Origin of the sequence: Catellatospora tritici (assembly GCF_019083965.1) — a bacterium.
Lineage (GTDB): Bacteria > Actinomycetota > Actinomycetes > Mycobacteriales > Micromonosporaceae > Catellatospora > Catellatospora tritici.
The window spans coordinates 158,330-216,000 of sequence record NZ_JAHRCY010000013.1; the positions used below are offsets into that span (position 1 = coordinate 158,330).

Annotated in this window: 46 protein-coding genes and 1 pseudogene (1 of these 47 cut by a window edge); 25 read left to right on the forward strand and 22 right to left on the reverse strand. The window is 71.7% G+C overall.

From position 1 onward, the window contains the following. Positions 1-66 precede the first annotated feature (66 nt). From KUA19_RS27375 to KUA19_RS27390, 4 genes are all read right to left on the reverse strand, one after another. Entirely contained in the window at positions 67-906 is an 840-nt protein-coding gene (locus tag KUA19_RS27375; protein ID WP_217400505.1) for an ABC transporter permease, read from the reverse strand. Next, positions 903-1,820: an ABC transporter ATP-binding protein gene (locus KUA19_RS27380; protein WP_217400507.1), complete on the reverse strand. Its 918-nt coding sequence runs from the start codon at positions 1,818-1,820 to the stop codon at positions 903-905. The genes KUA19_RS27375 and KUA19_RS27380 overlap by 4 nt, the downstream gene beginning before the upstream one ends. Before the next feature lie 245 nt (positions 1,821-2,065). Further along, positions 2,066-3,637, reverse strand: a complete 1,572-nt coding sequence (locus KUA19_RS27385; RefSeq protein ID WP_217400509.1) for a multicopper oxidase family protein — start codon at positions 3,635-3,637, stop codon at positions 2,066-2,068. Then, positions 3,634-4,047, reverse strand: a complete 414-nt coding sequence (locus KUA19_RS27390; RefSeq protein WP_217400510.1) for a hypothetical protein — start codon at positions 4,045-4,047, stop codon at positions 3,634-3,636. Before KUA19_RS27390 ends, KUA19_RS27385 begins: the two co-directional genes overlap by 4 nt. A gap of 101 nt (positions 4,048-4,148) precedes the next feature. Here KUA19_RS27390 and KUA19_RS43170 point away from each other — a divergent pair, with 101 nt between their 5' ends. Further along, positions 4,149-4,589: a MarR family winged helix-turn-helix transcriptional regulator gene (locus KUA19_RS43170; RefSeq protein WP_217400511.1), complete on the forward strand. Its 441-nt coding sequence runs from the start codon at positions 4,149-4,151 to the stop codon at positions 4,587-4,589. A gap of 831 nt (positions 4,590-5,420) precedes the next feature. Here KUA19_RS43170 and KUA19_RS27400 read toward each other — a convergent pair. From KUA19_RS27400 to KUA19_RS27430, 7 genes are all read right to left on the reverse strand, one after another. Then, positions 5,421-6,089 (reverse strand): response regulator, encoded by a 669-nt coding sequence (locus tag KUA19_RS27400; protein ID WP_217400512.1) that lies wholly within the window; start codon positions 6,087-6,089, stop codon positions 5,421-5,423. Next, the gene (locus KUA19_RS27405) at positions 6,082-7,239 is read right to left on the reverse strand and encodes a sensor histidine kinase (protein ID WP_217400513.1); all 1,158 of its coding nucleotides are present in this window, start codon (positions 7,237-7,239) and stop codon (positions 6,082-6,084) included. Before KUA19_RS27405 ends, KUA19_RS27400 begins: the two co-directional genes overlap by 8 nt. Before the next feature lie 126 nt (positions 7,240-7,365). Beyond that, positions 7,366-8,412, reverse strand: coding sequence for a VWA domain-containing protein (locus KUA19_RS27410; protein ID WP_217400514.1), 1,047 nt, complete (start codon positions 8,410-8,412; stop codon positions 7,366-7,368). Continuing rightward, complete coding sequence (locus tag KUA19_RS27415) at positions 8,412-9,413, reverse strand: VWA domain-containing protein (RefSeq protein WP_254550192.1); 1,002 nt, start codon at positions 9,411-9,413, stop codon at positions 8,412-8,414. Before KUA19_RS27415 ends, KUA19_RS27410 begins: the two co-directional genes overlap by 1 nt. Further along, positions 9,386-10,267, reverse strand: coding sequence for a DUF58 domain-containing protein (locus tag KUA19_RS27420; RefSeq protein ID WP_217400515.1), 882 nt, complete (start codon positions 10,265-10,267; stop codon positions 9,386-9,388). The genes KUA19_RS27415 and KUA19_RS27420 overlap by 28 nt, the downstream gene beginning before the upstream one ends. Next, positions 10,267-11,250 (reverse strand): AAA family ATPase, encoded by a 984-nt coding sequence (locus tag KUA19_RS27425; RefSeq protein WP_254550193.1) that lies wholly within the window; start codon positions 11,248-11,250, stop codon positions 10,267-10,269. The genes KUA19_RS27420 and KUA19_RS27425 overlap by 1 nt, the downstream gene beginning before the upstream one ends. A 39-nt stretch (positions 11,251-11,289) precedes the next feature. Then, positions 11,290-12,135 (reverse strand): S1C family serine protease, encoded by an 846-nt coding sequence (locus KUA19_RS27430; RefSeq protein WP_217400519.1) that lies wholly within the window; start codon positions 12,133-12,135, stop codon positions 11,290-11,292. Positions 12,136-12,225: 90 nt separating this feature from the next. On the opposite strand from KUA19_RS27430, the pseudogene KUA19_RS27435 reads away from it, so the two are divergent. Beyond that, a pseudogene (locus KUA19_RS27435) lies at positions 12,226-13,125 on the forward strand (Gfo/Idh/MocA family protein); the annotation flags it as partial. Here the strand turns inward: KUA19_RS27435 and KUA19_RS27440 are convergent. Next, positions 13,077-14,192 carry an EamA family transporter gene (locus tag KUA19_RS27440; protein WP_217400521.1) on the reverse strand — a complete coding sequence of 372 codons (1,116 nt, stop codon included), beginning with the start codon at positions 14,190-14,192 and terminating at the stop codon, positions 13,077-13,079. The pseudogene KUA19_RS27435 and the gene KUA19_RS27440 overlap by 49 nt on opposite strands. A gap of 141 nt (positions 14,193-14,333) precedes the next feature. On the opposite strand from KUA19_RS27440, the gene KUA19_RS27445 reads away from it, so the two are divergent. The 12 genes from KUA19_RS27445 to KUA19_RS27500 all read left to right on the forward strand — a co-directional run bounded on the left by KUA19_RS27445 (position 14,334) and on the right by KUA19_RS27500 (position 31,178). Continuing rightward, positions 14,334-14,828 carry a MarR family winged helix-turn-helix transcriptional regulator gene (locus tag KUA19_RS27445; RefSeq protein WP_217400523.1) on the forward strand — a complete coding sequence of 165 codons (495 nt, stop codon included), beginning with the start codon at positions 14,334-14,336 and terminating at the stop codon, positions 14,826-14,828. A gap of 16 nt (positions 14,829-14,844) precedes the next feature. Next, positions 14,845-15,540 (forward strand): putative DNA-mimic protein, encoded by a 696-nt coding sequence (locus KUA19_RS27450; RefSeq protein ID WP_217400525.1) that lies wholly within the window; start codon positions 14,845-14,847, stop codon positions 15,538-15,540. A gap of 52 nt (positions 15,541-15,592) precedes the next feature. Beyond that, positions 15,593-16,120, forward strand: a complete 528-nt coding sequence (locus KUA19_RS27455; protein ID WP_217400527.1) for an RBBP9/YdeN family alpha/beta hydrolase — start codon at positions 15,593-15,595, stop codon at positions 16,118-16,120. Between the two features lie 85 nt (positions 16,121-16,205). Then, the gene (locus KUA19_RS27460; protein WP_217400529.1) at positions 16,206-17,024 is read left to right on the forward strand and encodes an alpha/beta hydrolase; all 819 of its coding nucleotides are present in this window, start codon (positions 16,206-16,208) and stop codon (positions 17,022-17,024) included. A 147-nt stretch (positions 17,025-17,171) separates the two neighbouring features. After that, a complete protein-coding gene (locus KUA19_RS27465) occupies positions 17,172-17,996 on the forward strand; it encodes an EAL domain-containing protein (RefSeq protein WP_217400530.1) in 825 nt (274 codons plus the stop codon). Positions 17,997-18,492: 496 nt separating this feature from the next. Beyond that, the gene (locus KUA19_RS27470; RefSeq protein WP_217400531.1) at positions 18,493-23,358 is read left to right on the forward strand and encodes a right-handed parallel beta-helix repeat-containing protein; all 4,866 of its coding nucleotides are present in this window, start codon (positions 18,493-18,495) and stop codon (positions 23,356-23,358) included. Beyond that, positions 23,355-24,602 (forward strand): multicopper oxidase domain-containing protein, encoded by a 1,248-nt coding sequence (locus KUA19_RS27475; RefSeq protein WP_217400532.1) that lies wholly within the window; start codon positions 23,355-23,357, stop codon positions 24,600-24,602. The genes KUA19_RS27470 and KUA19_RS27475 overlap by 4 nt, the downstream gene beginning before the upstream one ends. Positions 24,603-24,612: 10 nt before the next feature. Next, on the forward strand, positions 24,613-26,334 hold the full coding sequence (locus tag KUA19_RS27480; RefSeq protein WP_217400533.1) for a multicopper oxidase domain-containing protein: 1,722 nt from the start codon (positions 24,613-24,615) through the stop codon (positions 26,332-26,334). A 24-nt stretch (positions 26,335-26,358) separates the two neighbouring features. Next, complete coding sequence (locus KUA19_RS27485; RefSeq protein ID WP_217400534.1) at positions 26,359-27,321, forward strand: multicopper oxidase domain-containing protein; 963 nt, start codon at positions 26,359-26,361, stop codon at positions 27,319-27,321. Then, on the forward strand, positions 27,321-27,869 hold the full coding sequence (locus KUA19_RS27490; protein ID WP_217400536.1) for a hypothetical protein: 549 nt from the start codon (positions 27,321-27,323) through the stop codon (positions 27,867-27,869). The genes KUA19_RS27485 and KUA19_RS27490 overlap by 1 nt, the downstream gene beginning before the upstream one ends. Next, positions 27,853-29,724 carry a copper resistance CopC/CopD family protein gene (locus KUA19_RS27495; RefSeq protein ID WP_217400538.1) on the forward strand — a complete coding sequence of 624 codons (1,872 nt, stop codon included), beginning with the start codon at positions 27,853-27,855 and terminating at the stop codon, positions 29,722-29,724. Before KUA19_RS27490 ends, KUA19_RS27495 begins: the two co-directional genes overlap by 17 nt. Further along, positions 29,721-31,178 (forward strand): S8 family serine peptidase, encoded by a 1,458-nt coding sequence (locus KUA19_RS27500; RefSeq protein ID WP_217400540.1) that lies wholly within the window; start codon positions 29,721-29,723, stop codon positions 31,176-31,178. The genes KUA19_RS27495 and KUA19_RS27500 overlap by 4 nt, the downstream gene beginning before the upstream one ends. Before the next feature lie 222 nt (positions 31,179-31,400). On the opposite strand, the gene KUA19_RS27505 is transcribed toward KUA19_RS27500, so the two are convergent. Then, positions 31,401-32,825, reverse strand: coding sequence for a B12-binding domain-containing radical SAM protein (locus tag KUA19_RS27505; RefSeq protein ID WP_254550194.1), 1,425 nt, complete (start codon positions 32,823-32,825; stop codon positions 31,401-31,403). Between the two features lie 122 nt (positions 32,826-32,947). On the opposite strand from KUA19_RS27505, the gene KUA19_RS27510 reads away from it, so the two are divergent. Further along, complete coding sequence (locus KUA19_RS27510; protein ID WP_217400542.1) at positions 32,948-33,856, forward strand: extracellular catalytic domain type 1 short-chain-length polyhydroxyalkanoate depolymerase; 909 nt, start codon at positions 32,948-32,950, stop codon at positions 33,854-33,856. Here KUA19_RS27510 and KUA19_RS27515 read toward each other — a convergent pair. Together KUA19_RS27515 and KUA19_RS27520 are read right to left on the reverse strand one after the other, a co-directional pair. Continuing rightward, positions 33,853-34,794 (reverse strand): prenyltransferase/squalene oxidase repeat-containing protein, encoded by a 942-nt coding sequence (locus KUA19_RS27515; protein ID WP_217400544.1) that lies wholly within the window; start codon positions 34,792-34,794, stop codon positions 33,853-33,855. The two genes, KUA19_RS27510 and KUA19_RS27515, sit on opposite strands and share 4 nt — an antisense overlap. Positions 34,795-34,838: 44 nt before the next feature. Next, complete coding sequence (locus KUA19_RS27520) at positions 34,839-35,300, reverse strand: bacteriocin immunity protein (protein WP_217400545.1); 462 nt, start codon at positions 35,298-35,300, stop codon at positions 34,839-34,841. A 59-nt stretch (positions 35,301-35,359) separates the two neighbouring features. Between KUA19_RS27520 and KUA19_RS27525 the strand changes: the two genes are divergently transcribed. The 3 genes from KUA19_RS27525 to KUA19_RS27535 are packed head-to-tail and all read left to right on the forward strand — an operon-like array spanning position 35,360 to position 37,110. Beyond that, positions 35,360-36,211: an oxygenase MpaB family protein gene (locus tag KUA19_RS27525; RefSeq protein WP_217400547.1), complete on the forward strand. Its 852-nt coding sequence runs from the start codon at positions 35,360-35,362 to the stop codon at positions 36,209-36,211. Positions 36,212-36,259: 48 nt separating this feature from the next. After that, entirely contained in the window at positions 36,260-36,853 is a 594-nt protein-coding gene (locus KUA19_RS27530; RefSeq protein WP_217400549.1) for a hypothetical protein, read from the forward strand. Continuing rightward, complete coding sequence (locus KUA19_RS27535; protein WP_217400551.1) at positions 36,853-37,110, forward strand: hypothetical protein; 258 nt, start codon at positions 36,853-36,855, stop codon at positions 37,108-37,110. The genes KUA19_RS27530 and KUA19_RS27535 overlap by 1 nt, the downstream gene beginning before the upstream one ends. Before the next feature lie 3 nt (positions 37,111-37,113). On the opposite strand, the gene KUA19_RS27540 is transcribed toward KUA19_RS27535, so the two are convergent. Then, entirely contained in the window at positions 37,114-37,998 is an 885-nt protein-coding gene (locus KUA19_RS27540) for a metallophosphoesterase family protein (RefSeq protein ID WP_217400553.1), read from the reverse strand. A gap of 64 nt (positions 37,999-38,062) precedes the next feature. Next, positions 38,063-38,626, reverse strand: coding sequence for an MBL fold metallo-hydrolase (locus KUA19_RS27545; protein WP_217400555.1), 564 nt, complete (start codon positions 38,624-38,626; stop codon positions 38,063-38,065). 89 nt (positions 38,627-38,715) lie between these two features. Here KUA19_RS27545 and KUA19_RS44670 point away from each other — a divergent pair, with 89 nt between their 5' ends. The 4 genes from KUA19_RS44670 (at position 38,716) to dinB (ending at position 42,586) form a co-directional block, all read left to right on the forward strand. Then, on the forward strand, positions 38,716-40,032 hold the full coding sequence (locus KUA19_RS44670; RefSeq protein ID WP_217400557.1) for a diguanylate cyclase: 1,317 nt from the start codon (positions 38,716-38,718) through the stop codon (positions 40,030-40,032). A 69-nt stretch (positions 40,033-40,101) separates the two neighbouring features. Beyond that, on the forward strand, positions 40,102-40,932 hold the full coding sequence (locus tag KUA19_RS27555; RefSeq protein ID WP_217400560.1) for an LLM class F420-dependent oxidoreductase: 831 nt from the start codon (positions 40,102-40,104) through the stop codon (positions 40,930-40,932). Then, positions 40,929-41,336: a TIGR03668 family PPOX class F420-dependent oxidoreductase gene (locus KUA19_RS27560; protein WP_217400561.1), complete on the forward strand. Its 408-nt coding sequence runs from the start codon at positions 40,929-40,931 to the stop codon at positions 41,334-41,336. The genes KUA19_RS27555 and KUA19_RS27560 overlap by 4 nt, the downstream gene beginning before the upstream one ends. Before the next feature lie 59 nt (positions 41,337-41,395). Continuing rightward, the gene (gene dinB / locus KUA19_RS27565) at positions 41,396-42,586 is read left to right on the forward strand and encodes a DNA polymerase IV (RefSeq protein WP_217400563.1); all 1,191 of its coding nucleotides are present in this window, start codon (positions 41,396-41,398) and stop codon (positions 42,584-42,586) included. Positions 42,587-42,879: 293 nt separating this feature from the next. Here dinB and KUA19_RS27570 read toward each other — a convergent pair whose 3' ends face one another. Further along, on the reverse strand, positions 42,880-46,044 hold the full coding sequence (locus tag KUA19_RS27570) for a glycoside hydrolase family 3 N-terminal domain-containing protein (RefSeq protein ID WP_217400565.1): 3,165 nt from the start codon (positions 46,042-46,044) through the stop codon (positions 42,880-42,882). Positions 46,045-46,554: 510 nt separating this feature from the next. Here KUA19_RS27570 and KUA19_RS27575 point away from each other — a divergent pair. Further along, positions 46,555-47,901 carry a ricin-type beta-trefoil lectin domain protein gene (locus KUA19_RS27575; protein WP_254550195.1) on the forward strand — a complete coding sequence of 449 codons (1,347 nt, stop codon included), beginning with the start codon at positions 46,555-46,557 and terminating at the stop codon, positions 47,899-47,901. Positions 47,902-47,954: 53 nt separating this feature from the next. Here KUA19_RS27575 and rho read toward each other — a convergent pair whose 3' ends face one another. Continuing rightward, entirely contained in the window at positions 47,955-49,169 is a 1,215-nt protein-coding gene (gene rho / locus KUA19_RS27580) for a transcription termination factor Rho (RefSeq protein ID WP_308167684.1), read from the reverse strand. A gap of 380 nt (positions 49,170-49,549) precedes the next feature. On the opposite strand from rho, the gene KUA19_RS27585 reads away from it, so the two are divergent. Both KUA19_RS27585 and KUA19_RS27590 read left to right on the forward strand, forming a co-directional pair. Next, positions 49,550-50,260 carry a class I SAM-dependent methyltransferase gene (locus KUA19_RS27585; RefSeq protein ID WP_217400568.1) on the forward strand — a complete coding sequence of 237 codons (711 nt, stop codon included), beginning with the start codon at positions 49,550-49,552 and terminating at the stop codon, positions 50,258-50,260. 195 nt (positions 50,261-50,455) lie between these two features. Further along, complete coding sequence (locus KUA19_RS27590; RefSeq protein ID WP_217400570.1) at positions 50,456-52,114, forward strand: glycosyltransferase family 39 protein; 1,659 nt, start codon at positions 50,456-50,458, stop codon at positions 52,112-52,114. A gap of 46 nt (positions 52,115-52,160) precedes the next feature. Here KUA19_RS27590 and KUA19_RS27595 read toward each other — a convergent pair whose 3' ends face one another. From KUA19_RS27595 to KUA19_RS27605, 3 genes are all read right to left on the reverse strand, one after another. Then, complete coding sequence (locus KUA19_RS27595) at positions 52,161-55,016, reverse strand: hypothetical protein (RefSeq protein WP_217400572.1); 2,856 nt, start codon at positions 55,014-55,016, stop codon at positions 52,161-52,163. Beyond that, positions 55,013-56,788, reverse strand: a complete 1,776-nt coding sequence (locus KUA19_RS27600; protein WP_217400574.1) for an HSP90 family protein — start codon at positions 56,786-56,788, stop codon at positions 55,013-55,015. Before KUA19_RS27600 ends, KUA19_RS27595 begins: the two co-directional genes overlap by 4 nt. Before the next feature lie 248 nt (positions 56,789-57,036). Beyond that, positions 57,037-57,671, reverse strand: partial view of a pentapeptide repeat-containing protein gene (locus tag KUA19_RS27605; protein WP_217400576.1) — the 3' portion only. The gene runs 43 nt beyond the window's last position; 635 of the gene's 678 nt are visible here — the last part of the coding sequence; its start codon lies beyond the right edge, outside the window; the stop codon is at positions 57,037-57,039.

Consider the following 57,671-nt stretch of genomic DNA (forward strand, 5'->3'; position numbering starts at 1 on the left):
GGGGGGGGGGGTTCCGCGGGTGGGGGGCGGGGCCCCGACCGGGGCCCCCCCCCCTCCCCCGTCTGTTCAGGACACGTCGCGGGTACGCGTCAGCAGGGTGCCGATGAGGCCGGTGACCAGGGCCCAGGCGAGCAGGATAAGCGCGCCGACCCAGTAGTGCGGTTGGCCGGGCAGATCGGTGCCGCTGGTCATGAGGTTCGACGCCAGCGACGGCATGGCCCACTGGATGTTGTTCACCCAGTCCCAGTGCAGCAGGTTGTACAGCACGTTGATGATGATCGAGACGGCGATGGTGCCGACCGTGTAGACGACCATCGCGGTGATGGTGGCGCCGATCTGGCTGCGGATGAGCACCCCGATGCCGATGCCGATCAGCGCCCACAGTGCGTACGCCAGGCCGTTGAGCAGGATCGCCCGGATGACCTCCCAGTCGCCCAGGGCCGGGGTGACGCCCTCGGCGTTGACGAACACGATCGTGGCCGGGATGGTCAGCGCTGTGGTGACCAGCCACAGCACGATGCCGAAGAAGCCGCCGACGGCGGCCTTGGCCAGGATCACCGCGCTGCGGTGCGGGGTGGCCAGGAACGTCGTGGTCGCGGTCTGGTGGTAGAACTCGTTGGTCACCGTGATGATGCCGATGAGCATCACGAACATCATCCCGAAGTACTGACCCGAGGTGACCATGTACGAGGTCAGCGCGACCGGCTTGGCCAGCGCCGCCAGCTGCGCGCCCGTCTCGGGGTTCCCGCCGGTGGTCATCTCGGGCGGCGGGTCCAGCACCGTGAAGTGCATCTGGAAAGCGTTGAGCGCGAAGGACAGCACGAGCAGGCCGAGCGCGCCGATCGAGAACAGCCACCACACGTTGGTGGTGCGGATCTTGAGGAACTCGCTGCGGATGAGGTTCACCGGATTCCCTCCTTGCCCGCCGTCAGGTCGAGGAAGACGCGCTCCAGGTCGGGGCGTTCGGTGACCAGCTCGTGGATGGCGACCCCGGCGCGCAGCGCGGCGTCGCCGACCTGCTCGGCGGTGACACCGGTCAGCAGCAGCGTGCCGTCCTCTCCGGGCTGCCCGGTGGCGCCGTCCAGGGCGCCGAGCAGGGTGTCCGGGTGGGGCGTCCGTACGCGCACCGTATCCACGCTGCCCGCCTGTCCGATCACCTCCTCGACCGTGCCCTGGGCGACCAGCCTTCCGGCGGCGATGATGACGACGTCGTCGGCGAGCAGTTCCATCTCCGACAGCAGGTGGCTGGAGACCAGGACGGTGCGTCCCTCACCCGCGAGCTTCTGCAGCAGGTCGCGCATCCAGCGGATGCCCTCGGGGTCCAGGCCGTTGGCCGGTTCGTCCAGGATGAGCACCTTCGGGTCGCCGATCAGGGCGGCGGCGATGCCCAGGCGCTGCTTCATACCCAGGGAATAGCCTTTGAACTTCCGCTTGGCGGCCGAGGTCAGCCCGACCCGTTCCAGCACCTCGTCGGCGCGCGAGCCGGGCAGACCGGCCGCGGCGCAGATGACGCGCAGGTGGTTGCGTCCGGTCCGGCCCTTGTGCGCGCTGGACGCCTCGAGCACGGCGCCCACGGCGCGCAGCGGCTCGGACAGGTCGGCGTAGCGTGCGCCGCCGATCGTCGCCGCACCTGCGGTCGGGGCGACCAGGTTCAGAATCATTCGCAGAGTGGTGGTCTTGCCAGCGCCGTTCGGCCCCAGGAAGCCGGTCACGCGACCGGGCTTGACGGTGAACGACAGCCCGTCCACGGCCTTGACCTGCTTGTAATGCTTCGTGAGGCCGGACACGACGATCTCACCGTTGGTGATCTCATTGCCCATCCGGCCAGTGTGCGGGGGTCGGTCAAGGCCCCATATCCGGGATTTCCCTGATTGCGAGCCATCTGTTCGAAACATTCGCGGCGTCGAAGCTGACCGAGCGGCGGGCCGCCCCGGCTTCGTGAACGGTCAGCGACCGGGATGGTCGAGCGCCGGGAGTCGGCACGGACGTCCGCCAGGCCGACGGACGGATTGAGCCCCGGCACCGGCGGACCTTTGCGGCCGGCGAGCAGAGCTCGCCGGCCGGATCAGGAGACGACCATGTTGCCCATCATGGCCATGTCCTCGTGTTCGAGGTTGTGGCAGTGGAAGACGTACCGGCCGGGGTAGCCGTCGAAGCGGGCCGCGATCTCGACCAGCTCCGCCGGGCGCAGGTCGACGGTGTCCTTCCAGCCCAGGTCGTACGGCCCGGGGCCGCCGTTGCCACGCCGCAGCACCTGGAACGGGGCCAGGTGCAGGTGCACCGGGTGGTGCAGGTCGGACACCAGCTGCCACACCTCGACCGTGCCCAGTTTCGGCGCCGCGTGCACCGCGTCCGGGCTGAACCCCAGTCCGTTGATCTTCCAGCCGGAGACGTGGTCCCCGACGCTGTTGACGACGTTGCCCGCCCCGAACCGCATGGTCCGGGTCACCACCGCGTCCGCCGCCCGCAGCGGCGCCACCTCGCTCAACACCTCCGGAATCGACGTGGGGTCGTCGACCCGTTCGCCGACTTTGAACCGCATGACCTGCTCGGTGCGGCCGTCACCGAACTCGTTGACCAGCTCGACCAGCGTCCCGGCCGGATACCGGGCGAAGTCGACGACCACGTCGAAGCGCTGGCCAGGAGCCAGTTCGATCGCGTCGTGCGGCACGGGCGCGGCGAGCAGTCCCTGGTCGGTGCCGATCTGCACGAGCCCGCCGCCGCCGGGCGGGGCCGGGTGCAGCGCGACCCGGAAACGGCGCGCGTTGGCGCCGTTGAGCAGCCGCAGCCGGTGCCGCGCGCCGGGCACCTCGGCCTGCGGCCACGGCACGCCGTTGACCAGGACCACATCGCCGAGCACCCCGGCGACGTGGTCGCCGCGCACCCCGGGCGTGGTCAGCAGGGTCGGGTCGAGGCTGGGGTAGGCGAGCGAGCCGTCGGCGGTGAACGCCCGGTCGGCGAGCAGCAGCGGCAGGTCGCGGTCGCCGGTCGGCAGCGGCAGCCGCTGCTCCTCCTCGTCGGTGTGCAGGTGGAAGCCGGCCAGGCCGCGCCAGACCGCCGGGCCGGTGAAGTCCATGCGGTGGTCGTGGTACCACAACGTCGCGGCGCGCTGGTCCATCGGGTAGATGTAGTCGCGCTCGCCGTGGCGGACGTCCCCGACGTGGTCGCCGTGCGGGTGGGGCAGGCTGCCGTCGGCGGGCATGATCAGGTCGACCGGGTAGCCGTCGTGCTGGGCCGGAGTGCGGCCGCCGTGCAGGTGGACGACGGTGGGCACGGGCAGCTCGTTGCGGTGGCGCACCACGGTCGTGCGGCCGCGCCTGGACCGGATGGTGGGCCCGGGGAAGCTGCCCTGGTATGCCCAGACGGTCGTGTCGAGGCCGGGCAGGATGCGGACGCGGGCGACGCGCTGGGTGACCTCGTAGTAGTCGGTGGTGGCGTCGCTGCGGGTCGGCGCGAGCTGCGTCGGACGCCGGAGCGCCTGGGTGTACGGCTCGGGCAGCGTCGTTTCGCTGCGCAGCTGCACCCCGGTGGAGCTGGCGCCGCCGATGCCGGACAGCCAGGGCACGCCGACGGCGGTTGCCGCGCCGGTGACGCCGATCGCGCCGAGCACCCGGCGGCGGGTGACTCCGCCGCTCATGCCGCGACCTCGGCGGCCGGTCGGGCGGTGGTGACCGCGCGGGCGGGGCGGTAGCGCCAGCTCCAGCCGGTCAGGAACCCGGCGAGTGCGATCACGGACACACCAAGCGGGATGTGTACGGCCAGCAGCCGCGCGTACCCCATGCCGATCTGGAAGCCGGTCAACAGGAACAGGCCGAACGTGGCGAGCGCGGGCCACCACGGGCCGCGTCCGGGCCAGCGCAGCAGGATGGCGGCGAACGCGGCGACCAGCACGGTGAACCCGGCGAGGGTCGCGTTGGCGGCGTGGGCGGCCAGGGAGGCGTAGATGCCGGACAGGAACTGGCCCGCGAGCACGGCCTGGAGCAGCAGCAGGATGGCGGCGATGGTGATGAGCAGCCGGAACGGCCATACGGGCCAGCGTGGGGGCACCAGAGGCTCCTGGGGGGTGAGGGACGCGGTTCCCCTAAGGGTTAATCCCTTAGGAGATAATCTCAAATGAAACTGTTCGGCGACGACTATAGTGGGGCTCCGTGACCACGCCCATCGGGGATCCCACCGATTACGTCGTCGGCCTGCTCCTGCGCCGGGCGCACCGGCGGGCCTCGCGCGTGTTCGGCCAGGCGCTGCTGCCGTTGGGCATCGAGCCGCCGCACTTCGGCGTGCTGCACACCCTGGCCCGGCTCGGCCCGATGAGCCAGCGCGGCCTGATCGACCAGCTCGGCAGCGACAAGTCGGCCATGGTCCGCACCGTCGACGAACTGGAGCGCCTCGGCTACGCGCGACGGCGCCCCGCGCAGGGCGACCGGCGCGCCTACGCCGTCGAATTGACCCCAGGCGGGCGCCAGGCCCTCGCCGACGGCGTCACCGCCGCCCAGGCGGCCGCCGAGGAGTTCCTGACCGACCTCGACCGCGAGGAACGTGCCACCCTCAAGTCCCTCCTGACCCGCCTCCTCGCCACCCCGTCACCCTGACCGCCGCGCCCGCCCCGCGACCTCGCCGGGCGCCGGGCTGCGGATGTGCAGTTTCGGGGAAACTGCACGAAAGACGTCCAAGATTTCAGCACTTTCCCCGAAACTGCGGCACGCTGTCCGCAGGCGGGTCAGGTGCGGCAGGTGCCGTCCATCCATTGCGGACGCGTCATCCGTGAGGTGTAGGTGGGCGTCAATCCATCGGTAGATGTGCCTGCCTGAGCGGCGATCGTAGGGTGGCCGGGACGAGGGGAAAGCGGCGGCATGTACGAATAGGCGCTTTCGTGCCTGCCGTCGCATCGTCCGGATGCGGCACCGCTCGCCGCGTCGGTCGCGCGGCTTCGCCGTACCCCATGGGGCAGCCCGCCCTGTCGCCGCCGTCGGGTCCGCACGGGTCGGCGGTGATGCGGCGGCGCTGGGGACGACGGGGGCGCGTCCGTCCCGGTTCCGTGCCGTGCCGGGCGCGGCGCGGGGCCGGGACGGGACGGGACCGCGCGGAGCCGCAGCGGCAGACGGAGAGGAAGTGCCACCGGAAATGGTCGCGCTCAACGACATCGAGCAGCTCACTTCGCTGCTGCGGCCGGTCGGAGCTCGAAGATGATCGGCGCTCGTGCGGGCACCGGTCGGTCCGTGCCGCTTCCCGTCGCCGGGCTGCGGTTCGGGCTGACCGGGTGCCCGCACGCCCCCGATCGCCGCCACCGTCGATGGAACCGGCGGTAGCGGCCGGACTCCATCCTGTCAGGTCGACGCTGTCCGCACCATGGTTCCCGAGAACGGTTGTCGCCTACAACCAGCGCGGTAGGCGGCCTACAACCAGCGCGGTAGGTGCGGGGTTCACGAACGGGCGGCGCCCGGCGTCACCAGCCCGGTCTCGTACGCCACCACCACCGCCTGGGCGCGGCTGGACAGGGACAGCTTCGACATCAGCCGGTTCAGGTGCGTCTTGACCGTCGCCTCGCTCAGGAACAGCTCCCCGGCGATCTCGGCGTTGGACAGCCCGCGCGCCACCAGCCGCAGCACGTCCAGCTCCCGGCCGGTCAGCACGGCCAGGTCCGGCGCGACCGTGCCGGGCGTGGACGAGGCGACGTGCGCCTCGATCAGTCGCCGTACCACCGAGGGGGTGAACAGCATGTCGCCGCCCGCGATCGCGGTGATCGCCGCGAACAGCCGCTCCGGGCTGGTGTCCTTGAGCAGGAACCCGCTGGCCCCGGCCCGCAGCGCCGCGTACACGTACTCGTCCAGGTCGAACGTGGTGAGGATGAGCACCTTCGGCGGATCGCCGTCGGCCTCCTGCAGGATCTGCTCGGTCGCGGCGATCCCGCTCAGGCCCGGCATCCGGATGTCCATCAGGATCACATCCGGCCGCACCCGCGCGGCCAGCGCCACGGCCTCCTCGCCGCTGGCGGCCTCGCCGACGGCGGACAGCCCCGGCGTCGCCTTGATCATGGCGACCAGGCCCGCCCGGATCAGCACCTGGTCGTCGACGACCAGCACGTCAATCATCACCACGCTCCTGCAGTGGCAAGGACAGCGACACCATGAAACCCCCCTCGGGGCGTGGACCGGTCGACAGCACGCCGCCGTAGATCCGCGCCCGCTCGCGCATGCCGATCAGACCGTGCTGCACGGTATCCGGTTCGGACGGTGCCGGCGGACGCCGACCCTCGTCGACGACCAGCACCGCCAGCCGCTGCGGCGACCAGCGTACGGTCACCGTCGCCTCCGGCGGGTCGGCATGTTTGAGCACGTTGGTCAGCGACTCCTGGATCACCCGGTACACGCACAGACCCAACCCCGGCGGCAGCGGCATCTCGTCGCCCTCCACCACCAGCTCCACCGTCGCCCCGGCCGCCCGCACCCGCTCCAGCAGCTGCGGCAGCCGGTCCAGGGCCGGGGCGGCGTCGAACGGCGTGTCCTGGGTCGACACCCGCAGCACCGCGAGCATCCGACGCATCTCACTCAGCGCCTCGTGGGCGGTGTCGGCGATGACCTCCAACGACCGGCGGGCGGTGTCGGGGTCGGTGCCGAGCACATACCGGCCGAGCCCGGCCTGTACCGAGATCACGGACATGTGGTGGGCGACGACGTCGTGCAGTTCGCGGGCGATGCGGCCCTGCTCGTTCGAGACCGCTTGGTGGGCGCGCTCCTGCTGCTCGCGGCGCAGCCGCGCGGTCAGGTCGGCGAGCTGGCGGCCGCGCTCGGCCAGGCGGTGGGCGTTGTCGCCGAACACCCACGCCACCAGCACCATGAACACGGCGATCAGGGCGCCGAGCACGCGCCGATCCGGGACGACCATGCGCTGTGCCCAGACCAGCGTGGCCATGGCCAGCACGGCGGCGCCCACGGACTGCCGGCGCGGGCGCAGCTCGGCCACGGTGAAGACGGCCAGGGCCAGCGTGAACGTCACCACGGAGTGGTAGTAGCCGGCGCTCAGGTAGACGGTGGAGGCGACGACGCTGACCAGCAGCATGGCGACCGGGGCGTAGGTGCGTACGTACAGCGGGCCCACGAACGCGACGATCAGCACGACGCCGAGGGTGTCCAGGCGGGTCCAGCGGCCTCCGTCGCTGGTGGTCCAGTTCTCGGCCATCCACAAGGCAGCCACCAGCAGCCACGACACCACGATGCCATCGCCTATCCGCCGCCAGCGCATCCGCAGAACGTAGCCGGGCCGGACCGCGCTGTCATCAACCTGTGGTGGTGACCCACTACCGCGGAAATTCGAGCCCACCGGCCGGATCCGCCCCGGTCGGCCGCGCGGACCGACCGGGGCGACGGCTCAGGTGCGGTTCCAGCGCAGCGACAACCCGACCGCGGCGAATGCCAGCAGCGCGGCCGCCAGCACGAACCACACGGTCAGCTCCACGTCGCGGCGCTGGGTGACGATGGTGCTCGGCAGGTCGCCCAGCACCTTGCCGAGCTGCTCGGCGTCCTCGGCCCGGAAGTACTTCCCGCCGGTGCTGTCGGCGACGGCCGTCAGCGTCTCCTCGTCGATGAGCTGGGCGCGGCGTCCGCCGCCACCGCCGCCGAACCGGCCGTCCGGCGGGCGGATGATGGTGCCCTGGTCGATCTGGTCGACGCTGCACACGATCGGCGCCGGCTCGGTGGTGCCGAACCCGATGGTGTAGATCCGGATTCGCCGGGCCTTGGCCTGCTCGGCGGCGGTCTGCGGGGTGACGCCCTGGGTGTTGGCGCCGTCGGTGAGCACCACGATGGTGTCCGGCGCGTACTGCCCGGTGAGGTCGCCCGGGTCGGGCAGCTCGACGCCCGTGGGCAGCACGTCCGGGTTGGACTCGGCGATGGCGTCGATGGCGGTCAGGATCGCCTGGCCGATGGCGGTGCCGCGCGCGGTGCGCAGGGTGTCGATCGCGTCGAGCAGCACCTGCTTGTCGGTGGTCGGCTCGACCAGCAGGCCGGAGATGCCGGAGAAGGCGACCAGGCCGATCCGGGTGCCGTCGTCCTGCGCGAGCACGAACTCACGCGCGGCCTCGCGGGCGGCGGTCATCCGGTTGGGCGGCACGTCGGTGGAGCACATCGACTGCGACACGTCGATGGCCAGCACGATCGAGGTGGAGCTGGTGGGCACCAGCATCGAGGCGTGCGGGCGGGCCACGCCGAGGCCCAGCAGCGCCAGGGCGGCCAGGAACAGCGCGACCGGGATGCGGCGCCGCCACGCCGACGGTCCGGGCACGGCCGCGCGGATGAGCGCCAGACTCGACACCCGTACGGCCAGCCGCCTGCGCCGCCGCTGCAGCAGCCACCGGGCGAGCAGCAGTAGCGGCACGGCCAGCAGCGCGGCCAGGGCCCAGGGCCAGGTGAGCGCCATCAGACGATCCTTCCGTGCCAGCGGATCATCAGCAGGGCCCCGGCCAGGAGCAGCAGCAGCGCCGCCCCGGCGAGCAGGGCGGTCAGTTCCACCTGTTCGGGATGGGTGGACACGCGCAGGTCGATCGAGTCCGACAGGTCGTGCAGGGACGCGCTGTCGGCGGCCGGGTGGTATGAGCCGCCGGTGATCGCGGCGATGCCGGTCAGCGTCTGCTCGTCCAGGGCGGTGGCGACCTGGTAGCCGTCGACCTCGATGGTGGTGCCCTCGGCGGTGCCGATGCCGACGGTCTCGATGTGCACTCCGGCGTCGGCGGCGAGCTGCGCGGCCGACGCCACGTCGGTGCCCGGTCCGGGCGTGTCCTGGCCGTCGGAGAACAGCACGATCGTGGCCGAACCCCAGTAGCCGAGGTCGGGTGCCGGGGTCTCGTCGGTGGGCAGCGCGACCGGGCGGCCCACGATGGCGCCCAGCGCGGTCAGGATGGCCTGGGTAAGCGAGGTGCCGCCGCTGGTGGTGAGCCGGGAGATGGCGTAGACGGCGGCGTCGTGACGGGCGCTGGGCGGCAGGGTGATCAGGCCACCCTGGCCGAAGATGACCACGCCGACGTCGACGGTGTCCGGCTGGGCCTGCACGAAATCGGTGGCGGCGGCCTGCGCCGCGGCCAGCCGCGACGGGGCGACGTCGGCGGCGGCCATGCTGTTGGACACGTCGAAGACCAGCACCACCGTGCTGGACAGGTGCGGGATGGGCAGTTCGGCCTGCGGGCGGGCCAGCGCGAACAGCAGCAGCAGCAGCGCGGCCAGGAACAGCGCGTACGGCGCGTGGCGGCGCGTGGCGGCGCGGCGGCCGGTGCCGTACAGGCCGTAGCCGGTGGCCCGGACGCGTTGCGCGCGCTGCCGCTGCACGCGGACGTAGGCGACCACGGCCACCACGGTGACCAGCGCGGCGGCGACGGCGATCAGCGGGTACATGATGGTCATCGGCGCCTGCGCTTCGATCGCCATACCATCTCGATCAGTGCGGTGACCAGGTCCTCGTCGGTGTCGACCCGGTGCGCGGTGACCGCCCCGCGCCGCAGCGCGGCGTCCAGTTCGGCCTCCCGGGCCTGGGCCTGTTCGGCGAAGCGCTGCCGCAGCAGCGGGTCTCCGGTGTCCAGCAGCAGCTGCTCGCCGGTCTCGGCGTCCTCGACCAGCACCAGCCCCAGGTCGGGCAGTTCCAGCTCGGCCGGGTCGACGATGCGCACCGCGACCACCTCGTGCCGGTGGGCGAGCAGGGCCAGGGCGCGGTCCCAGCCCGGGTCGCCGATGAAGTCCGACAGGACCAGCACCAGGCTGCGCCGCCGGGCGGTGGTCGCGGCCAGGCGCAGCATCGCGGCCAGGTCGGTGGTCGCGCCGGTGGGGGGCGCGGCGCGGTCGAGCTCGTGGGCCACCCGCAGCGCCTGGGTACGGCCCGTACGCGGCGGAATGACGCGCTGCGAGGCGTTGTCGAACAGCACCGCCCCGACCGGGTTGCCCTGGCCGGTGAACAGCCGGGCCAGGCAGACCGCCAGGTCCCGTAGCACGGTGTCCTTGCCGTGCTCGGCCGCGCCGACGCGCATCGAAGCCGACCGGTCCAGCACCAGCCAGGCGGTGAGCTCCCGGTCCTCGGTGTAGCGCCGCACGTATGGCTCGTCCAGCCGCGCGGTCACGTTCCAGTCGATGTGCCGTACGTCGTCTTCGGGGGTGTATTCGCGCAGGTCCGCGACGTCGATGCCGACCCCGCGCCACAGCGTGCGGTGCGCGCCCTGCACCCGCCCGTCGAGGCGGCGCAGCACCTGCCACTCCAGCCGCCGCAGCAACCGATCAGAGGCTGCGGTCATCAGCGCCCCTGCAGCGCCAGGACCGGCACCGGCAGCGCGGCCAGGATCCGGTCGAGCAGCCAGTCGGCACTGACCTCGTCGGCCAGCGCCTCGTAGGACAGGATCAGCCGGTGCCGGAACACGTCCGGGGCCAGGTCGATCAGGTCCTGTGCCAGGGCGTAGTCGCGGCCGCGGATGAACGCCAGCGCGCGGGCGGCCAGCACCAGGTTGATCGAGGCACGCGGGCTCGCCCCGAACGTGACGTAGCGGGCCAGGTCGCCGAGGCCGACCAGGGCGGGCTCGCGGGTGGCGTTGGCCAGGCGCACCGCGTACTCGATGAGCGAGGGGTCGACGTAGACCCGGTCGGCCTGCCGTTGCAGCGCGATGAGCCGCTCGGGGTCGGTGATGGCCTGGATCGCGGCGGTGGCGCCCAGCGCGCGCTCGACGATGACGAACTCCTCGGTCGGGTTCGGATACCCGACGATGATCTTCATCATGAACCGGTCGACCTGCGCCTCGGGCAGTGGATACGTGCCGTCGGACTCGATCGGGTTCTGCGTGGCCAGCACCAGGAACGGCTCGGACACCCGGTGCGTCTCGCGGCCGATGGTGACCTGGTGCTCCTGCATCACCTCCAGCAGGGCGCTCTGCACCTTCGCCGGAGCCCGGTTGATCTCGTCGGCCAGCAGCAGGTTGGTGAACACCGGCCCGAGCGACACCTGGAACTCGCCGCTGTGCTGGTGGTAGATCCGGGTGCCGACGATGTCGGCCGGCACCAGGTCGGGGGTGAACTGCACCCGCTGGAACTGCCCGCCGACCGCCTCCGCCAGCGACTTGACCGCCAGTGTCTTGGCCAGACCGGGCACGCCCTCGACCAGGAGGTGCCCGCGCGACAGCAGTGCGACCAGCAGGCGCTCCAGCAGCAGGTCCTGCCCGACGATGACCTTCTTGACCTCGTAGAGCACCTGTTCGACGGTGGTCGGGCCGGGGGCGGCAGCGTTCATGGGTGTTTCCGTCCTCATCGGATCAGGGAGTCGGGGGGGTCAGAGCAGGGGCGGGCGGCTGCCACCGGCCACGGCGGCGGCGATCGGGACGGCGAAGCCGACGCCGATGAAGGTGCCCGCGTCGGTCGGGTTGGCCAGCGCGACCACGATGCCGATGGTCTGGCCGCGGTCGTTGACCAGCGGACCGCCGGAGCTGCCCGGGTTCACCGCGGCGTCGAACTGGATCAGCCCGGCCAGCTCGCCGGTGTCCTCGGTCTTGATGGAGCGGTTGAGGCCCGACACCACCCCGGTGGTGGTGGAGCCGGTCAGGCCGAGCTGGTCGCCGATGGCGATGACGGTGTCGCCGATGGCCCCGCCGCTGCCGAGCACCGCCGGGACCAGCAGCTCAGGCAGTTCGGCGGGCATCAGCACGGCGATGTCGCGGCTGGGGTCGGAGGTGGCCACCGCCGCCTTGGCCCGGGTGCCGTCGGCGAACACCACTTCGATGAGGGTCGCGCCGCGGACCACGTGCAGCGCGGTCAGGATGGTGCCGTCGGCGTTGGCGACCACGCCGGTGCCGCTGGCGTTCTCGGTCTTGCCCTCCTTGTCCCTGGCCTGGACGTAGACGGAAACGACCGACGGCAGCAACGCGTTGTGGATCTCGGCGATGGTCGGCGGCCGTTCGGGCGACTTCGACGGGGACGGCCTCGCCGCGGGCAGGTCCGATGTGGATGCGCCCCACTGGAACGCCACCAACGCGGTGAGCAGCAGCGCCAGCGCCGCGGCGGCGACCAGCAGCGCGCGGGGATGCCGCCGGTGCCAGGGGATCGGCGCGGGCTCGGCCTCGGCGCTCACCGGCACGGGGGAGCGCGGTGGGGCGGCGTCGACGGGGCGTCGGCTCTGCATCACCCGAGCCTATGGGTGTTTGCTCAAAAGTCGGTAGGAGTCGGTGACCCCGTTCTGGCGGCAGCGACGGTGACCTGCGAGGCTGTCGCCATGGATCAGCTGCGTATCGGGGTGCTCGGCGCCGCCCGGATCAACCGCAACGGCATCGTCAACCCGGCGCGGGCAGTGCCCGAGGCGACCGTGGCGGCGGTGGCCGCCCGCGATCCGGCTCGGGCCCGCGAGTTCGCCGCCAAGCACGGCGTGCCCACGGTCCACCCCGACTACGCGACGCTGCTGGCCGACCCGGACCTCGACGCCGTGTACATCCCGCTGCCCAACGGCCTGCACGCCGAGTGGACGCTGCGGGCGCTGGCGGCGGGCAAGCACGTGCTCTGCGAGAAGCCGCTGACGTCCAATGCCGACCAGGCGCGCGAGGTGCAGGCGGCTGCCGACCGGTCGGGCCTGGTGGTGATGGAAGCCTTCCACTACCGGTACCACCCGCTGATCCGCCGCGTCGAGCAGTTGCTGGCCGAGGGCGCGATCGGCCCGGTGCGGCACGTGCGCACCGCGATGGCGTTCCCGCTGCCCCGCTTCGGCGACATCCGGTACAACCTCGCCCTGGCCGGGGGCGCGACGATGGACGCCGGCTGCTACGCGATCCACGTGCTGCGGCTGCTCGGCGGCGGCGAGCCGCAGGTGGTGTCGGCGTCGGCGAAGCTGCGCTCGCCCGGGGTGGACCGGGCGATGACGGCGACGTTCCGATTCGAGGACGGGGCCACCGGGGAGATGACGGCCAGTATGTGGTCGTCCAAGCTGCTCAGCTTCGCCGCGTCGGTCGAGGGCGAGCGCGGGTCGATCCGCGTCCCGATGTACCTGATGCCGTCGGTGTGGCCCCGGTTCACGCTGGTGCGCGATGGGCGGCGCACGGTGGAGAAGGTGCCGGGTGAGGCGACGTACACGCATCAGCTGCGTGCGTTCGCCGACGCGGTGCTGCGCGGGGTGCCCGTGCTGACCCCGCCCTCGGATTCGGTCGCCAACATGGCCGTCATCGACGCGGTGTACCGGGCGGCCGGACTCGAACCGCGCGCCTGACCGGCACCGTCCAGGATCGCCTGAGTTGCCGGGTCCAGGATCGCCTGAGTTGCCGGGTCCACGATCGCCTGAGTTGCCGGGCAGTCGTGGGTATCAGGGCTCGTCCCGTGCCCGATTGCCGGGCAACTTGGCCGATCTTGGCGGCGGGCGGCGGTGACCACTCCGGCGGCGGTGGCGCCCAGCGCCAGCACCACTCCGGTGACCTGCACCGGGGTCAGCGACTGGCCCAGCGCCGCCCAGCCGACGGCCACCGCGGTCACCGGGCTGAGCAGGCTGAGGAACGCCGCCGAGGCGGCCGGGATGCGGTCCAGTCCGCGCCACCACAGCCAGTACGCCAGCGCCGTGTTGACCGCCGCAAGGTAGCCGTATCCGGCCAGATTGACCGGGCTGAGCCGTGGTGGCAGGCCCTCCACGGCCAGGGCCAGCGGAGTGATGAGCAGCCCGCCGACGGTGAGCTGCCAGGCGGTCAGCGTCAGCGGGCCGACGCCTTCGGGCCTACCCCAGCGCTTGCCCAGCACCGTTCCGGCGGCCATCGAGCCCGCGCCCACCAGCCCGGCGACCAGGCCCAGGGCGTCGAACCCGGCCGACTGCGGCCGCAGCACCACCAGCGCGACTCCGGCCACGCCGATCAGCCCCGCCGCCACGGCGCGGGGGCGGGCCGAGTGGCCGAGCAGTGCGGCGGACAGTCCGATGACGACCAGTGGCTGCACCGAGCCGAGCACCGCGGCGACCCCGCCGGGCAGCCGGTAGGCGGCCAGGAACAGCAGCGGAAAGAAGGCGCCGATGTTGAGCGTGCCGAGCGCGGCGGCCCGCCACCACCAGGAGCCGCGCGGCACGGTGCGTACCGCGGCGAGCAGCAGCAACCCGGCCGGCAGTGCTCGCAGCGCCCCGGTCAGCAGCGGCCGGTCGGCGGGCAGCAGCTCGGTGGTGACGATGTAGGTGGTGCCCCAGGTCAGTGGAGCCAGGGCGGTGAGTAGGAGCCTCATCGTTCGGCTCCGACTGACGGCCACTCTCCGAGTACCAGTTTCACGAAGTCCTCCCCAGTAACTCGCGTCTAAGTAACTTAGCACTAAGCTAGTTAGCGTCAAGCTAGTTAGTGGGCTGTGAGACATGACATACTGACCCGTATGCAGCAGGACGGCGTGGACGCGATCGGCGACCAGTGGCGCGCCGAGCGCCCGGACCTGGGCGACCTGCTGCCGATGGAGCTGTTCGGCCGCGTCTACCGCATCGCCGCCCTGATGGGGGAGCGGGTCGAGCGGGTGTACCAGCCGTTCGGCATCACCCGCGCCGAGTTCGACGTGCTGGCCACCCTGCGCCGCTCCGGCGAGCCGTACAACCTGTCGCCCAAACAGCTGTCGGACACGCTCATGCTCACCACCGGCGGCATGACCGGGCGGCTGGACCGGCTGGAGAAGGCCGGGCTCATCGAGCGGCAGCCCAACCTGGACGACCGCCGCTCGCTGCGGGCCCAGCTCACGCCGTCCGGAAAGGACACGGTCGACAAGGCCGTGGCGGCGGGCCTGGAACTGCAGCGGCAGATCCTGGCCAAACTGGCGCCCGACGACGCGCGGCGCCTGGCGGACCTGCTGCGCGAACTGCTCGCCGCCGCCCGCTACTGAGACCGGGTCCGTCGCCGTGGCTTTCGACGTGCACGTCGGGCTGTTCCTGTGCGCCGAGGACGGGAGCGGTCTGGAGCGCCGGGAACGGCTTCTCGCCGAGGTCAACGCGACCCTGCGCGAACTCGGCAAACCGGCGCATCGAGAACCCCGTGCGCTCGCCGAGATCGATCCACCGCTGGCCCCGGCGACCGACCCTTGCCTGCTCGGCGCCCGACTGGGTTTCTACGGCTCGGACAAGTACCGACGGTTGGCCGCCTTCGCCCGGTATCTCGCGGTGCACGGCACCGTCGCCCCGGCCGATCATCCTGACGACGCCGTCACCGAACAGCGCTACGACGGGCTGCCTGATCGGCGGCCGCTCTTCGACCACGTCATCGCCATCGTGACCGGTCAGGCGACGATCGTGCTGCCGCAACTGTTCGACCAGGTCGTCTGGGGTGCCGCGGGATCGGTCGAGCACGGTCCCATCGTCTCCGCCCAACGGCTGCGCATCGAGAGCGTGGCGCTGGGGTACGCGTTGCGCTACGTGGACTCCCGGACTCACGACTGGATCAGCGGCAGCGTCCTCGACGACAGCCCGTTCACCCACCTCGACGCACGGATCGAGGACGACGCGGAGCAGGCGTGGGCGGACGAGGCGGACCTGTGCCACCGGCTGCTCAGCGTGGCGACCGATGTGCTGCGCACCGGAGCGCTGGGCGTCGCCGGCTGACCGGACCACCCGTCCGCCGCATCGGCCGCGAGTCGGCCCTTAAGCTCCTGGCGTGACGAACGTGCTGATCCTGCCCGGCTTCGAGAATTCCGGGCCCGCCCACTGGCAGAGCCGGTGGGAGAGCGAGCACGGCTTTGTCCGGGTCGAGCAGGACGACTGGTTCGCGCCGCGGGTCGACGACTGGGTGCGTACCCTCGACGCCGCGATCGCGGCCGAGTCCGGCCCGGTGCTTCTCGCCGCGCACAGCCTCGGGTGCGTCACCGTCGCGCACTGGGTCGCCGGCGGCGCCGACACCGCCAAGGTCGCCGGAGCGCTGCTGGTCGCGCCCGCCGACATCGACACCGCCGACGTGCCGCCGCTGTACGACTTCCGGCCCGTGCCACTGGTTGCGCTGCCGTTCCCGACCATCGTGGTCGCGGGCGACGACGACCCGTGGGCCGCGCTACCGCGCAGCGAGCAGTTCGCCGCCGCGTGGGGCTCGCGCCTGGTGGTGGTGCCCGGCGGCGGCCACCTCAACGCCGACTCCGCTCTCGCCTCCTGGCCCGAAGGCCTCGCCCTCCTCGACGACCTCCGCCCCTGACGTACTCGAAAACGCGTCAGGCGGCGCGTACCCGCGCTTGTGCGGGCGGTGTGCGCATGTCGCACCGGCGGACGATCATGTACGGATGACCGACTTCATTCCGCCGCCCGCGCCGCGCCCGACGGTGACCTACGCCAACTGCACCGTCGCCGACCACGTCGGCTACCGCCCGCTGCATCTCGACCTGCACCTGCCCGCCGGTCACGGCCCGTTCCCCGTGGTGCTGTGGGTACACGGGGGCGGCTTCTTCACCGGCAGCCGGGTCTGGATGCCGGACTCGGTCGCGCCGTACCGGTTCCACGAGCGGCTGCTGGCCCGCGGCTACGCCGTGGCCGACGTCGACTACCGGCTGGCGCTGGAGGCGCAGTTCCCGGCCCAGCTCGTCGATGTGCAGGCGGCCATCCGCTGGCTGCGGCACTACGCCGACCAGCTCAAGCTGGACCCGAACCGGTTCGCCGCCCTCGGCGAGTCGGCGGGCGGGTTCCTGGTGGCGCTCGCGGGGCTGGTCGGCGAGGGCGACACGGCGCTGCAGGCGGTCATCAACTGGTACGGCGCCGTCGACCTCGAAGTGTTCGAAAGGGAGGACGAAGAGGGCGGCCCCGATCCGATCACGGTGCTGTTCGGGGGCCCGATCAAGGGGCGCCGCGAGTTCGTGCGCTGGGGCAACCCGCAGTCGCGGGTGCACGCGGGCGCCCCGCCGTTCCTGAGCATCCACGGCACCGCCGACACGCAGCTGCCGTTCTCGCAGAGCGAGGGGTTCACGCGGGTGCTGCGCGAGCACGGTGTCCGTGCCGAGCTGATCACGGTGCCGGGCGCCGACCACTGCTTCGTCGGGCACGACGACATCGGGGGCCTGATCGAGGCCGGGGCCGACTTCCTCGATGACGTGTTCAAGGCAGGCTGAGGCGCGACACGCGCCCCCGCTAGACGAGATTCGGCCTTTTCGCGCGGTTGGTGAGGTTCCGGAGCGATGATCGACGGGAGTACGCCACCACCGGGCCGGGTACGTGCACCGGACGGGGTACGTCGAGCCGGTCGGGAGGGGGCGGTCATGGTCGACGTCGAGGATTCCGAGCCGATGCGGGCTGCGTTCGACGCGCTGCTGACCAACGGCGAGATCCGCCCACTGTTCCAACCGATCGTGGAGCTGACCAGCGGCGACATCGTCGCGTACGAGGCGCTCGCGCGCGGCCCGGCGGGCAGCGTGTTCCACCTGCCCGCCGCGCTGTTCCGCTATGCCATGGCCGCCGGGCGCCTGGCCGAGCTCGACTGGATCTGCCGGGCCGCGGCCTGCCACGCCGCGATCGCCGGGCACCTGCCCCGCGACCTGCCGCTGTTCGTGAACGTGGAACCGGCGACCCTGTCGATCCCGCCGCCGCCGACGGTGGTCGAGCACGTCACCGCGGCGATGCGCGAGCTGCAGGTGGTCTTCGAGATGACCGAACGGGCCCTGGAAGGCGACGAGGCCGAGCTGGTCGCGGCGGTCGACTGGATCCGCCGGCGCGGCGGCCGGGTCGCCCTCGACGACGTCGGCGTGCACCAGGCGAGCCTGTCCATCATGGCACTGACCTCGCCGGACGTGGTCAAGCTCGACCGCAGCATCACCCACGCCGCCGGTAGCCAGGTCGCCGACAGGGTCGTCGCCGAGGTGCGCGCCCACGTCGAACGGACCGGGGCGGCGGTGCTCGCCGAGGGGATCGAGACGGCGGGTCACCTGGCCAACGCCATCCAGATGGGGGCGTCGCTGGGGCAGGGCTGGCTGTTCGGGCGGCCGCAGCCGCTGCCGGAGAAGTTCCCGACCTCGTCGTACACGCTGCCGCGCATCACCTGGGCGGCCCAGATGCGCGAGATCCGCGAATCCCTCAACGGCCGGTGACCAGCTCCCGTACCGCTCCGCCCCGCCTGGCCTGCCCCATCGCGGAGGCAACGGGCCCACAGACCTGACCCGGCAGCGGCGTCGATGGCCACTGTGCATCGCGAGATCACCCAGCTCTGCCGGCGGCGGCGCAATGTGCACCGGTCTGGCCGAGGCCTCAGCCCAGCCAAGCACCAGCCTGGCTGGGCCCACACCGGCGTTGAGGCTCACGGCTCGCCATTTTCACGCGGTGTCGTTACTCACATAACGGAGTCGCAGAACTACTCTGTGTAACGCCACATTTGCCGCATTCGCGGGAGGGTGCTCGATGCGCGTTGACAGGCTGGGTCCGTGGCGAACCGTGCCGTGGCGAGCGTGGGCCGACCTGATCGTGTATGCCGAGCAGCCGCCAGCTCCACGGGGATCCGGCGTCTGCATCGGGCCTGCGCCAGGGCCGGCAGTGCGCTCGCTGCGACGGCGTGGGCGCCGGACTGCGGGTGCCGTTGCCGCATTCCTCGTGGCTGGGTTGCTGCCGCTGCTGACACCTGCGGCCGGCGCCCAGGCGCAGGCGATGTCGTCCACCGTCACGATCCAGGCGAACGACCTCGCGTCGGGCGCGACGCTGCCGGAGTTCCAGTACCTCGTCAACCGCGACAACAGCCGGCTGCCGACGGACCCGGATCCGTCAATGCGTACCGGCATCGCACCGACCGAGAGCAACACCCCGATCGTCGCCGAGGGTGACCAGAACCGCCCGACGATCCAACTGCCGGACGGGCGATACCTGATCTCGATCCGGTCCGCCGATCACAAGATGTGGGGTCGGCACATCACGCTGCCCCGCGACGCCGGGACGGTGCGGATCGACCTTCGCGAGGCGAGCGAGGCACACCCGCTGCCGCTAGGCAAGATCAAGGTGTTCGTCTTCAACGACAACCAGTGGGCCAACAGCGCACCCGACACCGGGGAAGCGGGCCTGCGCGGCTTCCACGTCACGCTCGAGGAGCAGACCGAGGCGCAGGTCTCGGTGGACTATCACAACAAACCGCTCTGCGGTGGCGACTGCGTGACCGACGCCGACGGCCTGGTCCAGATCGACGACCTAAGTCCGGCGTCGTACTTCGTCTACGTGACGCCGCCCGAGCACACCGGGTGCGGACCCGGCGGCGCCGGAAAGTGGGTGCAGACCAGCACCTTCGAGGGCGGGTTCGGCGTACGGGCCGGCGTCGAGGAGGGCAGCGACGGCAACGGCGCCCCCAGCGAGGTGCTGTGGGAGGCAGCGAACCTGCGCACCTCATACTGGTTCGGCTTCGTGTGCACGGCCACCGACTTCGCCGTACCGGGCACCGCCACGATCAGCGGGACGGCACGCAACTGGCAGGCCTGGCCGCCGTTCGAGGTCCTCACGATGGGCGAGCCCGTCGAGAAGGCGTACCTCGCCCTCAGCGACAGCGCGAGCGACAACACCGTCTTCGTCGGCCGGGGCGACGCCGACGGCAACTTCAGCATCGCGAACGTTCCGGCCGGCACCTACAACATGTCGATCTGGGACGAGCAGCTCAACTACATCATCCGCTTCCTGCCCGTCACCGTGACCGCCGGCCAGCGCCTCGACCTCGGCGATGTGGGGGTCTCGCGCTGGTTCGGCTGGCTGCACGGGCATGTCTACAAGGACAGCGGGGTGGCGGCCGACGGCACCGTGCTGCCCGCCGGCACGCAGGGCAACGGCATCCGCGACTGCGCCGACCCCGCCACCGTCTCCACCTGCGAGGCGGCGATCCCCAACACCGACGTCGACCAGCGCTGGCGCGACGGCTCCATCAAGGACGCCACGGTCACCGACGCGCGCGGGCACTACGAGTACCCGCAGGCCGAAGGCGGGGGGCTCGGCAAGTGGTTCGTCGGTGAGGTCGGGTTCACCCGCTTCGGCACGACCGGTGCCGCCGTGCACGACGAGTACAACCCCGGCCTCTCCACGCACGTACCCACCGCGCAGGGCGGCGGCCTGCTGACCAACCAGCTCGTGACCGAGGGACATCGCGCCGAGGTCGACTGGGGCAAGTACCAGTACGGCGACGACGAGCCGGGTCAGATCGTCGGCATCACCTACTTCGCGACGACGCGCAACGAGTTCGACGCCCGGTTCCAGGCACACGAGGACTACGAGCCGGCGATCCCCGACGTGACCGTACGACTCGAGGGTCTGGGCCCCGACGGCCTGCCGAACACGACCGACGACCCGATCCTCAACGAGTACGTCACCGACCACTGGCAGCCCTCGACCGGCTGCGACGTCCGCGACTCCACAGGTGTCGACATCGGCGGAGACGTCAACCCGCAGATCGGTGCGAAGTGCATCGAGGTGCCGACCACCGGCAACGAGACCAAGGACGCCGCCTTCGACGGCGGCTACGCCTTCGCCGACTACTGCCCGGACGGCTTTGACCACTTCGATGCCGGCGGCGACACGGTGTGCGCCGGTGGAGCCGGGCCGGTCCCGCTGGTCGCGGGCACCTACATCACGCATGTCGTGATGCCCCGGGACGCTGCCGACCCGCGTGATTGCAACCCGGCCAACCCCGACGGCTTCAAGTACATCAGCGGGCCGACCGGGCCTGCGGGCGGCAAGGGCTGCCTCTACCGGCCGGTGCGGGAGGAGGACGTCAACGTCGATCTCGGCGCCCAGTTCACCCCGGACCTCCCGCCGCCGCCGTGCACCGGCGACGCGCACGTCATCGACCAGTCGACCCTCACCGAGCGCAGCGTCTACTTCGGCGTGAACCCGAGCCCGTCGAAGCCGCTGTGTGACAAGCGGCTGGTCGTGCTCCAGCAGAAGCAGAACGCCAACGCCGACTTCTTCATGATGACGAACTTCCGCAGCGGCCCCGACGTCGCCGAGCCGGGCCGCATCGTCGGCCTGGTCACCGACGACATCTACTTCGACCGCGACCCGCAGTCGATCTGGTACGGCGAAGCCCGCCCCATCGGCGACATCCCCATCGGTGTGCGCGACTACGCCGGACGTCTACTGACCACACTGACCACCGCCGAGTCCGGTGCCTACGAGGCGATCCTGCCCTCGACCGAGACGTTCAACTGCCCGATCCCGCAGGGGCCCTGCCCGGGCATGTACGTCGTGGTGATCAACGACCCGGGCGACAAGGCACACCCGAACCCGAACTACAAGCCGAACTACCTGACCGAATCGCTGGCCTGGGACGTCTGGCCGGGACTGACCAACCAGCTCGACACACCGCTCGACCCGATCTCCGGCACCGCCTGCGAGCTGGCCGTCGACACGCCGGAGCTGCTGCAGGTCTCCAAGCCCTACATCAGCGCCGGCGACAGCGCGGCGGCACGGCTGATCACCATCCAGGGCGACTTCTTCGGCACGGCCGCGGGCAGTGTGCTGCTCACCGACGCCACGCCCGCGCAGACCAGGACGCTCACCGTCGCCAACGGCGGCATCGTCAGCTGGGCCGACCGGCAGATCGCCATCCGGGTCCCGGCGGTGGGCGGGTCGTCGAGCCAGATCCGGCCCGGGCCCAAGCAGCTGTCCATCCGTACGGCGGCTGGCGCGTCCACGACAAACGGGCTGACCTTCCACATCCTCGGCAACACCGCCGGGTCCGAATACGCACCGCCGGTGGTCGACGTCGATCCACCGACGAACCCGCACGCGATCCAGAACGCGATCAACGCCGCGACCCCGGGCAGCCTGCTCGTGCTCAGGCCGGGCGTGTACCGCGAGAACGTCGTGCTGTGGAAGCGGCTCAAGCTGCAGGGCCTCGGCCCCGGCGGCATCGTGGGCGCCCGCGAGCTCCAGCAGCGCAGCCCCGACGACCCGCGCTTCAACATCCAGGGCACGGTCATCGACGGCCGCTTCTTCCAGGACAACAAGGCCGCGTGGCAGGCCACGGTCGCCTCACTCGGGTCGCTGGCCGGCGTCGACGCGAGCCACCCGGTGCTGCCGGGCGCCGACATCACCGTCGTGGCCAGGAAGAAGGACGACTACACCACCAGCTCCAGGCCGGCCCGCATCGACGGCATCGGTGTCACCACGGGCCGAGGTGAGGGCGCCGGCGGCATCCAGCTGCAGGCGTACGCGATCAACCTGCAGCTGACCAACAACGTCCTGGAGAGCAACGGCGGGGTGTTCGCGGGCGGCATCGGTCTCGGACAGCCCTATGCCGACGGCCACAACACCGGCGTGAAGATCCTCTACGACCGGATCATCGGCAACGGCGGCCTGACCCGCTCCGGCGGCATCGGGATCTTCCGGGGATCATCCAACTACGAGATCGCCAACAGCATCCTCTGCGCGAACTTCGGCGTGGAGTACGGCGCCGGCATCTCCCACTGGGGTCTCAGCCCAGGCGGGTCCATCCACGACAACCAGGTCTACTACAACGCGTCGGTCGACTCGGGCGCGGGCATCGCGATCTCGCAGGAGCTGCCCCGGCCAGGGCCGAACGGCAACACGCCGCTGGGCGACGGCTCGGGAGCCGTCGACATCGAGCGCAACCTGATCCAGGGCAACTACTCCGGTGACGACGGCGGCGGCATCTTCCTGCACGACGCGCAGAAGGAGCGCGTGCGCATCCGCAACAACATGATCGTCGACAACGGGTCGGCGGACATCGGCGGAGCCATCACGATGGACGACTCCGCCAACGTGCAGATCGTCAACAACACGATCGCGAACAACGTGGCCACCGCCTCCTGCGAGACCTGCGACGCGACACCGCACTCGGCCGGTCTCGCCGCGGAGAAGAACGATCCGCTGTTCCAGGCCACCCTGCCCAGCGGCGCACCGAAGTTCTCCAACCCGGCGGCCCTGTTCGACAACATCTTCTGGAACAACGAGGCGTTCACGCTCAGCCAGCCAGGGCCTGGGGCCACGCTCGTCTCACACGGCTACATCGACTTCGAGGTGCACGGCACGACCAGCGCCGGCGACACGTTCCGGCCGCGGTATTCGCTGCTGACCAACGGCCAGATCCTCGGTCCCGACGGACAGCTGCACGCGCTGCCGGGCGGCCAGGGCAACATCACCGGCCAGGACCCGCAGTTCATCGACCCCGTCACCCTCGAGCTCCAGGTGGCCGGCTCGCGGCTCGACCCGCAGATGGCGGCGGTCACCATCGTCGCCGCCGACCCGCCCACCGGGGTGCCGGGCGACTACCACATCGCCGCGGGGTCGCCCGCGGTCAACCGGGGCCCGACCTACTCGAACTTCCCGTCGTCGACCAACAGCTCCACCGTCTTCGCGCCCACCGTCGACTTCGACGGGCAGCCGCGCTCGCAGTCCCGACAGAACACCCCCCTGGACCTCGGGGCCGACGAGCTCCCGTCCCAGGGCACCCAGGGAGAGACACCATGACCGACTCCACGCGCCGGGAGCTGCTGCGCTCCATCGGACTGGGCGCCGCGGCCACTGCGGCCGGCGGGTTCGGCGCCTGGACCGTCCTCGGCGGGCAGACCCCGACGCGGGCCGCGGCGGCGGCCAACCCACCGGTCAGGATCGCGCTGGCCGCCACCGACGGCCACATGACGCTGCCCGGACGCCCGCCCGTCTACATCTTCGGGTTCATCCCCGTGCCGCAGGCCATGTCCGTCGGCCAGCTGACGAACACGTACAAGGGCAAGGCGCAGCATGTCTCACCGATCCTCGACGTGCGGCAGGAGACCGACCTCTACCTGACCCTGACCAACCTGGGCCTGGTCGGACGGCCCGACCTGACCGACTCGCACACCGTGCACTGGCACGGCTTCCGCACCCCGTCGGCACTGTTCGACGGCGTGCCGGAGATGTCGGTCGCGGTGCCCATCGAGCGCCAGTTCACCTACTTCTACCGCCCGCACAACCCGGGCACGTACATGTATCACTGCCACTTCGAGGACGTCGAACACGTGCAGATGGGCATGACCGGCATCGTCTTCGTCCGGCCCAGCCAGGACGGTGACAGCGGATGGGACCCGCTGCACCGGACGACGACCTTCGCCTACAACGACGAGGACGGCTCCACCGCCTACGACCGGCACTTCGCCATCCTGCTCAACGAGGTCGAAGAGCGCCAGCACGAGGCCGACGAGCAGATCCAGGAGTTCATCCCCACCGAGTACGACCCGGCGTACTTCACCCTCAACGGCCGGGTCTATCCGCAGACCGTGCTGGTCAACGCCGACCCGACCCTGCCCAGCCAGCCGATCTCCGCCCTGATCCAGGTCAATCCCGGCGACCGGGCACTGCTCCGGCTGGCCAACCTCGGCTACCAGCAGCACGCGATGCAGCTGCCGGGCATCGCGATGAAGGTGATCGGCGAGGACGCGACCCTGCGGCGCTCGCCCGCGGGCGTGGACACCTCGTACTGGACGAACACCCTCTACATCGGCCCGGGCGAGGCGCGTGACGTCCTGTTCACGGCGCCGCCGTTCAACCCGTCCGCGCCCACGGCGACCGACGGCCACGGACGCACCTACAACACCTACCTGTTCAAGAACCGGGACTTCCGGCGGCTGTCCAACGGCGGCGCGCCGGGCCTGGGCGGCATGGCGACCGAAGTCCGGGTCTACCAGGGATCCCCGCTGCCGGCCCAGACCGTCGTCGGCCAGACCTATGCCTGAGAGGGCGACGATGACCAAGAGACTCCGCCAGCTCGGGCTCGTCGCCGCGGTCGGTGCCGTGGCCGCGGTCGGCGCCTCACCGGGCGCCGGAGCGCACCAGGCGGGGCCGCCCCGGATCGGTATGGTCTGCACCACCGGCCCGGTCTTCGATCTCGTCGCCAAGACCGGACACGTGGAGACACCCGACGGCAACAGCGTGCTCATGTGGAGCTACGCCGATGCCGGCGCGGGCGGCCGCTTCCAGAGTCCCGGCCCGGTGATGTGCGTCAGCGAAGGCGACACCGTCACCGTCAACCTGCACAACGACCTGAGCGAACCGGTGTCGATCGTCTTCCCCGGTCAGCAGGGCGTGACCGCGACCGGCTCGCCCGGCCTGCTGACCGGCGAGGCGCCGGCCGGTGGGAACGCGTCATACACGTTCGTCGCCGCCCATCCGGGGACCTACCTCTACGAAAGCGGCTCCGATCAGTCGAAGCAGGTCGAGATGGGCCTGTACGGGGCCCTGGTGGTCCGCCCAGCGGGCCATCCGGACCGCGCCTACGACTCGGCCAGCCAGTTCGACCCCGCGCGCGAATACCTGCTGCTGCTCAGCGAGATCGATCCGGACCTGCATCACGCGGTGGAGAAGGGCGACACCTACGACTTCAACAAGTTGCGCAGCCGATACTTCGCGATCAACGGCCGGGAACTGCCCGACACCATCCAGGACAACGGCGTCTCCTGGCTGCCCGCCCAGCCTTACGGAGCACTGGTGCGGGTCAAGCCGTACGACTCGGCACGCAACCCGCTGCCGGCGCTCATCCGCATGGTCAACGCCGGTGCGCTCAACCACCCCTTCCACCCGCACGGCAACCACGTCCGGGTGATCGCGCACGACGGCCGGCTGCTGCGGAGCCCGGCCGGCGCCGACGCCTCGTCGGAGCACTTCGGTGACGTCATCGGCTCCGGTCAGACCGCGGACATGCTGTTCAAGTGGACCGACCAGGACTCCTGGGACGCCGGCAGCAACCCGTTCCCCGCCGACGCCGCACCGCCCAGCTACCGCAACATGACCTTCATCGACGACAACACCTGGTTCAGCGGCAGCCCCTATCTCGGCGCCCTGGGCACCCTGCCCACCGTGGTCACGCGGCAGGGCCTGTGCGGTGAGTGGTACTACCCGTGGCACAGCCATGCGCTCAACGAGTTCACCAACTTCGACGAGGGCTTCGGCGGCATGGCGACGCTGCTGCGGGTCGACCCGCCCGGCGGCTGCACCGGGTACGCGATGTCGACGAAGATCCTCGCCGGCGGCCAGCGGTCGGGCGACTACACCGCGCTGGGCGCGACGGACTCGCAGTACTTGCAGGTCAACTCGACGACCACCGGCTCCCGGGCCGCCGACTGGTACGGCGGCTTCACCGGCGTGTCCACGGGCTCGACCAACCTGCGGGTGCGCTATGTCGGCCGCAACTGCGGCACCACCAGTGGTGCCTGCCCCGCCACCGCGCCCGTCGCGACCGCGGTGTCGATGTGGAACTGGGCCAGCAACGCCTGGGTCCAGCTCGGCGCGACGACGAGCGTGGGTCCGGCGGGCGCGACCATCACCGGCGCGCCCCCGGGCGCGGAGTCCGACTTCATCGGCACCGGCGCCGACCGGGGCCAGGTGCGGGTGCGGGTACGGGCGTCGGGCTCGCCGACCAGTTTCGTCGCGCAGGGCGACCTGCTGCTGATCACGTACGACGCCGCGTAGCCGAGTTCAGAGGAGATGCTTGCGATGCGTGCACCGGCACGTCCCAGGGCCCGCGTGGCGTTCGTACTCGTACTGGTGGCGGCAGGCCTGCTGGGGCCGGGCGCACCGGCGTCGGCGCAGCCCGTCACGATCGACCTGTGCGTCGAGGCGGGGACGTTGCCGCTGCCCGGCGTGGCCGCGACCCCGGTGTGGGGGTTCGCCGTCGCTGGGCACGACGGCGCCGGGCAGCCGACCTGCGTCGGGGTCACGCCGCAGGTGCCCGGCCCGGTGCTCACCGTCAACCAGGGCGACACCGTTGCCGTCGTCGTGCACAACGACCTGGCCGCGGCGGTCTCGCTGGAGGTGCCCGGCATCGCGGTCACGCAAGGTGCGGCGCCCGCACCGGCGCACGGCTCCGCGGCCTTCACGTTCGTGGCGGCAGCCCCGGGCACCTACCTTTACCAGAGTCCGGCCGACGCCGGCCGGCAACTCGCGATGGGGCTCTACGGTGCGCTCATCGTGCGCCCGCCAACGGCAGGCCAGGCGTACGGCGTGTCCAGCGCCTACGACACGGAGGCTGTCACTGTCCTCAGCGCGATCGACCCGGCCTTCAACGCCGACCCCGCCGGTTACGACATGCACCGGTACGCGGCGACGTTCTGGCTGATCAACGGCAAGGCGTACCCGCAGACCAGCCCGATCCACGGGCTCGCCCCGGGAACCCGCGTGCTGCTGCGCTACCTCAACGCCGGCTTCGACAACACGACCATGGTCCTGCTCGGGCTGCACCAGCGTGTCCTCGCCCAGGACGCGCGGGTGCTGGCCAACCCCTTCGACTCCGTCGCCGAGACGATCCCCGCCGGCGCGACCGAGGACACGATCGCCGTCATCCCGGCCACCGGCACCCGGTTCCCGCTCTACAACCGGCAGCTGCACCTCACCAACGGCACCCCCGCCAATCCCCAGCACACGCCCGGTGGGATGCTCACCTACCTCCAGGTGCCGTGATGGATGCGCGCCGCCCCTCGGCTCGCGGCAGGTTGCGTGACCTCACCGCCCGCGCCCGCGACCTCAGCCGAGCCCACCCGCGCCGCACCGGCATCGCCGCCGTCGTCGCGCTGGCCGTCGCCGCCGGTGCCGTCGTCCTGCTGCACCAGAGCGGTCCGCGGGAACGGCCGCCTGCCGACGCGGCACCGGTCCCGGCCGCCTGGACCCGCCCCGCCGTGGCCGCCGCCGACCTGGCCGCCCGGGTCGGCGTGCGGCTGGTGCGGGTGGCGGCGACGGGTGACGGAGGGCTACTGGACCTGCGCTACCAGGTCATCGACCCGAACCTGGCCGACGGACTGCACGCACCGTCGACGCCGCCGGCGATCGTCGACGAGGCCAGCGGGCTCGTGCTGCATGAGCTGCTGATGGGTCACGAGCACTCCGGCGCCCTGAAAGCCGCGATCACGTACTACCTGATCCTCGAGAACCCCGGCAACTGGGTGCACCGGGGGAGCAGAGTGACCGTCCTGCTCGGCGACGCCCAGGTGGAACATGTCCTGGTCGAGTAGGCGCCGCCGGCGGCGGATGAACTGGCGGCGACTGCTGGCTCGGACGGTCCTGACCGCGGCGTGCGCTCTGCTCGCGCTCGGTCCCGCCGACCCGGCGCAGGCTCATGCCGCGCTGATCGGCTCGGCGCCTGCCGACGGTGCCGTGGTGGCCGAGTCACCCCGCGCCGTGCGGTTGTGGTTCAGCGAGGACATCGCGCCAGGCCTGAGCACGACCCGCCTGCTCGACACCGACGGACGAGTGATCGAGGGGATCGCGGCGGTGCCGGGTGACGACCCTCGCATGCTCACCCTGGACCTGCCCGCACTGCCCGCCGGTGCATATGCGCTGACCTGGCGCGTAGTCGCCGAGGACGACGGGCACCCGACCGGCGGCACGCTCGTGTTCAGCGTGCGGGGCACCAGCCGCGCGGCCACCGCCGCCGCCGCCGACGCGACCGGCACGGCGCCGCTGGATGCCGCACGGCGCTGGCTGTGGCTGTGCCTGCTCGCGGGCCTGATCGGCGGGCTCGCCGTGGCAGGGGCGGTGCTGCGCAGGGCGATCCCGGCCGATGGCACCGACCCGCTGGCGCAGACCGTCCGCCGCGCCGACCGCCGGGTGCTCGCGGTCGCCGCGATCTGCGGCGGCCTGGCCGTGGTCGTCGGAGCCGCCGACCTGGCGATCCGGTCGGCTGCCGGGCCCGGCCCCGCGCTGCTGCTGACCCGGTGGGGACGGTTCTCGCTACTGGGTGAAGGCCTGCTCTGCGCTCTCACCGCGGTAACGTTCACCCTCGTCGGGACGGCCGGTGAGCCACGCCGGCGCAAGACCCGCACCCTGTGGACGGCCGCCGGTGCGCTCGCGGCCGCTGCCGTGTCGGTGGAGGCGCTGCGCGGCCACGCGGCCGGACTCGACTCGTACCGCGGGCTCGCCGCCGTGGCCGCAGCCGCCCACATCCTGACGGCGTGCGTATGGCTGGGCGCGATCGCGGCGCTGGCGGCGATGCGGTGGCGGTCCGGCGACCGGACCGAGCGTGCCGCGCTGTTCCGCGCCTGCCGGCCACCCTTCACCCGGATGGTGCTGCTCAGCGCAGGACTCATCGCGGCAACCGGGCTCTATCACGCCGGCCAGCAGGTGGCCTCCGCAGGCGACCTGGTCTCGACGGGATACGGCCGGGTGCTGCTGGCAAAAGCCGTCCTGGTGACCGCCGCCCTGGTGCTCGGGCTGTGCAGCAGCGCCCGGTGGCGCCGATCCGCCGCCGGGCACCGTGGCGCACCGTCGGCGTCCAGCCGGCTCGGTCCAGGTCGGCTCCTGGTCGCGGAGGTGGCCGTGGGCCTGCTCGTCCTGCTCGGCGCCGCGGTGCTCGGGCAGACGGCGCCCGGCCGGGTGCCGGAGGCGGTCCCCGCGGCCCCCACGACGGGCACCGGCACGGTCGACGACCTCGTCGTCACGGTCGCCCTCACCCCGAACCGGCCCGGGGTCAACGGGGTGACCGTCCTGGCCGCCAGCGCACATCGGCCGCCGCCCGCGCCGATCGACGCCGTCGCGGTCGAGGTCGCCTCGGGCGCGACGACCCGTACGCTCCGGCTGCGGCCGGTGGCGCCGGGCCGCTACATCGGCGCCGCCGAGCTTCGCACACCCGGCCCGGCTCGGCTGACCGCGGTGATCTCCCGAGGCCCGGACCGCCTCGCGGTGCCGGTCGACTGGTCGGTGCCGGTCGGCGGTGTGCGGGAACCGGCTCGTGGTCCGCGCCTGCGCTCCATCGTGGAGCCGTTGGCGGTGCTGATCCTCGCTGCGGTGATCATGGCCGCCCTGTGGTGGTCGGTGCTCTCCCGGTGGCGATGGCGCCTGGACCTGGACGCCCCGGACGAATCCCGGTGAGGGCCGCGGCCCGGGTCATCGCAGCGGCCCTCTCGCTCGGGCTCGTCGGCAGCCCATCGGTGCCGGCCGAGCGGTCCGCCCACGCCGGACCCGCGCCGACGACCGTCGACGCCGGGCTGCGTGCCGAGCTTGCCGCCACAGCGCCCGGACAGCTGCTCTCGGTGGTGGCGAGGCTGGTGGCGCAGACGGATCCCGCCACCATTCATGCGCCCACCGCCGATCTGCGTCATGCCGCTGTCGTCTCGGCGCTGCGGGCGCAGGCGGCGACCACGCAGGCGGACCTGCTCGGGCTGCTCGCCGCACGACGCGCGCAAGGCCTCGTGGCCGCCGTCGACCCGCTGTGGATCTTCAACGGGATCGCGATCACCGCCGTTCCGTCGGTGATCCTCGAGCTCGCCGCCCGCCCCGAGGTCGAGTCGCTCCTCCCGGACCGGATCCTGCAGATGCCGGCGCTGCGCACGGGTGTGCCGTCGCTGCGCGACCTGCCTGACGCTGCGGCACCGGAGCCCAACATCGCGCTGGCCGGTGCGCCGCGGCTGTGGGAGCTCGGGCTGCGCGGCCGGGGCATCGTAGTGGCGAATGTGGATACCGGAGTCGACCTCAGCCATCCCGATCTCGCCGGCCGCTGGCGCGGTGGCACCAACAGCTGGTACGACCCGAGCGGCGAGCACCCGCTGAACCCGACGGACGTCAACGGGCACGGCACCTCGACGATGGGTGTGATGGTCGGTGGGGATGCCGGCGGCACCACCGTCGGCATGGCCCCCGATGCCACCTGGATCGCGGCCAAGGCCTTCGACGACCGCGGCATCGCGACGTCGAGGAGCATCCACCGCAGCCTTCAGTGGCTGCTGGATCCTGACGGTGATCCCGCCACTGCGGACGCACCGGATGTGGTCGACAACTCGTGGACCATGCTGTCCTCCGGCTGCGACCTCGAATTCCGCCTCGACCTGGCCAACCTGCGGGCGGCCGGCATCCTGCCGGTGTTCTCGGCCGGCAACCACGGGCCACTGCCGGGAACCATGCCCAGTCCGGCGAACAACCCCGACGCGTTCGCCGTCGGCGCCACCGATGAGGCCGATGCCGTCGACCCGGCGAGCAGCCGGGGACCGTCCCCGTGCGGGCCCGCGGTGGCGCCGAGCCTCGCGGCTCCCGGTGTCAACGTGCGTACGACGGATCTGTACGGGCAGTACCGGACGGTCTCGGGCACCTCCATCGCCGCGCCACATGTGGCAGGGGCGCTCGCGCTGCTGCTGGACGCCTTCCCTGACCTGCCCGCCGACCGCCAGGCGGCCGCGTTGGAGGCGGGCGCAGCGGACGTCGGGCCCGCCGGTGCGGACCCGGCCACCGGATACGGGCGGTTGGACGTCCTCATGGCCTATCAGTGGCTCTGCTCGAGCGGAGGACAAGGTGGTCGCGGCCGGATGACCGGCGTGTGCGCCGTCCCGTAGCCGACGGCCTGCCCGGCGGCCCGTCGAGCCGCGGGGCAGCGCCTACGTGCACATTGGGCGATGATGGGCGGCGATCATCTCGACCACGGGGCGTCTGCCCCGCGGCCTCCACACCATCGACGGGGTGTTCACCATCGACTTCGACTCCTCGTCCTACCAGACGGTGACGATGATCCACGGCAGCACCCACAACGTCTGCGACGACCTCGACTGAGCTGAGCTTCAGCCCTGCAGCAGGGGCAGCTCGCGGCGGGCGGGGACCGGGGCCGCCTCGGCCCGTCGCCCGCCGAAGCTGCCCAGCGTCGACTCCAGCAGCGGCAGCGCGTGCAGCACCGCCCTGGTCCGGATGGCCAGATCCCATACCGGCTCGAACTTCTTCCAGCCGCCCGAGTACGCCATGTGCCGCAGCCGGTCGCCCAGCGACTCCTTGGCCGCCGCCCCGCGCCAGATCGAGCCCCAGCGGTAGAAGTCCCGGTAGGCCCGCCAGTAGCCGTCTTCGAGCTGCTCGCGGGTCATGCCGCGGGGTTCGAACACCACCTGCCGGGTGTCGTAGCGGTCCCAGTCGCGGTGCAGCAGTCGCTCCTGTCCGGCGATCCGGTCGAACAGCCCCGTCCCCGGGTACGGCGTCATGATGTGGAACGTCGCCGTCTCGATGCCCTGCTCGATCGCCCAGGCCACGGTCCGGTCGAACACGTCGGGTCCGTCGTCGTCCATGCCGAACACGAACGACGCGTTGACCATCACCCCGGCGTCGTGCAGCCGCCGCACCACCGCGCCGTAGTCGCGGCCGATGTTCTGGCGTTTGCGACTGCCCGCGAGATTGCCGCTGTTGATGGTCTCGAAGCCGACGAACATGCTGCGCAGCCCCGCCGCCACCGCCTGCTCCAGCAGGCCGGGCGCCAGGATCGAGTCGACCGTGGCGGCTGCCTGCCACAGGCGGCCCATCCCGGTCATGCCCGCGAACAGTTCGGTGGCGAAACGGCGGTTGCCGAACAGGTGGTCGTCGAGGAAGTAGAGGTGGCGGCCGGGCAGCCGGTCGATCTCGGCCAACGCGTCCTCGACGGTCTGCGTGTAGTACGACTTGCCGCCCTCGAAGAACGCGTCCTTGTAGCAGAAGTCGCAGTGGTGCGGGCAGCCGCGCGACACCACGATCGAGTTCGGCACCAGGTAGCGGTGCCGGTCGATCAGGTCGCGGCGGATCGGCGGCAACCCGGCCAGGGTCCTGGTGGTGGAGGTGTAGCGCGGCTTGGCCTGCCCGCGATACCAGTCGGCGAGAAACTGCGGCCAGGTGTCCTCGCCGGGGCCGAGGAAGACCGTGTCGGCGTGCGCGGCCGCCTCGTCGGGCAGCGAGGTGACGTGCAGACCGCCGAGCACGACGTACGCGCCGCGCGCCCGGTAGTGGTCGGCGATCTCGTAACTGCGCCGGGCCGAGGTGATGTAGACCTGGATCACCACCAGGTCCGGCACCGGGTCCTCGTCGAGGCGCAGCCGCTGCACGTGCTCGTCGTGCAGCGTGACGTGCGCGTCGCCGGGCAGGTATCCGGCCAGGGTGGCCAGCCCCAGCGGCGGGAACAGTGAGTATTTGATCGGTCGGAAGAACGGACTGGTCGCCTCCGTCAGCGCGGGCAGGATCATCTTCACTCGCATGGCGACGACGCTAGGCACCGACCATGGTGGTGCGGCGGTGCCGACGTGCAGGTTCGGTGAAGACCGTCGGACCCTGACCGCGCGCTTACCTGGGCCGTACCGGAGCGGCGCAGACTGTCGGCATGCGGGCGTTCGTGGCACTGCTGATGACAGGCGCGGTTCTACTGGCGGGGTGCCAGTCCCGGCGCGAAATGGACCCGACGTCTGTCGGGGTGTCTGACCACCACATCACCGTCGACGGGCGTGATCGGACCTATCAGTTGTACGTCCCGTCGTCGCTGCCGCCGGGCGAGGCAGTGCCGCTGGTCGTGGTGCTGCACGGCGGGTTCGGCACCGGGTCGCAGGCGCGTGGGTCGTATGGCTGGGACGCGCAGGCAGACGGGGGCGGGTTCGTGGTGGCGTACCCGGACGGGCTGGTCCGCGCCTGGGCGGTCGGGGGCGGCTGCTGCGGGCGACCGGGGGAGCAGGGCGTGGACGACGTCGCCTTCATCGAGGCGATGGTCGCGCGGGTGGGGGAGTCGGTTCGGGTCGATCCGGCGCGGGTGTACGCCACCGGGATCTCCAACGGCGGGCTGATGTCATACCGGCTGGCCTGCGACACCACGCTGTTCGCCGCGATCGGACCCGTCGCCGCGACCCGGCTGGGCGCCTGCGAGCATCCGGCGCCGGTTTCAGTCATTCACGTGCACGGCGACGCCGACCACAACATCGCGCTCGACGGCAGCCCAGGCGACGGCTTCGCCACCATCGACGGCCCGCCCGTGCCGGAGGTCATCGACGAATGGCGGGCCGTCGACGGCTGCGGCCAGGCGGCCGTCAGCACCGACGGCCCGGTCACCACCTCGCGGTGGTCGTGCCCGAACGGGCGCGCGGTAGAGCTGATCGTGGTCGCCGGTGCCGGGCACCAGTGGCCCGGTTCGGTGCCCAAACCGGTGCTCGAACGCGCGCTCGGGCTCGACCCACCGGCAACCGCCCTCGATGCCACAGCCGTGATCTGGGATTTCTTCGCCGTACACCCCAAGGCGGGTTAGGACTGCGTGCCTTTCGCGCCGTCCCACCAGTCGAGGACTCGCAGGGCGCGCAGCGTGTTCCACCGGCTCGGTTCGCCGACGGTTTCGAGGTCGAAGAAGACCCGCCCCGGGTGTACCCGGTCGAGCAGCCAGCAGCCGTCCGGCTGCCGCTTGGAGCGGACCAGTTCGACGGCTTCGGCCATCCGCGGATCGGGCTCGGCGCCCGCCCGGCGGAAGTAGTCGAGCGCCCGCAGCACGTCGTAGTGCCAGTAGTACGGGAACGCGAAGTCCGGATACGCCGGGTCGATGACGTCGCCGGTGCTCAGCCGCCGGAACAGGCCGCGTGCGAGGAGGTACTCCTCGCCGCCGCGCCGGGCCTGGCGGACCTCGTCGGAGCCGCCGGTGGCGCGTTCGAACTCCAGCAGCCCGTCCAGCACGTTGATCGTGGTGTCGACCGAGGAGCGCACCGAACCGTTCTCGGCCTCGCAGTTCCAGCCGCCGTCGGGCAGCCGCTCGCCGAGCAGGCGTGCCACGATCGGGGCGACGTCCATCCCGAAATAGGCGCCGGTCTCGATGGTCCGGCCGTTGATGCACGGCTCGACCTCGCCGTCGAAGAACCGCTGTCCGTCGTGCTCCCACCGGCAGTTCTCGGCGACCAGGGCGGTCGCGCGGCGCGCCCGCTCACCGGCCGGGTCCAGTCCGAAGATCAGCAGAGTCTGCAGCGTATGCATGGTGGCGGTCCACGGCTGTCCCGGCTCGTCACGACTGTACGAGGCCGGGAAGCACGCGCCGCCGTCCCACGGTCCGTCGGCGTCCGCCAGCGCGAGCAGCCGGGCACCCCAGCCCTGACGCGCCACCCGGGCCCGGTCGGCGGCGACCTCGGCGGGCGTGGCGTCGGCCAGGTCCCGCAGCACCTGCCAGCGGACGGCCGGGTCGGAGTCGAGCAGCCATTCCATCATCGGCGCAGCCTAGCGGCCCGCTCCGACAAGCGCGCGTCGATCGGTCACAGCTCGATCGGCTGGTAGCTCAGGATCTCGTCGACGACCTGCTCCGGCGTCGGTTCCCGGCCCAGATGGGCGGGCGGGTGGTAGATGACGCCCCAGGCGCCCGGTCGCACCGTGTTGGTGTCGAGCAGAAGCCGGTAGTAGTCCGCGTCCGGGCCCTCTTCCATGATCCGGCGGACCAGTTCGATCAGCTCGTCGCGGGTGACGTCGGGCACGCGCGGCCAGGCCGGACGGGCGAGTTCGAGGGCGAACTCCGCGACGCCGCGCCCCGCGTCGTACTCGACGAAGTCCCACAGCGTGCACGTGTGGCCGGTGGCCTCGTTGAAGGCGGCGACCGCGGCCTCGGCCACCGCGCGGTCCCCGCTCAGCACGAGGTCCTCGAGGTGGGCGATCTCGGCGCTCAGCTCGGCGATCCGCTCCGCCGAGACGGGCGGGGGCAGCAGTTCCGGGCGCAGGTCCATGGCGGCATTGTGGACCATGGACCTGTCCGACGCCGCCCCGACCGTGAGGACCCGACGAGTTGCACACCTCAGCCCGCACCAGCCCGCCGCAGGAGACGCCGGTGGACCAGCACGCCGTCTACCGGCATCTCGCGCTGCGCGAGTTCGGCGCCGACCTGCGTCTCGGGCTCAACCTGGCCTTCTACCGGACGTTCGCGGTGCCCGCGATCGCTCGGTTGCTGCTGGACACGGGTGAGCTGACCGAACGCACCCGCAAACGCGCCGACGACACCGGCCTGTTCATGTACGAGCTGATCGCGCACGGCCCCGACCACCCGCGCGGCCGCCAGGTGATCGCCGCGCTCAACCGGATCCACCGCGTCTACGACATCACCCCCGATGAGTACCGGTACGTGCTCGGCACGTTCGTCTTCATCCCGACCCGGTGGATCGACCGCTACGGCCCGCGCCGACTGCGCGCCGACGAACGGGCGGCGACCTGGCACTTCTACCGCGAGGTCGGGCGACTCATGAACATCCGCGACCTGCCCGACACCTGGGCGGAGTTCGAGGACTGGTTCAACGCGTACGAGCGCGCGAACTTCGGCCACGACGAGGCCGCCACCAGGCTGATCGACGCCACCAGGGACATTCTCGCGAGCCGGTTTCCCAGGCCGCTGCGCCGTTTCGCCGCCGCGGCGGCCGACGCCCTGCTCGACGAGCCGGTCCGCCGGGCGCTGGGCGTGCCGAAGCCGAACCCGGCGGTCCGGGTGACGGTGCACCTGCTGCTGCGTTCGAGCGGCCGGGTCCGCCGCTGGCGCCGGACGCCGGAGTCCTTCTTCACCCCGGGGCAGCCCGCCCGGACCTATCCCGACGGTTACATACTGGAAGACCTGGGTCCTGATCCGGTCCGGCCGGTCTCACGCCGTTGACCCACTCGGGCGAGCCGTCGGTGGCGGGTGAGCCCTAGCATCTCGGCCATGGAGGAACGGGGATTCTGGCGGCGTCGGTGGCCCGCGATCCGGCGCCCCGCGCTGGTGATCGCGCTGCTCGGGCTGGTGTCGGGGCCCCTCGGCGCGGTGCCCGCGGTGGATCTGGCGATGGTGCACGCGCCGATGCCCGGCGCGGTGTGTCCGCTGCTGCGGGCCGAGTTGCTCGACCTGCTGGTGCCGGGCCGGGCCGACCTGCGCGACGGCACCGAGCCACTGGACCCGAAGCGGCCGTTCAGCGTCGCCTGGTGCTATGTCAGCACCTCGAAGAACGATGCCACCGAGACCGGCGCCGTGCGTCTGTCGGTGACGGTCGTCGCCTACGGTCGCCGGGGTTGGGACGGCCCGGTGGCGCTGGCAGAGAACTACCTGTCCCACGCGGGCTTCGTCGGTGAGCGGCGGTACGCGGTGCCGGAGCTCGGCCCCGGCGCCCACTTCTGGTTCGGCAACGACGGCACGGTGTACGTGCAGGCCCGGCTGGGCGGCCGCGGCGTCGGCGCGGAGTACTTCAACCTGGGCATCCCGGTGGAGCGGCGAGTCGAGGCGGCCGTCCTGGCCGCCCGGGAAGTGCGGGCGGCGCTGTGATGAACGACGGATTCTCCCGCCCGAACGCCACCGCCTGGGCGCTGGCCCAGGCCCGGATGGAGCGACCCGCCGCGAACTGGTTCGTGCGCAACCTGATCGGCGCCGCGGTGATGATCGCGTGCGCGCTGGCCGGTTACCGGGTCGCCCAGGCCCTGGTCGAGCCGATGACCCACTGGCAGATCGAGCGGGTCAATGAGGATGCCGTCCGGCCGCCACGGCCGCCGTTGCCGACGGCCCCGTTCACGGGTGCGCGCTGACCGTCAGTGGCAGGTGCCGGTCCCGGTGTCGGTGAAGGACTTGCCCTTCTCGGGGATGAAGCGCCACTCGTAGCTGTCGGCGTGCAGCGTGAACGCGATGACGCCGAAGGTGGTGTTGTCGCGCACCTCGCTGTTGGGCTGGATGGTGCCGAACTGGTACAGCCCGCCTCCGCCGGTGCCCACCACGAACGTGCGCAGCCCGCGTGCCTGGTCGACCTTCCCGGTGGGGTCCATCGGGGCGAACCGCTCGTACTGGTGGTTGTGCCCGGCGACGACGACCTCGGCGCCGCTGTCGTAGAGGGCCTGGTAGAGGGGCAGGGTCGCGGTGTCGGGCGCGTGGTTGGCGCCCGAGGTGAACAGCGGATGGTGCCAGTAGGCCAGGGTGCAGTGCCTGCCACTGGCCGCGAGGTCGGCGCGCAGCCACCGCTCCTGCGCCGACCCGGGCGTCATGTCGACATTGGAGTTGAGCGACACGATGTGCCAGGTGCCCAGATCGAAGGAGTAGTAGCCGAGGCCGGGCGGCCCGGCGACGGCGCCGAAGTAGTCGTAGTAGCCGGTCGCGCCGGGTGTCCGGTAGTCGTGGTTGCCGGGGGCGGGGCGGGTGCGGGACTTGTGCCTGCCCCACGTGGGGCCGTACAGCTTGTCGAACTGCTTGGCGGTGCCGCTGTCGTACGCGTTGTCGCCGAGGGTGAAGACGGTGCCGCCGATGTCGTCGAGCAGTGCCGCAGTGGCGCTGTCGCCCTTGCCGGAGGTGGCGATGTCACCGGCGCCGACCAGTACCGGGTCCTTCGACCAGTCCGGTGGGGCGTCCTCGGCCCGGCCCGGACCGCAGCCGGTGAGCGCCAGGACCAAGGCCGGCAGGGCGCCGGCGAGCAGGGGTGTCTTCATGATGTAGGCATGGTAGGCGCGACCGGCTGAGAGCAGGCTGAACGCGGGGTGAAGTCGGCGGGCGTCAGCGCGGCGTGTTCTCGTCCGGGACGAAGGCGGCGCCGTGGCCGGGCACGACCAGCGACGGCCGCAGGGCCAGCACCCGGGCCCGGGACGCGGTGAGCGCGTCGGAGTCGGTCGCCTTCGGGTCGTGCGCTGGTCCGCCGGAGTGCCACCACACGTGAGTCAGTGCGACCAGGCCGTCGGCGGTGTCGACGAGGGTGGTGATGTCCTCGGCGGTGTGGCCGGGAGTCCGGATCAGGCGGATCGTGTCGGTCAGCGCGAAGCCTTCGGCGTCTCGACTGACCCACTCGTCGTTCACGTAGTACGCCCAGTGGTCGTGGTAGCGGGCGTTGCGGAACAGGGCCGCGTTGATGGTGTGGTCCGGGTGGTGGTGGCTGAAGATCACGTCGGTGATGTCGTCGGGGTCGACGCCCAGCTCGCGCAGCGGCGCCAGGATCTGCTGCCGGTCGGCGACCATGCCCGGGTCGACCACCGCGAGGGTGTCCCCGTCGCGCAGCAGCGTCACCGTGCTGGCCACCCGGTCGCCGATGTAGCCGTTGTTGAGCACCCACAGTTCCGCGGTCACCCGCGTAGGCTACTCGATCATCGGGCGGTACATGCGCCGGTATCCGGTTGGTGCCGGTACGAGAAGTTCTGGCTGGCTACCATGGGCGGGTGAGGGTGCCGACCGGGCCGCACCGGCTGTCCCGGCTGCTGGCTCGGCTCAGCCGGTTGGGGCCACGGCTGATTCTGGCGTTCCTGGCCGTGTCGCTCCTGCTGCCGCTGGTCGCGCTGGTGGCGGTGCGCGAGCAGCATGCCGCCAGCGTGCGGGCCGCGCAGGCGGAGGCCCAGCGGGTGGCCCTGCATGTCGCCCACAACGTCGTCCGGCCGCTGGGCCCCGGGCAGCCCCGCATGTATCAGCGCCCTGAGGAGCTGCAGCGCTACGTCACCGACATCCATCGCGATCTCGGGCGCGACATCGAGGTCGTCGACGGCGACCGGCGGGTCCTCGCCGACGCCATTCCGTCGCATCAGGGGAGGTTGTTCCTCGAGGATCCGGACGGGGAGGTCGCGGCGACCCTGCGTGACGGCGTCCCGCGCGCCTTCACCGAGCTGGGACCCGACCATCCGGGCGGCATCCAGGTCGTCGCGGTGCCCATCCTGGGCACCAAGAGCGCGATCGTCGGGGCGGTGCTGCTGGAGTACACGAAGACCTACCGTGAGCTGCTCGCCGCCGAGTCCCACATCGCGAAGGTCATGGCGGGGGCGAGTTTGTTCGGGATGGTCGTCGCGCTGGCCCTGGGGTACCTGCTGGCGCACGGCATCGTGCGGGACGTGCGGCGGCTGACCCGCGCGGCCGACCTGCTCGCGGCAGGGCACGACGACGTACGGGTGGCGGTGGGCTCGCGGGGCGAACTCGGCCGGCTCGCCTCGGCGTTCAACGTCATGGCGGAGCGGATCAGCGAGCAGCGGGCGATGCTGACCGACCTGGCCACCAGCGATCCGCTGACCGGGCTGCGCAACCGGCGCTCCTTCCACGCGCAGTTGGAGACGGAACTGGGCAAGGCCCGTGCGCTGGGCAGCCGACTGTCGGTGCTCATGCTGGACCTGGACCATTTCAAGTCCATCAACGACCGCCACGGCCACCTGGCCGGGGACGCGGCACTGACCCAGACGGCGGCGGCGATCCAGCGCGAACTGCGCGCCGACGACGTGGCCGCGCGGTTGGGCGGGGAGGAGTTCGGGGTGCTGCTGCACGCCGATCTGGCCCAGGCGTTCGCGGCCGCCGAGCGGCTGCGGGCGGCGGTGGCGCGCACCCCGATCCGGCACCAGGACCTCGAGCTGTCGCTGACGGTGAGCATCGGCGTGGTCGGCTACCCGGTGCACGGGCAGACCAGTACGGCGCTGCTGCAGCGGGTCGACGAGGCGCTGTACCGGGCCAAGCGCGAGGGTCGGGACCGGGTGTGCGGGCCGCCCGACGAGCCGAGTTGAGCGGTTGTCCCCGGTACGCCCTCAAAACGCTCATATGCTGACCAAGGTGTCCGACGGTTGGAGGCGGCGATGGAGTTCGGAGTCGGCTACTTCCCGACGCACGACGGGATGCGGCCCGGTGAGGTGGCCCGGCTGGTCGAGCAGCGGGGTCAGGACGCGCTGTTCTTCGCCGAGCACAGCCACATCCCGGCCAGCCGCGAGTCGCCGTACCCGTTCGGCGAGATGCCGCCCAAGTACTGGCACTGCTACGACCTGTTCGTCGCGCTGACCGCCGCGGCCGAGGCGACCTCGCGGCTGCGGGTGGGCAGCGGCATCTGCCTGGTCATCCAGCGCGACCCGATCCACACCGCCAAGTCCGTGGCCAGCGTCGACCACCTGTCCGGGGGCCGGTTCGAGTTCGGTGTCGGGGCGGGCTGGAACCGCGAGGAGATGCGCAACCACGGCACCGACCCGAGGGTGCGGATGGCCGTGCTGCGCGAGCGGGTCGAGGCGATGAAGGCGATCTGGGCCGACCACGAGGCCAGCTACCAGGGCGAGCACGTGTCGTTCGACCGGATCTGGTCGTATCCGAAACCGGCGCAGTGGCCGCATCCGCCGATCCTGGTCGGCGGCTCCGGCCCGACCGTGCTGGACCGGGTGGTGTCCTTCGGGGACGGCTGGCTGCCCAACTACGGCGAGGACCCGGGCGTGTTCGAGCGGATCGAGCAGTTGCGGGCGCGGGCGCAACGGCCGGTGCAGGTGCAGTTCCTGTCCGTCCCGCCCGACCCGGCGGTGCTGGAGAAACTGGCCCGCGTCGGGGTGCACCGGGCGATGACCTGGCTGCCGTCCGGTCCGCGTGGTCCGGTCGAGCGGGCGCTGGACAAGTGGGAGGACGCGATCGGGGAGTTCACGGTCGGGTGAGGCCCGCCGAGCGGTTCGCCTCGGCCCGCGTGGCCAGGCTGGCCACCGTCGACGCGAGCGGCTGTCCGCACCTGGTCCCGATCGTGTTCGCGCTGGACGGCGACACGCTCTACAGCGCCGTCGACCGCAAACCCAAACGCACCACTGCGCTGCGGCGGCTGGCCAATGTGGCGGTCCAGTCGCGGGTGTCGGTGCTGGCCGACCACTACGAGGAGGACTGGTCGCGGCTGTGGTGGGTGCGCGCCGACGGCGCCGCCCGCGTGCTCGCGCTCACCGAGCCGGAGTCTGAACACGCGCTGCGCCTGCTGACCTCCCGCTATCCGCAGTATGCCGACCAGCCGCCGCCCGGCCCGGTGCTCGCCGTCGACGTGGATCGCTGGAGCGCCTGGTCGGCCGACGGTTGACGCGATTCTTGACAGCGATTCTTGACAGCGATTCGAACGTCTGTACTAGTATGCGGGTCATGCGGAGCGTGGCGTCGATCCTGCACGCGGATCTCGACTCGTTCTACGCGTCCGTGGAGCAGCGGGACGATCCGCGACTGCGCGGCCGACCGGTCATCGTCGGCGGCGGCGTGGTGCTCGCCGCCAGCTACGAGGCCAAGGCCTACGGGGTGCGCACTGCGATGAGTGGCCGCGCCGCCCGCGAGCTGTGCCCGCAGGCGATCGTGGTCGAGCCCAGGATGGCGGCGTACACGCAGGCCAGCCGGGACGTGTTCGAGGTCTTCGACGACACCACGCCGCTCGTCGAGCCGCTCTCCATCGACGAGGCGTTCCTCGACGTCGGTGGCCTGCACCGCATCAGCGGCAGCCCGGTCGAGATCGCCGCGCGACTGCGCCGTGATGTGCTGGAGCGCGTCGGCCTGCCGATCACGGTCGGGATCGCCCGGACCAAGTTCCTGGCCAAGGTCGCCAGCCGGGTCGCCAAGCCGGACGGGCTGCTGGCCGTGGCGCCCGACGACGAGCTGTCGTTCCTGCACCGACTGCCGGTCGAGGTGCTGTGGGGCGTCGGTCAGGTCACCGCCGCGAAGCTGCACCAGCGCGGCATCCGCAAGGTCGGGCAGGTGGCGCGCCTGGGCGAGGCCGCGTTGGTGTCGATGCTCGGCCAGGGGTCCGGCCGCCACCTGCACGCGCTGGCACACAACCAGGACCCGCGCCCGGTGGTCGTCGGCCGCCGTCGCGGCTCGATGGGCGCCCAGCGGGCTCTCGGCCGAGGCCGGCACACCGCCGAGTACCTCGACGCGACCCTCGCCGGACTGGTCGAACGGGTCACCCGCCGGATGCGCAGGGCCGAGTGCCCCGGCCGCACGGTGGTGCTGCGGCTGCGCTTCGCCGACTACACCCGCGCCACCCGCTCGTTCACCCTGGCCAAGGCGACCGACCAGACGCAGGCGATCCTCGACGCGGTGCGGTCCCTGCTGGCGACGGCAGCGCCGCTGATCGCCGAACGCGGCCTGACCCTGATCGGCGTCTCGGTCGGCAACCTCGACCGGGACGGCCACGTGCAGCTCGAACTGCCGTTCGCGCAGGTGCACCGCGACGCCCTGGACACCGCCGTCGACGCGGTGCGCGAACGCTTCGGCACCACCTCACTCCAGCGCGGCACGCTGCTGGGCCGGGACCCGGGCCTGGCCATGCCCATGCTCCCCGACTGACCGCCAAGATCGCCGTCCGAGGTCACTTCCGGTGCAACGACCACCGTGAATCAGTCGGCGGCTCCCGTATCGCGGGACAGCATCCCTGAAGATCGCCGCCTCCGGTCACTTCGCTACCCGGCCTCGGCCCGAAACCCCAGATTCTGACCGCCGACACTGATCCCCAGCGCGAAGATCAGTGTCGGCGGTCATTTACTGCGCTCCAGGGCCACATTGTGACCGAGAACGGCGATCATGCCCGAGCCGTGACGTGCCCCCGGGCTCCTGGCCGGGGGCACGTCACGGGCTCCAGGTCAGGAGGCCCGGTGGTATGCCTGGGACAGGAGGCCGACCGCGGTTGACGGGTTGCCCAGCAGCAGCTGGTGCTCGGCGTCGGCGGTCAGTGACGCGGTGAACGCCATCCCGCCCGGACCCGCCTCGACCACTGCCGCCTGCGCGATGTCACGGGCGACCGAGACCAGCGGATCGTCGTAGCCGTACCCGTCGTGCGTCGACCGCTGCAGCGAGCGCGCCGCGTCCTGCAGCGCCGCCAGCACCCGCTCGCCGTCGCGGGCGGTGCCGTCCGCCCGCCAGTAGCCCGGCGTGAGCGCCCGGTCCAGCGAGCGCACCGCCGCGGCGGCGTCGCGGTCGTCGCCGAGCACCGCCAGTTTGGTCCGCAGCGACTGCAGCCGAGCCCGGCCGCTGTCGGTCCGCAGACCCCAGCCGTACGCGTACAGCGGGTCGTAGTATCGGTCACCGAGGTTGAGCGGCAGCTGGCTCTCGCTGAGGAACCAGCTGACCGGCAGCCGCCCGGTGAACGGCTTGTCGCCGAACAGGACATCGGCCACGCCCGCGCCCTCGCTGCCCGGCAGCCACGACGCGACCACCCCGGCCGCGCGCGGCACGACGCCGGTCAGGTCCAGCGGCCGCCCGGAGACGGTCACCACGACGCAGCGCACGGCCGCGCACACCTTCTCCACCGCGGCCCGGTCGGCCAGCGACAACTGCAGCGTGTGCCCGTTGCCGACATCACCGATGCCCTCGGCGTACGGCGTCTCGCCGACCACGACCACGCCGACGCTCGCCCCACCGATCGGCGCCGACGCGTCCTTGCTGTACGTGATCGTCGCGTGCGGCGCGACCTGCCGGATGCCCGCCAGGATCGTGGTGCCGGTCCCGGCGTTTCCGGAGCCGCCCTGCCAGCTCAGTGTCCAGCCGCCCGCCTGGTTGCCCAGGTCGTCGGCGTTGGACCCGGCCACGTAGATCTTGGCGGTCTTGGCCAGCGGCAGCACCCGGTCATCGTTCTTGAGCAGCACCTGTGACTTGGCCGCGGCCTGCCGGGCCACCTGCCGGTGCGCCGCGCTGCCGATCTCGGTCAGGCCGGTGCGGTCGGCGAACGGGTGCTCGAACAGCCCGAGCGCGAACTTCTGGGTCAGGATCCGGGTGACCGCGTCGTCGATGCGCGCCGACGTGACATCGCCGCTGGTCGCCAGCTCGGTCAGGGCCGTGGTGAAGCCCTGGACGTTGAACGGCACCATCACCATGTCGATGCCCGCGTTGACGCCGATCTTGACGTCGTTCTTGTAGTCCGGGCCGAGTTGGTCGATGCCCGCCCAGTCGCTGATCACGAAGCCCTTGAAGCCGAGCTGCTGCTTGAGCACACCGGTGATCTGGTCAGCGCGGCCGTGCATCTTCACCGGGGCGTTGTCCTCGCCGAGGATCTGCAGGCTGGAGTAGGACGGCATGACCGAGCCGACGCCCTTGCGGACCGCGGTCTTGAACGGGGCGAGGTGGATCGCCTCGATCTGGTCCCGGGTGCCGTAGGTGACGCCCTGGTCGGTCGTGTACGACCCGTTGGTCGACGAGCCGTAGCGGGTGCCGCCGTCGCCGAAGAAGTGCTTGGCGGTGGCCAGCACAGCGCCCCGGTCCGCGAGGTTCCCGTCGTGCTGCAGACCGTCGATGATGGTCTCCAGCAGCTGCACCAGCGCCGGGTCCTCGCCGAACGACTCGTACGACCGGCCCCAGCGCTCGTCGCGGGTGACGCACAGGCATGGCGAGAACGTCCACGGGATGCCGGTGGCCCGGGTCTCCTGCGCGGTCAGCTCGCCGGTCTGCTTGACCAGGTCGGGGTCGCGGCTGGCGCCCAGGCCGATGTTGTGGGGGAAGACGGTGGCGCCGTCGAGGTTGTTGTCGCCGTGCACCGCGTCGATGCCGTAGATCAGCGGGATCTGCAGCGGGGTGGCGCGGGCGTGCAGCTGGAAGTTGTCGATCATGTCGGCCCACGCGGTGGGCGTGTTCGGGTTGGGCACCGAGCCGCCGCCCGACAGCAGCGAGCCGAGCCGGTACGTGATGATCGGCGTCCCGCTGCCGACCGCGGCCCGCTCGGCCTGCGTCATCTGCCCGACCTTCTCGGCCAGGCTCATCCGCGACAGCAGGTCGGACACTCGCTGCGCGGTCGGCAGGCTCGCGTCCAGGTACGGCAGCCCGTGCGCGTTGATGACGACGGTGGCCGTGTCGGCGCCGAGCGTGGCGCCCTCGGCGGTCAGCTTCACCGGGATGGTCTTGCCGACCGCCGCGGGCGTACCGCCGATGGTGGCCACGGTGACGTGCTGCGTCGTGCCGGAGGCGGTCCCGGCCGGGAAGGTTAGGGTGCCGGTGGCGGCGTGGAAGTCGGTGCCGTCGACGGCGGTGCCGCCGCCGACGGTGTAGTGGACCGTGATCGCGTTGCTCAGCGGCCCGTCGCCGGGCTGGGTGGCGGTGACGGTCACGTCGACCGAGCCGCCCGCGTCGGTGGTGTACGCGTCCTGGACCAGCCCGACCCGGGGCTGGGCGCTGCCGTACAGGGCGATGTCGTCCAGGAGCAGCTCACCGGTGACGTTGCTGCCCAGGTTGACCGCGTAGCCCCACATGTTGGTCAGGGTCAGCGTGCCGTCGGTGGGGCCGCCGCCGGGCTGGTAGTCGGTGCGCTTGGTGAAGCTGCCGAACGGGATCTTCACCTGCTGCCAGTCGGCGGTGTCGGTGAAGTGCGACTCCCACAGTTCGGAGTGCTCGCCGTCGGCGCCGCCGTCCTTCACCTCGACCTGGATCTGGCGGCCGGAGCCGCTGCCCTTGGCCCAGAAACTGAACCCGCCGTAGGCGGTCCAGTCCTGCGCGGCGGTCAGGTTGTGCGAGTGGCCGCCGTACGCGGTGGTGGTGTAGACGACCTTGAGGGCGTGGTTGTCCATTCCGGCGCCGGGGCGGTCGGCCGCGGTGGCTTGGCTCAGGGCCGGTGTGCTGGCCGCGTCGTTGCCGAACGGGAAGATGCCGGGGCTGGACGTGGTGATGGGCAGGTCGCCCTCGTAGTCGGCCACGATCGGCAGGCCTGCGGCGTACGCGGGGCCGGGGGAGGCCGACAGCAAGGACGCGGCGAGGACGGCCGCGGCGATCGCGGCCAGGTGCCTTCGGCGCGGGAGTGGGAACGGGCCGGCTTTGCCAGACATGGGGGATACCTCCGAGGAGCAGTCGAAGGACGCCGACCAGTCGACCGAGCGGAGCCGAGCTGCGGTCCGGCGCGCACGCGTCGGACCAGCGACCATCATCGATTATGACGATCGGACAATAACGATTTTCGCGGATACCAGTCAAGGCGCCACGGTGTCCAACCGCGACAGAGAGCGCTCTCTGGTGGGAAACCACGTAACGAGCCGGAAACCGAGACCTGGCCGCGAGGGAGGTTGCCACGGCTGGTCGATGCCGATGTGCCGCGTGTCGACGGGGTGATCGGGCGGATGAAGCATGTGCCGTGAGCTGCGACAAAGTCAGCCCGAAGCGAAGTATGTCGGATAGATCGGAGTTGGCGCTCACCTGCCAACTCCGCGTGATCCGTATTGACAACCTTGTTTGCAAAAGCGGACCATCCAGCTGAGAGCGCTCCCTCTCCTGTCCACATCCGGCGGACCCGTCGGATGTGGACCGCCTGCCCGCTCCGTCCCCACTAGAAGGGCAACCCCATGACCGTTTCCCGCACCGGCTGGCGCCGCGTGCGCGTGGCCGCGATCTCCTTCGCGGTCGCCATCACCGGCGCCGTCGTCACCTCCCCGCCGGAGGCCCACGCGGGCCTGCCCGCCGTTCCGGCCGGCTGGACCCAGGTGTACGGCGAGGACTTCAACGGCTCCGCCGGTTCCGGCCTCAACACCGCCAACTGGCTGTACGACATCGGCCACAACTACCCCGGCGGCGCCGCCAACTGGGGCACCGGCGAGATCGAGTACATGACCAACAGCACCCAGAACGTCTACCTCGACGGCAACGGCAACCTGGTCATCAAGCCGATCCGCGACGGGGCCGGCAACTGGACCAGCGGCCGGGTCGAGACCCAGCGCACCGACTTCGCCGCCCCGGCGGGCGGCAAACTGCGCCTGGAGGGCCGCCTGCAGCAGCCCAACGTCAGCGGCGCCGCGGCGGCCGGATACTGGCCCGCGTTCTGGACGCTGGGCGCGGCCGCGCGCGGCACCGGCGCCAGCGGCTGGCCCGGCATCGGCGAGATCGACCTGATGGAGGACATCAACGGCCGCAGCTCCGAGTTCGCGACCCTGCACTGCGGCGTGGCGCCCGGCGGTCCGTGCAACGAGTACACCGGCCTCGGCAGCGGCGAGCGCGCCTGCGGCGGCTGCCAGACCGGGTTCCACACGTACGCGATGGAGCTGGACCGCAGCGTGTCGCCGGAGCAGATCCGGTGGTACCTGGACGGCAACAACTTCTTCACCGTCAACGCCAACCAGGTCGACGCGACCACCTGGAACAACGCCACCCACCACGGCTTCTTCATGATCCTGAACGTGGCGATCGGCGGCTCGTTCCCGGGCGCGTTCGGCGGCGGCCCCACCGGCTCGACGGTGTCGGGCGTGCCGATGATCGTGGACTACGTCGCGGCGTACACCGCCGGTGGCGGTGGCGGTGGCGGTGGCGGTGGCGGCAAGGCGGTCAAGAATGCCAACGGGCTCTGCCTGGACGTCCGCTCCTCGGGTACCGCAAACGGCACGCCGATCCAGATCTACACCTGCAACGGCACCGGTGCGCAGCAGTGGACCTACGTCGAGGCGGGTACCACGCTGCACGCGCTGGGCAAGTGCGCCGACATCTCCGGCGGCGGCACCGCCAACGGCACCAAGGTCCAACTGTGGGACTGCAACAACACCGGCGCCCAGGTGTTCATCCACCGGGCCGACGGTTCCTACTACAACCCGCAGTCGAACCGGTGTCTGGACGACCCGGCCGGCTCCACCACGCCGGGCACCCAGGTGCAGATCTGGGACTGCAACGGCCAGAGCCCCCAGAACTGGACGCTGCCCGTCTGACGGGTCGTGGGGTCGGGCGCGACGATAGCGTCGGGTCCGGCCCCTCGCGGCGCTCAGCCCTGCTGGGTCTGACCGAGCTGCAGCAGGAACTCCGCGTTGCTGGAGGTCCTGCTCAGCCGGTCGACCAACTGCTCGCCCGCCGACTGGCCGTCCAGTGAGCGCAGGGCACGACGCAGGCGGCGTACCAGGTCCAGCTCGCGCGGGTCGAGCAGTAGCTCCTCGCGTCGAGTGCCGGAGGCGTCCACGTCGACGGCGGGGAAGATCCGCCGTTCGGCCAGGCCGCGCAGCAGGCGCAGCTCGGCGTTGCCGGTGCTCTTGAACTCCTCGAAGATGACCGTGTCGCCGAGTGACCCGGTCTCCACCAGCGCGGTGGCGATGATGGTCAGCGAGCCGCCGCCTTCGATGTTGCGGGCCGCGCCGAGGAACCGCTTGGGCGCGTGCAGGGCGCCTGCCTCGATGCCGCCGGACATGACCCGTCCGCCGGAGGGCGCGGCGAGGTTGTAGGCCCGGCCGAGTCGGGTGATGGAGTCGAGCAGGACGACCACGTCGCGGCCCCCCTCGACCAGGCGCTTGGCCCGTTCGATGGCCAGTTCGGCCACGGCGGTGTGCTCGGCCGGTGGCCGGTCGAAAGTGGACGAGATCACCTCGCCGCGTACGGTGCGACGCATGTCGGTGACCTCTTCGGGCCGCTCGTCGATGAGGATCGCCATCAGGTGGCTGTCGGGGTGGTTGACACTGACCGCGCGGGCGATCGCCTGGAGCACCAGCGTCTTGCCCGCCTTGGGCGGGGACACGATCAGGGCGCGCTGGCCCTTGCCGATGGGGCTGAGCAGGTCGATGACGCGGGTGGTGAGCACCTGCGGCTCGGTCTCCAGCCGCAGCCGCTCCTGCGGGAACAGCGGCGTGAGCCGGTAGAAGTCCGGCCGTTGCGCCGCGCGTTCGGCGTCGTCGCCGTTGACGGTCCGCACGGCCGTCACGGTCGGGCGGCGGGCGGGGCGGCCGTCGCCGCGTTCGGCCGGTGCGGCCATGGTGCCGGTGACGGCGTCGCCACGGCGCAGGTCGTGCCGCTGGACCAGGCCGGGCGGCAGGTGGGGGTCGTGTGGGTCGGGCAGGTAGCCGCGCAGCCGTACGAAGGCGTGCTGGTCGCGGGTGTCGACGATGCCGGTGAAGGCCACGACGGCGTCGTCGGGGCTCGGCACGGCCGGGGCGGAGGTGCCGCGGCGGCGGGACCGGGCGGCGGGCTGCGCCTTGAGGGCCAGATCGGTCATGGTGGTGCTCCTGGGTGGGATCGGCTCCGGCGGGCACGGTCGTGCCACGGCGGTGACAGCGCGGACGCGGGTCGATGCGCCGGTACGCGAAATACCGGGCAGCGCGGCGTGGCGCGGTGGAAAGCCGGGGCGGGTGCGAAAGTTTCCCGCCTGCTTCGGCTCGGAATCGGCAAGCCCTGGGGGTCGATGCCTCCAGCGAGGGCTGCTTCGGCCACGGTAACCCATCCCCGGCATCGGCGGCAAGCAGGCCCCGGCGGGACGGTGTGTCGCATGATGATCTTTCGGTCTTGTGGCGATCCGTCGGCGCCCCTAATCTCAGCGGTTACTGAGAACTCCTCAATCTTCGATGAGGAGCACCTGGGTACAGGATGGGAACGGTCATGGACGCTGACGACATTCGGGCCGCCACCGCCGTGGAGAACCGGCACTGGTGGTACCGCGAGCGTCGCGCCATCATCGCCCGTGAGCTGCGCCGGATCGGCGAGCCCGGCCGGGCGGTCGAGATCGGGGCGTCCGGCGGCGGCAACAGTCAGACCCTGCGGGACATGGGTTGGGACGTGCTGGTCACCGAGTACATTCAGGAGGGCGTCGAGATCGCCCGGGAGCGAGGCTTCAACGCGATCCAGGCCGACGCGCGGGACCTGCCGTTGGAGAGCGAGTCCTTCGACCTGCTCGTCGCCTTCGACGTGCTGGAGCACATCGAGGAGGACCACCAGGCCGCCGCCGAGATCCATCGGGTGCTGCGCCCCGGCGGCACGGCGCTGATCGCGGTGCCGTGCGACATGGCCCTGTGGTCCAAGCACGACGTCGCCACCGGCCACTTCCGCCGCTACGACCGGGTCGGCCTGGTCAAGCTGATGGAGGGCGCGGGCCTGGTCGTCGAGACCCTGTGGAGCTGGAACGTGCTGCTGCGCCCGGTGGTCAAGATGCGGCGCAAGAATGCCAGCGACGCGCAGAACGAGCACGACATCGTCGCGGTCCCGTGGCTGATCAACTTCGGCCTTGGGCTCATCATCAGGTTCGAGCGGCTGCTGCCGGTGAAGGGCCTGCCCGGCGTGTCGCTGATGATGCGGGCGACCAGACCGGCGTAACGGCTTCGTCCCGGCATACGACGATCGACGGCGCCGCGCGGGCCGGGGTGGTGCCGACCGGCGGCCTGGGTCACAATGCTGCGGTGGGTGCGCGCCGGGCCGGTGGTCCGGGCGCGTCCCTGCGGCGGGGCAGCGCCGCGACCCGGCTGACCCCGTCCGCCGCGCGTGCGGACCCCTGAAGAATCGGAGCAGGTAGTGTCCGACGTCGATGTCGAACCAGGTTTGCCGACCCCGTCGGACGACATCCCGCCGCCGCAGGCCCCGGCGCAGGCGCCCCCGCCCTGGTGGCAGGTGCGGCTGCCCAACGTGCTGACCGGCCTGCTCCTACTGCTGATGTCGTGGTTCGTGATCGCCCAGGGGCGCTTCCACGGCCGCACCTACGACGAGTACATGCAGGACGACTACGGCGCCCGGGTGCTGAAGTTCTACCTCAGCTGGGGTGAGGACCGCTCGTTCCTGGACTTCCCCGACTACATCTACATGCCGCAGCACGGCTCCGGCGCCGAGGTGATCGTCGCGTTCTTCCAGCACCTCACGGGCGAGGTGTGGCAGACCCGCACCATGGTCTGCGGCGCCATGGGCGTGCTCGGCATCCTGGTCATGGCGCTGGCGGGCCGCGAGATGGCCGGGCCGTGGGGCGGGTTCGCCGCCGCGCTCGGTCTCGCGCTGTACCCGCGCTACACCGGCCAGATGCCCAACAACTCCAAGGACATCCCGCTGGCCGGGGCGATGCTGCTGGTGTTGTGGCTGGTGCTGCGCCTGATGCGCCGCTGGTCGCAGCCCGACCGCAAGCACGAGGTGCTGGAACTGGCCGGGATAGGTGCCGCGATCGGGTTCGCCGCCTCCATCCGGGTCACCTCGCTGCTCTGGTTCGGCCTGCTCGGCCTGCTGGCCCTGGGCTTCTGGGTGCGGCACTGGCGCAGCCTGCGCGGCGCGGCCCTGCGCAACGAGCTGAGCAACCAGTTCAGCGCGGCCATCGTGATCCTGCCGACGGCATACCTGGTCATGTCGCTGTTATGGCCGTACCTGCTGACCAACCCCGGTGACGGCCTGAAGGCGTCGATCTCGTCGATGTCGAAGTACGACTGGAACCACGACATCATGTTCGCGGGTGCCTGGGTTCGCTCCACCGACCTGCCATGGGACTTCGCCCCACGCTGGCTGGTGGTCGGGTCGCCGCTGCCGGTGGTCCTGCTGACCCTGGCCGCGGCCGTGGCGGCGGTGGTGGCGCTGGTCCGGCGGCAGCGACTCGACGGACGACTGCTGCTGATCGGCGCGTACATCGTGGTGCCGATCCTGATGGTGATCGTCGCCCACGCCACGCTCTACAACGGGCTGCGCCACTTCCTGTTCGTGGTGCCGGGCATGCTGCTGCTGGCCGCGACGGTGCTGGTGCGCTGGGTGCGCCAGTCGTTCGACTCCGGCCGGGCGGTGCTGGCCTGGGCGCTGATCGGCGCGGCGGTGCTCGGACAGGCCGAGGTCGTGGTGTCGTCGGCGCGCATCTACCCGTACGAGTACTCGTACTTCAGCCCGCTGGTCGGCAGCTACGACCGGGGCCACCTCAACTACGAGAGCCTCTACTACGGCTCGTGCACCCGGGCCGCCGCGGTGTGGATGGGCGAGAACTACCGGCAGTTCACCGACGAGACCAACCCGACGTTCCGCGACGAGAACCAGTGGAACACCCTGGCCAAGGCGGACCTGCCGGCCAACTTCGTCGACATCGGCGACGGACAGCCGCTGTTCCGGATCACCTCCGGCGAGCCCGGCGCCGGATACCGCGAGATCCACGCCGAGACGCTGATGGGCGAGAAGATCTGCCGCGTGTCGGTGCTCGACCCGTCCGTGTACTGACCGGTGCGGGTCACCGGCGGGCGACGCCGGTGACCCGCACCCCGCCTCACTCCGGCTCGGGCAGGTCGTACTCCTTGCGCAGCTTGCGGGCGCGGCGGCGCTCGCCCTGCTCGTCCAGGGCACGGGCCAGCCAGCCCGCGGTGTCGCGGCGGCCGCCGTGGTCGCGCGGCAGCTCCTCCAGCACCCGCCGCAGCACCGGTTCGGCCGCCGCGGGCTGCCCCGACACGACCAGCACCTGGCCCTGCCGCAGGTCGCACATCAGCGCCTCGCCGTAAGCCTCGATGGACCGGAACAGTCCGGCCGCCGTGGTCACCCGTGCGATCGCGGCCAGGTGGTCGGGGCTGTCGTTGTTGGTCAGGATCTGCGCCGCCTCGTAACCGGCCATGGCCCGTTCCCAGGTCAGCTCCGCCTCCTGTGCCTGCGGCACGTCGGTGACGGCCATCAGCTCCTGCAGTCGCGCGACCGCGGCCCTGGCGTCGTCGGGGCGTCCGGCGTGGAACAGCGCCATCGCCTCGCGGCGGCGGGCGTGCACCGTCGCCAGCGCGAGATCGGCCTGCCCGTACGCCCGCGCGGCGGCGTCGAAGCGCTCGGCCGCCTCCCCGTCGCGGTCGACCTGCCACAGCAGCTCCCCGGCCCGCATCAGCAGCCGCGCCCGCTGCTCCAGCTGCTCGACCGAGGTGACCAGCGGCAGCACCGCATCGATCTGGCCGACCGCGACATGCGGCTCGCCCAGCTCGGCGTAGACCGCCGACAGCAGGTCCCGCAGCTCCACCAGGATCTCGGGACCGTCCTCGTCGAGGTGGCGGCCGAACCACACGACCGCCTCCTCGGCCACCTCCGCGGCCTCGGTGAACCGGCCCACGGTCGTCAGCGCCAGCGCCAGCCGGTGCCGCGTGTACGCCGCGGCGCGGGTCTGGCCCTCGGCCTCCATCACGCAGATGTGCTCGACGATGTCGTCGATCACCTCCCCGGCCCGGTCGGTGGTGACCAGCATGAAGGCGGCGTTGGTCCGGGCGGTGCGGCGCAGTTCCTGGTCCTGCGCGACCGCCGCGGCCTCCTCGAACGCGGCGATGGTCGCGGCGTTGTCGCCCCGTTCGCCCAGCACCTGGGCGATGCTGATCAGCGCGCTGGCGAGCTGGTCGCGGTGCTCGGTGCCGCGCAGCAGCTCGACCACCTCCCGCACCTGGGCCAGCGCCTGCTCGTCGTGGCCGAGCTGGCCCAGCACCGCGGCGTGCAGCTGTATCAGCTGGGCGCGGCGGCCCACCGACACCGGGCCGGGCTCGGCTTCGGCACGGCTGATCAGACCCAGCGCCCGGTCGTGGTCGCCGCTCATCGCCGCGATCCAGGCGGCCCGGCCGAGCGCGCCATGGCGCACCGCGGGGTCGGTCGAGACCGCCAGCACCTGTTCGGTCGCCTCGTACGCACCGGCGATGTGCGACTCGTCGCCGCTGAGCCGCAGCATGGTGATCGACCACTGGGCGCGGGCCGACCACTCACGGGCGAGGTCGCCCGCGCGGACGAAGCTGTCGACCGCCTCCTGCAGCGTCTGCGCCGCACCGGGCAGGTCGTCCTCGCCCAGCTGCGCGGCACGCAACCGGGCCAGCCGACCGCGCTGCAGGTCCGTGAGCTGCGCATCGGTGTACGCGGCAAGCACCCGCGCGCTCAACGCCCGGGCGCGGGCCTCGTGGTCCTGCTGGGACCACTGGTCGATGAGGTCGAGCTGCTCGTCCAACGGCGCGTCGGCCGGGGCCGCGGACAGGTCGACCGCGGGCGTGGCCGGGGCCGGTTCGGCGCGGGTGTGGGCCGCCGTGACCGACAGCGGAAGGTAGTCCACCAGCGGTGCCGCGTCCATCGTGGCGGTGATGCGGCCGCTCTGGAAGGTGTTGCCGTTGCGGGCGTCGAAGCGGCGGGCCAGCCCCTCGGCCCGCGCGCGCAGCTGGGTGAGCAGCTCGGCCGCCGTGACGGGGCCACCGGCCCGGCGCACCGGCAGGTCGCCCTGCCCGCCGTCGACCAGCTGGCGCAGCACGAGTGCCGCCGCCGCGGCGAACTCCATCTCGGTCTTCGGCTCGGGCGCCTCGTCCAGCCACGGCAGGTGGCGCTCGATCAGCTCCAGGCCGCGCATCTGGTTGCCGGTCCGCCCGCAGAACTCCAGGTGCGTGGCAACGCGGCCGAGCTCGGCCTTGTTCTGGGCCAGCGCCCGGTAGGCCCGTCGGTGCGCGTCACGCGCCAGGTCGAGCCTGCCGGTGCGCACGTACGGCAGCAGCAGACTGGTGAGGATGCCGTGTGGCTGCTCCGAGCAGGTCAGGTTGCCGTTGACGGCGGGTTGCGCCACCACCACGGCCTCCTCGTCGCGTCCCCGCCACGCGAGGTGGTCGACTTTGGACGACGGGTCGCAGCCCACGCAGTCGGACTGCTGGTCGCGGGGGGCCGTGTCCCACATCCGGAACCAGTGGTCGGCCAGCACCGTGTCGCCCAGGTGCGAGGCGACGGAGTGCCGGTAGGCGTACACGGCGTGCAGGCTGTGCCCGGCGGCCTGGTAGCGGCGCTGCATGTCGTCGAGCACCGCCTGGGTGCGCTCCAGCGGCATCTCGGGGAACCGCGGCATCGCCGAGACGACGAACTTGAAGTGCCACAGCAACAGGTGCGCGTCGCGCTGGCTGCGCCGACCCGGGTCGGCGTCGTAGGCCGACAGGCACCACGCGAACGACACCATCGCCTTCATCGGCTCGCCGCCCTGGTGGTAGGCGCTTACCGACAGCGAGTTGGCCGCGTACTCCAGGTCGGGGTCGCCCAGTGCCTCGGCCGCGGCCAGGGCCTGCTCGGCCAGGGCGATGCGGGCCGGGCCGTCGGTGGTGTCCCAGGCACGGTGGATCAGCTCGTGCACCTGCTCGTGGGTCGTCATGAGTCCTCCCGGGGGGTGTGCGGCACAGCGAGGTCGATCAGGTCGAGGAAGGAACGGTTGAGCAGGGCGGTGTCGGCCGGGCGCAGCGGGTGGTGGCCGAACAGCAGGGCCTGGCCGTACAGCGACTGGACGGTCAGGCCGACCAGCTCCGGGGTGGGCAGGGCGACCACGCGGCGCACCAGCGGGTTGCGGTGGTTGAGCACCAGCTGCGGGCGTACCTGCGCGTCGGCCTTCTCGAACGCCGACAGCACCCCCGCCCACAGGTCGTCGGCGGTCTGCGCGGTCTGCCGCAGCCGCCGCTGGAAGGTGGCGTCGCGGTCGGTGAGGTACAGCGCGGGCATGGTCGGCGGGTCGAACGCGCGCAGCACCACCTCGCAGCCCAGCGGGTCCAGCGTGCGCTGGGCGGTGGCCAGGAACGGGCGCAGGGTCAGCTCGGTGGCGGGATCGAGGGTGTCGAACCGGGTCGACAGGTCGCTCGGGTCCAGCCGGTCCACCATGATCGAGGGGTCCAGCACCGGCAGCCGCTCGATCAGCTCGGCGTCGTAGGTGTAGCCGCCGTTGACCACGACCAGTCCCTGGGCCGCCGCGACCGCCGCGAGCTGCCGGAACTCGTCGTTGTTGGCGCTGTAGCGGACCACGCCGTGGCGGCGGCGCACCTCGCTCAGCGTCATGCGGCCCATGTTCGTCTCCATCGGCCACCACTGGTCGACCAGGCGCAGCATCTCCTCGTCGTGCATGGCCAGCGCCTTCACGCCGAGGTGGTGCACCGACAGGAACCGGTTCAGCCGGTCGGGGTCGTGGCGTGACAGGTTCACCAGCCAGCCGCGCAGCTGTTCGCCGAGCTGCTCGCGGACCGACTCGAGCAGGCTGTCCTCGTACAGGGCCTCGCGGCTGGCGGTGGGGCGCAGCTCGGTGGCGTCGACGACGCAGCGGGCGAAGAACGCCCACGGTGGCAGCACGTCCTCGGCGCCCTCGGCCAGCAGCATCCGCTTGAGGTAGACCCGGTGCCCGGACTTGGCGGCCGGGTTGGCGGCGTTCGGCAGCACCAGCGCGACGCCGGTCAGCCCCGCCTCGGGCACGCTCAGTTCGATCACGTCGAACGGGGTGAACCCGAACGTCTGCTCGGCCAGCGCGGTCACCGCCGTCCGGTTGCCCGCCTGCCAGGGCAGGGTTTCGGCGGTGACCAGTGCACCGTCGACGCGCACGGGGTAGGGCAGCATCTCGCCGTAGAGGGTGGCCAGGTCCCGTACGCGCTGGGTCTCCAGCCAGGAGACGGCGTCGCGGCGCGGCACGAGCGTGACCGTGGTGCCGACCTCCTGCCGGTCCGGTCCGGCCGCGACCTGGTATCGGCCGTCGGAGTAGCCGGTCCAGTAGACGGTCGGGTGGCCCTCGTGGCGGGTCTGCACCCGGATCTCGTCGGCGACCAGGAAGCACGACAGCAGGCCGATGCCGAACTGGCCCAGGAATTCGTGCCGGGAGAAGCCGAGCTCGTCGCGCTTGCCGCTGCGGCCGATGGTCGCGAGCAGCTCGTGGACCTGCTGCTCGGTCAGCCCCAGGCCGGTGTCGTGCACCCGGAGCGTGCCGTCGCCGGTGGCGGCTGAGGTCTCCAGCCAAACCGAGGCGGGCGCGGTCGGGGCGGCGGTCCGGCGGGCGGTGATGGCGTCCACGGCGTTCTGCATGAGTTCGCGCACGTAGACGCGCGGGCTGCTGTAGAGGTGATGGCTCAGCAGATCGACGATGCCGCGGAGGTCCACCTGGAACGACTGGTTCACGCGCCAGAGGCTACCGGGGGCGGCTGACGTGCGGGGACCGGGTTTTCGGCCCAATGATCATGCCGTCCGGTACGACCGCCCACCGCGCCGCCACGTCCACCCGCTCCGCACCCGCCGCCGCGCGCCGGGGTGCCGTGCCGCCCGGCGGCGCGCCGCGAGCGTGCGGTTTCGGGAAAACTGCACGAACAGGGGCCTAGATTCCTGCAGTTTCCCCGGAACCGCGCCTCAGCCACCGCGCGGCGCGGGGGTCAGGCGTCGGCGATGGTGATGCCCAGGGCGGTGGCCAGGGTGTGGGAGAGTGCGGTGAGGTCGTGGGAGCTGATCGTGGCGCCGCGCAGGCTGGTGACGCTGCCGATGCCGCCCAGCTCGCACCGGGTGAACCGGGTGTCGCGGCAGTCGGCCTGGGCGAACTGAGCGCCCGACAGGTCGCAGCCCTGGAACCGCGCGCCGCGTAGATCCGCCTGGGTGAAGTCGGCCCGGGTCAGGTTGCAGTCGACGAACGACACGTCCTTGAACGAGGAGAATCGGAACACCGCCAGGTCCATGCGGCACTCGCGCAGCGACACGTCCCGCAGCGAGCCGTCCACCCAGTGCAGCCCGGTGAGCCGTACCGCCTCGATGTCGACCCGCAGCAGGGCCGACCTGGTGGCGCGCAGGTTGGCCCAGTCGGAGCCGCGCACCTGGCAGTCGGTGAAGGTGGCCCGTTCCAGGATCGCCCCGGCCAGCGGGGTCCGGGTGAACCGGCACTGCTCGAACTCGACCCCGTGGCCGCTCTGCCCGCCCAGGTCGAGATCGTCGAACGACAGCTGCCGGAACCTCGCCTCGTCCTCCAGGTCGTGGTCCGGGGACGCGGCCGGCCGCGTCGTCGGGGGCAGCCGTGGCG

Coding starts and splice junctions, on each gene's coding strand:
- KUA19_RS27380 (WP_217400507.1), bottom strand. CDS start 1,820: ATGGGCAATGAGATCACCAACGGTGAGATCGTCGTGTCCGGCCTCACG.
- KUA19_RS27385 (WP_217400509.1), bottom strand. CDS start 3,637: ATGAGCGGCGGAGTCACCCGCCGCCGGGTGCTCGGCGCGATCGGCGTC.
- KUA19_RS27400 (WP_217400512.1), bottom strand. CDS start 6,089: ATGATTGACGTGCTGGTCGTCGACGACCAGGTGCTGATCCGGGCGGGC.
- KUA19_RS27405 (WP_217400513.1), bottom strand. CDS start 7,239: ATGCGCTGGCGGCGGATAGGCGATGGCATCGTGGTGTCGTGGCTGCTG.
- KUA19_RS27410 (WP_217400514.1), bottom strand. CDS start 8,412: ATGGCGCTCACCTGGCCCTGGGCCCTGGCCGCGCTGCTGGCCGTGCCG.
- KUA19_RS27415 (WP_254550192.1), bottom strand. CDS start 9,413: ATGGCGATCGAAGCGCAGGCGCCGATGACCATCATGTACCCGCTGATC.
- KUA19_RS27420 (WP_217400515.1), bottom strand. CDS start 10,267: ATGACCGCAGCCTCTGATCGGTTGCTGCGGCGGCTGGAGTGGCAGGTG.
- KUA19_RS27425 (WP_254550193.1), bottom strand. CDS start 11,250: ATGAACGCTGCCGCCCCCGGCCCGACCACCGTCGAACAGGTGCTCTAC.
- KUA19_RS27430 (WP_217400519.1), bottom strand. CDS start 12,135: ATGCAGAGCCGACGCCCCGTCGACGCCGCCCCACCGCGCTCCCCCGTG.
- KUA19_RS27440 (WP_217400521.1), bottom strand. CDS start 14,192: ATGAGGCTCCTACTCACCGCCCTGGCTCCACTGACCTGGGGCACCACC.
- KUA19_RS27445 (WP_217400523.1), top strand. CDS start 14,334: ATGCAGCAGGACGGCGTGGACGCGATCGGCGACCAGTGGCGCGCCGAG.
- KUA19_RS27460 (WP_217400529.1), top strand. CDS start 16,206: ATGACCGACTTCATTCCGCCGCCCGCGCCGCGCCCGACGGTGACCTAC.
- KUA19_RS27465 (WP_217400530.1), top strand. CDS start 17,172: ATGGTCGACGTCGAGGATTCCGAGCCGATGCGGGCTGCGTTCGACGCG.
- KUA19_RS27475 (WP_217400532.1), top strand. CDS start 23,355: ATGACCGACTCCACGCGCCGGGAGCTGCTGCGCTCCATCGGACTGGGC.
- KUA19_RS27480 (WP_217400533.1), top strand. CDS start 24,613: ATGACCAAGAGACTCCGCCAGCTCGGGCTCGTCGCCGCGGTCGGTGCC.
- KUA19_RS27485 (WP_217400534.1), top strand. CDS start 26,359: ATGCGTGCACCGGCACGTCCCAGGGCCCGCGTGGCGTTCGTACTCGTA.
- KUA19_RS27490 (WP_217400536.1), top strand. CDS start 27,321: ATGGATGCGCGCCGCCCCTCGGCTCGCGGCAGGTTGCGTGACCTCACC.
- KUA19_RS27495 (WP_217400538.1), top strand. CDS start 27,853: ATGTCCTGGTCGAGTAGGCGCCGCCGGCGGCGGATGAACTGGCGGCGA.
- KUA19_RS27505 (WP_254550194.1), bottom strand. CDS start 32,825: ATGCGAGTGAAGATGATCCTGCCCGCGCTGACGGAGGCGACCAGTCCG.
- KUA19_RS27510 (WP_217400542.1), top strand. CDS start 32,948: ATGCGGGCGTTCGTGGCACTGCTGATGACAGGCGCGGTTCTACTGGCG.
- KUA19_RS27515 (WP_217400544.1), bottom strand. CDS start 34,794: ATGATGGAATGGCTGCTCGACTCCGACCCGGCCGTCCGCTGGCAGGTG.
- KUA19_RS27520 (WP_217400545.1), bottom strand. CDS start 35,300: ATGGACCTGCGCCCGGAACTGCTGCCCCCGCCCGTCTCGGCGGAGCGG.
- KUA19_RS27530 (WP_217400549.1), top strand. CDS start 36,260: ATGGAGGAACGGGGATTCTGGCGGCGTCGGTGGCCCGCGATCCGGCGC.
- KUA19_RS27535 (WP_217400551.1), top strand. CDS start 36,853: ATGAACGACGGATTCTCCCGCCCGAACGCCACCGCCTGGGCGCTGGCC.
- KUA19_RS27540 (WP_217400553.1), bottom strand. CDS start 37,998: ATGAAGACACCCCTGCTCGCCGGCGCCCTGCCGGCCTTGGTCCTGGCG.
- KUA19_RS27555 (WP_217400560.1), top strand. CDS start 40,102: ATGGAGTTCGGAGTCGGCTACTTCCCGACGCACGACGGGATGCGGCCC.
- dinB (WP_217400563.1), top strand. CDS start 41,396: ATGCGGAGCGTGGCGTCGATCCTGCACGCGGATCTCGACTCGTTCTAC.
- KUA19_RS27570 (WP_217400565.1), bottom strand. CDS start 46,044: ATGTCTGGCAAAGCCGGCCCGTTCCCACTCCCGCGCCGAAGGCACCTG.
- KUA19_RS27575 (WP_254550195.1), top strand. CDS start 46,555: ATGACCGTTTCCCGCACCGGCTGGCGCCGCGTGCGCGTGGCCGCGATC.
- rho (WP_308167684.1), bottom strand. CDS start 49,169: ATGACCGATCTGGCCCTCAAGGCGCAGCCCGCCGCCCGGTCCCGCCGC.
- KUA19_RS27585 (WP_217400568.1), top strand. CDS start 49,550: ATGGACGCTGACGACATTCGGGCCGCCACCGCCGTGGAGAACCGGCAC.
- KUA19_RS27595 (WP_217400572.1), bottom strand. CDS start 55,016: ATGACGACCCACGAGCAGGTGCACGAGCTGATCCACCGTGCCTGGGAC.